Genomic DNA, 56,963 nt, shown 5'->3' with positions numbered 1-56,963 from the left:
CGTGCTCGTCGTACAGCTCTCCCAAGGCGTCGCGGTCTCCGCGGCGGAAGCGATTCCTCATGAGTGATTCCACACTCTGCTCTGCCACGTCCGTTGCGCCGGTTCCAGTGACGTGCGCCACACGTGCCGCTCAGGGGCCGCGCCCTCGCACCCGGCGTGACGCAGCTCACGGGAACGCCGGCGCCCGGAAGCGCAGTGCAGGTCATGAACAGTTCTTCCGTACCCCGCCGGAGTGCCCTCCGTACTCTGGCTCTCGCCGTCGCCCTGGTCGGCAGCGCGACGCCCGCATGGCACACCACCGCCTTCGCCGCGGAGCCGGCGACGTACGCCCTCACGATCACTCACCTCGACCGCACCGGCCACACGACGGGGGGCTACGCCACCAACGTCACCGGAATCTCCGGCCCGGGCGCCGACGAGGCCGTCCATCCGTACGACGCTTCCGGCACGACCACCGTGCGCCTGCCCCGGGGCCGGTATCTCCTGGACAGTTCCCTGACCACAGGTAACGAAGCGGACGGGACGGACTGGATCGTCCAACCGCGCCTCGACCTCGACCGTGACACCACCATCACCGTCGACGCGCGGACCACCGTCCCCGTCGACGTACGGCCGCCCGACCGCTCCGCAGGCTTCCTGCACAGCGCGATGTTCGTCCAGGTCACGCACGACGGCGCCACCCGGGGCGCCAACCTGATCAACTCCACCTCGAACCTGCGCGTCGCGCACCTGGGCCCCGACAGTGAACCCGGATCGGTGAAGCAGTGGTTCGACGCGTACTGGACGACCGAGACCGCCGGCTACGCGCTCGGCTACACCTTCACCGGCCCCCGCGCCCTGACAGGGCTCACCCGGCACCCCTCCCCGACGGACCTGGCCACCGTGCAGATCCGCGGCGCGGCCCGGCCGGGCACCGCAGGGACCGCGTCCGTCGACCTGCAACCGAGTGCCGGACCGACCATCGGCGTCTCCCAGATGCTGGCGACCCCCGGCACCGCCACCTACCTCGTGACACCTGAACGCGGCACCTGGGACATCACCTACTTCGCCCCCGGTACGCCCGGCGCGGCATCGAACCGCTACAGCGCCAATGACGTAGCCGTGCGGGCCGGGGGCACGACCACGCACACCTTCGACAACGCCGTCTTCGGCCCCGACCTCACCGGCCGCCCCGGCGTCGTTCGCGACGGCGACCGCGTCACCGTCGATGTTCCGCTGCTCGCCGACGGAGATGGCCACGTGCCGTCGTCACCGCCGTACAGCACGGCCTCGACCACTCTTCACCGCAACGGCGTGCGCGTCGGGACCAAGGCAGGCGCCCCCGGACGAGCCGAGTTCACCGTGCCACCGGGGCGCGCGGCATACCGGCTCACCAGCACGGTGAATCGCACGGGTGCGCCCGGCACCGCCACGCGTGTGACCGCGTCGTGGACCTTCACTTCGCTCACCACGACCGGCCCGACCCCGGTCCCGGTGAGCGCCGTGCGGTTCTCGCCCGCGCTCAGCCCGACCGGCACCGCGGCGGCGAACGCGGCACTCCGTGTACCCGTCACGGTGCTGGGCGCCGCCGCGGACGGACGTGTGTGCTCGCTGGCAGTCTCGGTATCCGTGGACAACGGCGCCTCGTGGACCCGGGTTCCGGTCGAGAACGGCGCCGTCACGATCCACAACCCGCCCGTGGACACCGGCGTCTCCTTGCGCGCGGAGCTGACCGACACCGGCGGGAACACCCTCACCCAGACCATCATCGACGCCTACCGGACCCGATGACCCCGTAATCCGGAAGAAGGGCAGCCGGGGCGGGCGGCTCGTCTCGTGCGTAGCTGGGCCCTCGCCGCACTGTTGGTGCACAGAGAGGGCACGCCACCCGCGACCGGTCCGAACAACAAGAAGCCTCCGGCCGTTGGCCGGGGGCTTCTTCATGGAGCGGGTGACGAGAATCGAACTCGCGCTCCGAGCCTGGGAATCACTCGGGACTTGGGCCCCGAACGCGGGTCTGACCTGCGGAAACGTGCTTTCAGGTGGGACGTCCGTGGGTTGTGGGAAGCTGCCTGTTGACCGCTGTTCGCTACCCTGACCGGCACGTAGTGGCACGCGCCTCCCTCGGCGACCGAGTCTGTCTCTCTGCCGGTCATCCCGCCCCGACGGGTGCCCGACGAATCAGGGCCGGTCGTGCCAGGCGAATGCCGTGATCCGCCAGCCGTCCGAGGTGCGGACGAACTGGATGGTCTTGGTCCCGACGCCCTCGAACGGCTCACCGTCCAAGACCCCGGACTTGCGGTATTCGCCGAACCGCGACGCGATATCGCCCGCGATCTCGGTCCGCTCGGAGGTCTCCCACTCGGAGAACTCGACCAGTCGACCGTCGGACAGCAGCCGCCGGCGAGGCTCGATGAACTCGTCCACGGTGTAGACCGTGAACTCCGGGGCGGTGGTGACGATCACGCCGCTTGGAAGAACCAGCCGCCGGATCCGGGCCACGTCGGCAGCCTTGCCGCCCCGATTGTCGAAGGCGCCGAAGAACTCGGCGGTCACTGCGTCGATCTCGGTCTTGGACATGGACACGACGCTAACACCGAAGGGGCGAGGGCTCGGTCGCCGAGACCACCCAGCCGACCAGGGGCGTTCACCACCCGGACCGGCACGTACTGGCACACCCCGTTCAGGAGGCTGGGGGTGGTGGCCCGCGGGGGCGCGAGAGGGCGCCCCGCGTCTCAGCGTATGAGTGAGCGGGCTGTGGGTGCCAGCCTCAGGAGTTCGGGGGCTGCGGTCTGCGCCTGCTCGATGTCCGGAAGAAGCTCCTCCCGTACGAGGGGATGAGCCATGGCGCGGGCGAGGTGGCGGCGGTGCGCGCTCTCGTCCGGGTACGAGGTGAAGACTGCGACGATGTTCTCCCCGGTGCGGACCGGGAGCCTGGGGAATGTGTTGGCCGCCGGCTCCGTGGTGAGTACGGCGAGTGGTGCGGGCCCTGTTTCTCGCAGGACAGGGACGAGACCGTCCCGGATCAGTTCGGCGCCGTGGTGGCAGCCCGGAGGGAAGTGCCACAGTGCGGAGGCCACGAACCGATCCGGTGCCGCGGCAGCTTCCTGCGGCCGGTCGGACGGGGTCATCGCGAAGCCGCTCCCGGCCGGCAGGGGCCGCAGGAGCAGGACATTGCCGGAATCGACCATGGTGGCGTTGGCCTGGGGGCCGTGCGCGGCCCAGACCGGCCCGCCGTAGAAGGCGGACAGGGCCTCCCGCCGGACCTCCATGTCCGTGAAGCCGCGCAGCCAGACGAAACGGTCCGGATCGTCGAGGTCCCGGAACTGGCCGAGGACGATCATCCCGGTCTCCTCCTGGGTTTCGACGAACTCCCGGTCGAACAGATCGATGAGCTCGTCCCGGCAGCCCGGGCGCAGGGTGTACTGACGAAGCTCGATCACAGCAGGGCGGCCGGCAGGGTCGGTTCTGGGCACAGTGGATTCCTCTTTCGCGTTCTTCGAGCCGGGTGGATCGACCTGGGCCGACGGTAGGGCCCGTGTGTGCCAGAAGCTGTCAGTGTTTCGGAGCAGAATCCTCCTATGTCTGCCGACCGGTTGCTTTCGATGCTGCTGTTGCTCCAGACCCGTGGCCGTATGTCGGCGCGACGGCTGGCCGACGAACTGCGGGTCTCCGTACGTACCGCCTACCGTGACCTTGATCGCCTGCAGGCCGCCGGGATCCCGGTCCGCGCCGAGCAGGGCCGCGCCGGCGGCTATCAGCTGCTCGACGGCTACCGCACCCGCCTCACCGGGTTGAGCGAGCGCGAGGCCAGAGCGTTGTTCCTCGCCGGACTGCCCACGCCCGCTGCCGACCTGGGGTTCGCGGCGGAAGTAGCGGCAGCACGGCTGAAGTTGCTGGCCGCGCTGCCGGCGGGGCTGCGCGAAGAGGCGACGCGGGCCGACGCGATGTTCCACTTGGATGCTCCGGGCTGGTACCGGGAAGCCGAGGCGACTCCGTATCTGCCCCTGCTCGTCGAGGCGGTGTTCAGCCGGCACGCGGTGGATGTGCGTTACCGCCGCTGGCGCGAGCCGCAGGAGGTGAACCGTCGGCTGCACCCCTACGGCCTGGTGCTCAAGTCCGGCACCTGGTACCTCGTGGCCGCAGCCAAGGGCCGGATCGCCACCTACCGGATCACCCAGGTCCTCGACGCGGTGTTGAGTGACGAGCGTTTCGAACGGCCGGAGGACTTCGTCCTGGGTGAGTACTGGTCGTCCTACCTGGACGACTTCCAGGCGCGCCGCTATACGGGCACTGCCACCATCCGCTTGTCCCCGAACGGGCGCGAGCGGCTGCCGGCCAACGTTCCCCCCGAGGTGGTCCGGGCATTCGACGCCACGGCAAAGGCGGTTGGTGACGACGGCTGGACCGAGGCGGTCATCCCGACCGAGAGCACCGAGCATGCCTGTGGTGAGCTGCTGCGGCTCGGCATCGATGTGGAGGTCGTCGCGCCGGAGGAACTGCGCCAGGTCATGGCAGACGCCGTGGGCGTACTCGCCCGGACCTATGGACGCGGGTGAGCCGACGCGACAGGACATTCCGCACCGTGGTGCGGGCCTGGTGCGCGACGCCCAGGGGCGCTGTGCGCAGGACCGGGGTGAGAGTGGAGCCGAGTACCCCCGCAGGCGGTGATGTCGCCGTGATCACCTGCCCCGGCGTCACTGATCTGCCGCTGCTGACTCCCGGCGCCGCGCTGAATCACCTTCAGGTCGTCAGTGGGCGAGCGGCACCACGGGACGCATTCGCGAGGTGAGGTCGGCCAGCAGACGGTCGGCCTGCGGCAGTACGCGGGGTCCGAGGGCGGCGGCGCCGATGGCTACGGCCACGCCGGCCCACGCCAGTGGGCCCAGTGGCGTGCACCCGAAGAAGTGGCTGACGACGGGCGTCTGGACGAGGGCGATGAGCACGGCAGCGGTGCCGAGGACGGTGGCCAGGACCAGTGGGCTGTGGCGGCGTCCGACGACGGTCTGGGTGAGCTGGGCGCCGACCACACCGCACAGGGCCATCGTGCTGGTGCGCCGCGCCGAGCCCGGAGTGAGGCTGCCGATCAGCCATGCGATGGCCGCGCCGATTCCGGTGATCAGGCCACGATCGCGGATCTGGCGGGTCAGTGGCCGGCCGAGGACGGCGAGGCCTACGGGTGCGTCGTCGGCTGCGGTGGGCTCACCGACGGGTTCCGGATCGTGGGGGGTGACCGCGACCGCCATCGCCGGGAACATGTCGGTGAGCAGGTTGACCAGCAGAAGCTGACGCGTCGTCAGTGGCGACGTACCGGACAGCAAGGTGCCCAGTACGGAGAAGCCGACCTCGCCGGCGTTCCCTCCGAGCAGAATGCTGATCGCGTCGGCCACGCTTCGCCACAGGGCACGGCCCTCGCCGATGGCGTCGATAAGAACCGACAGTTCGTCGTTGGTGATCACGAGGTCCGCGGCGTTGCGCGCGGCGGCCGATCCACGCGCCGCGATGCCGATCCCGACATCGGCGGCGCGGATGGCGGCGGCGTCGTTGGCGCCGTCCCCGACCATGCCCACGACGCGTCCCGCCTCCCGGAGCGCCTCGACGACCTGCAGTTTCTGCTCGGGTGCGACGCGAGCCACGACGCCGCAGTCCCGGAGCAGGCGCGCCCGCCCCGCCCGGTCGAGTGCGGCCAGCTCGTCACCGGTGACGACCGTGACATCCGATGGCCAGCCCAGAGCGACCGCCACGGAACGGGCGGTCTGAGGGTGGTCGCCGGTGAGCATGACGGGTCGTACGCCGACCTCGCCGAGACCGGCCACGAGCGGAGCCGAGCTGGCGCGAGGGGTGTCGGCCAGTGCCACGAACCCGATGAGTTCCAGCAGTTCAAGGGGCTTGTCCAGGGCCTCCGCCGCCTCTTCCGCCGACAGGCGGCGCTGGGCGACGGCCAGCAGCCGCAGGCCCTGGGCGGCAAGGGCAAGTGCCGTGTCGACGGCTGTCGGATCCGCATCGGGGCAGCAGGGCAGCATGACTTCGGGCGCCCCCTTGACGACCAGCATGCCCTCGCCGTCGTCGTCCCTTCCGACGGCGGCCGCGTAGCCCCGGCTCGCCTCGAAGGGCTGGGCCTGCACGGTGGTCCACCCGGTCTCGCGCGGGGCGGCTGCCAGGACGGCCTCGTCGGTGGCGTGGGCGTGGACACCCGGCTGCTCGGCGACGCGCGGGCAGGCCCGGGCGGCGATGCGAAGGATCGGTTCCGCTTCGGGGCCGGACGCCGGGTGCTCGGTGCCGGCGGCAGTGACCAGACGGACGACCCGCAACCGGTTCTCGGTGAGAGTCCCGGTCTTGTCGAAGCACATGGTGTCCACGCGTCCCAGGGCCTCCAGACTGCGCGGCGTGCGGACCAGGACACCCAGCCTGCTGAGCCGCCGCGCCGCGGCCATCTGCGCCACCGTCGCCACCAAGGGCATGCCTTCGGGGACGGCGGCCACCGCGACTGCCAGCCCGCCCTGGAGCGCGGTGCGCACCGGGCGGCCGCGCAGCAGGGACAGACCGGCCACCGCGGCGCCGCCGGCGAGGGTGAGGGGCAGGACCCGGCGGGTCAGCCGGTGCAGTCGTGCCTGGACCCCTGCCGAGGTGGGGACCCGGGCGGCGAGGGACGCCGCGCGGCCGGCTTCGGTCTGGTCGCCGGTGCCCACCACCACGGCGCGGGCGTGGCCGGCCACCACCGTGGTGCCCTCGAACACCATGCAACTGCGGTCGGCGACGGGCGCCTGTGGTACGGCGGCCACCTGTTTGCGGGTGGGCAGTGACTCGCCGGTCAACGAGGACTCGTCGACCTCGAAGCCGCTGACCTCCAGCAGGCGCGCGTCGGCCGGCACGACGTCGTTGGTGCGCAGCTCGATCACCTCGCCGGGCGCCAGTCGTTCGGCCTCGACGAGGGACGCCTCATCTGCTGACACGTCGGGGAGGCGCCGGGCTGTTCGCCGTTGCCCGGTGACGAGCTCGGACAGTGCCTGCTCCGCGCGCAGCCGCTGTACTCCGCCGACCAATGCGTTCCCCGCGACGGCGCCGATGACGAGGAATGCGTCCACTGCGGATCCCAGCAGTGCCGACGCGGCGGCACCGACCAGCAGGATGGGGGTGAACGGGTCGTCGAGTTCGGCCCACACGGCGCCTGCCAGACGTGCGCCGACCCGCGCCGGCGCGAAGGCCGGGTGAGTGGCTGCGGCGCCCACGACGTGGCCGGCCCGGGTCCGCACCACCGCCCATGCGGTGGGCGCGGCCCGCGGCGCCCTCGCCAGCCGGGCCATGACCTCCTCCGGATGCAGAGCGTGCCAAGGCACCCGCGGCCTGGGGTGCGGGGTCGTACGGGCGGCGACACCCAGCGCGGTGAACCAGCCCGACACCAGAGCCGCGGCGGTGGCGATGTTGACAGGGCTGATCCGCAGTTCGAGGGGGAAGGGGACCCGTTGCGTCCGGGCCCCGCGGGTGAGTACCAGGAGCTCGGAGAGCGTGGCGCCCGCCTCGGCGAGGAACTTGGACCGTCGGGCGGCCGCCCGTGCAGCGGGCACGGCGGACAGCAACCGCCACGTGCCCTCCAGCCCGCGCAACGGCAGAATGTCCGCGCCCCAGACGACAGCGCTGCGCTCGTCGGCGACGGCGACGGCGATGTCACTGCGGAGCAGCCCGTTGAGTACGTCGCGGGCGGCCGCGGTCAACGCCCGTTCCGCTGCAGCCCGGTCGTCCGGCACGCGCGCCACCGTGAGGACCGTCCGCCCGCCGCTCTGCAGGCCGGCCACCACCTCGGCCAAGGGGATCTCGGCAGGGGCGAGTTGGTCGGCCAGCGTCCCGAACTCGCCGAGCGAGTGGTCGTCCAGCACAACAACGTGCAGGCCGGCCCGGCGCGCCGCGTTCAACGCGGCCTCGGCCATCGGGTCGACCTCCCAGCCGACCAGGACGGTACCGACATCTTCGCCGCGCACCGACGCGATCATCAGTCCCGTGTCCGACCGCCCTGTGTTCGACGCCAACTCGTCGGGCACCGGTCGCAGGCCGAGTCCCGGCTCCCCGGACGGCACTGCCCTGTCCCCGGGCGCACTCAGGGCTGCGGTGGACTCCTGCCACAGCCGACGGTGATCCCAGCCGGCCATGCTGGGATGGACCTCGAGCACGGTGCGCCGAGTGCCGCGCAGCGCTTCAGGATGCAGGACCACGGTGTCCACAAGCTCCAGTCGGCGCAGCCGCTCCGGGCTGCGGACAAGCACGTCCTCGCGCGCCAGGGCGCTGCCGAGCGCCGCGGTGAAGGCCGCCGGGCCGTAGCGCGCAGCCTTGGGCGAACCGGCCAGTACGGTCTCGGCCGCCCCATCGAGGTTGCGGGTGAACAGGAGCGTGGTGAGGGCGCCGCCCAGCATCCCGTTGATCGCGGCGTCGGCATACTCCTCGCCAGGGCACGAACGCAGCGGCGGACGTACGACGTCGTCTCCGGCCACGGTCAGCCTGTCCGGAGCGCACAGCGTGTCGTGCAGGGCGTCGAATGCCGCGAGCTGGGCAACGGACTCCACCAACTGGGCTGTCCGCAATGCCGCGTCGAGCAGCAGCGGACTCGGCGACTGCCCGATCCCACAGACAGCCGCATGGGCCGCGGCGAGCACCAGATCGGCCACGTCCGGGCCCAGCGCGCGGCTCAGCACCGTCCGTACCCGGGAGTCCTCACGCATCACGACGACCGCGGCCACGAAGACCTCCGGCACGGGCTTCAGAAAGAGTGTCCGTGCCGCGAGGGAGGTGGCGATGCCCGCCGCGTCGCACGCCACGGCGACAGTATTGGCGCGCACGCCCCCGGCTGCACCCGGGTGCGCGTGCTCCAGCGTCTGGTCACCGACGTGCACCAGCCCGTGTTCGGCGGCAAGTTCGGACGCCCAGTCCACCAGTTGCTCGCTGATCGCATCCTCGGTGGTCTCCATGACCAGCCGCCCCAGGCCGCCGTCCCAGTAGGCGATCAGCACGTCAGGGTGCTCGGCCAGCTCGACGGCCACTTTCTCGGCGGCGGCCTCGAGTCGCTCCACGCTGGGTTCCTGCGAGTCCGGATGGTGCCGCAGTGCGAGGTGCATCCGGGAGCCGGCGTGCCAGTAACCGACGTGAGGGGTCACGGCGTTGCGAGCGACCCTGCCGACCCGCAGTGCGGTCGCCGCCACCGCCGCCGCGCCGCTCACAGCGCCACGCGCACCGGTGCTCACCAGCTCAGCGATCGTCCGCGCCGTGTCGGTGGCCGGCGGGGCGAGCCGGCGCGTGGCCTCGACGGGGGCGGCCAAGGCGTTCTGAAGGACCACGGCGGGCAGCCCGGTCAGCAAGCGGAGCAACATGTCTCACCTTCGCGGGCTTGCCGCACGGGCCGGCGGCGGAACGGTCGTCGGAGCGGGTGGAAGGCCGGCGTCACGGCTTCTTCCGCCCACCTGCCTTGGCGTGCGAGGTGTTCGTGGCGGCGCGCTTGGACGAGCGGGCCTTCGCCGTGCCCGACGTGCTCGTCTTCTTGGGCGCGCGGGTCTTCGCCGTCCCCGACGTGGCCTTGCCCGGACGGGTCTTCGCCTTCCCGGTGGCCGTCGACGCCTTGGCCGACCCGGCGGCGTGCTTCGCCTGCAATGCTTCGGCGCGGGCCTCGCCGGCTGTCCGGGCCGCCGCGACATCCTTGGGACGCGGCTGCGTGAGCCACACCACGGCGGCGCCCGCCGCGACCACTGGCCACTCGACCACACCGGCCACGCCGAGCAGCCCGGCGCCGGTGTACGCCGCGACACGCCGTGCATGGGGCGAGACGATCCCGACGGAATCCAGAACACCGTCGACGATCCCCTTGACCCTCTCGGCGCCAGGAACCTTCTCCATTGCCGTCGTCACCGTCTGCATGGGGTGCGCCAGCGTCTCCTGGACGGGATGCTGCACCTTCGTGTCCCCTGAGCCAAGCGCATGGGAACTGTCAGTCATGGTCGCTCTCCCTCCGTAGGGAAGGTGAGGCATGCGACGCCGAGGTCGTGACGCTTCTCACCTTTCCGACAACCTTGACCAGATCGGGCAACTTCGGCAAGTCTGGGCATATCCACATGCCGCCGTATGACGTAGTCGGCGGTGAGGACCGCTGCGCCGGGGACCATCCGTGCTGAGACAAGTCCGCGAAGAGCGGCGTCCCGGTCCCGGCAGAGGCCGCTGCGGATCGCTGACCGACACCCCGCGCGTGTCCCGGCCGTGAGGAGATGGCGGTATGAGTGCCCGGCCCAGGCCCGAGCCGTGATCCCGAACACCCACCCCCCACCACCGTCACCGCCCGACCGCGGCCCCCGAGCTCGCCGACCGACCCGCCCTGCGGCATGCGAGCCGACTGTGGACTCCTGCCGTCCTCCTGCGCGCCGTCGCATGCGCAGAGCCTGTAGTCGCAGCCACAGCCATCGCCGCCGGCGCCGGCCCGCTCACCGCCTGCGCCCTGAGCGATGTACCGACGTACCGGGGAACGGCCGTGGGGGCCGGGTCGAGCCCCCCGGAGCGGTTTGGCGTGCTGAAGGGCACGGATGGGGCACGACGGCCGTGGACCGCACTGCCGTCGTACTAGGTGGGGGCGCCTCACCGTTTCTGTTCCACCAACTCCTTGAAGTGCTCGAGGTCGTCCCGTACACGCCGTTCGATCGCGGTCGCCTGGGCGAATCCCTTCGGCCCGCCGAACGCCTCCTTGACGGTGCCCGGGTCGTACTCGATCCGGGCCTGGACTCGGGTGTGCTCCTGGTCGATGGGCAGCAGTGAGAAGGATCCCGCCAGGTCGGGACCGCTCGTGGTCTGCCACTCCATCCTGTGTTCCTTGCCGCGGTCGGTGATCTCGGCTTCGAACTCCTGAGCCCGGCCGCCCGCGTCGACGTCCAGGTGTGCCCGGTGCCCGTCCTCCGAACGAGCCTCGCGTACACCTTCGACGAATCGCGGATAGGTCTCCACCTGGTGGAGGCGTTCCCAGGCCAGAGCGATCGGAACATCAACGTCGATCTGTTCTTCGAGAGTGCTCATCGGCCACCTCGCAGGTCGGTTCACGGTTTACGGGGCCATATCTCCATTGTCGCCTCCAGAGGGTCGATGGAGGCCGGCGTCGGTGTCCGTGGGCCGGCGGGCCGGTGCTGTCCGTCCTCGGCGTTCCGGGGCACGGGCACAAGGACCGCGGTGGCTTCAGGTGGGCCCGACTCCGAGTTCGCGGCCGCGGTAGAAGCCTTCCCGCTCCTCGACGATGTAAGGGGCCATGGCCTCACGCCGCTGCGTCTCCGCCGCGGAGGCCCGCCAGGAGTCGCACGCTTCTTTGGTGTCCCAGAACGACACCCCGGTGATCTCCTGCCCGTCCTCGGACCAGTATGCGTAGGCGCGGCGCAGTGCCTGCGGGTACTGGTCCGGGCGCCAGGCCCTCTCGAACTCCTCCAGCGCGCCCGGCTTGATGCGGCGTGTCGTCACCCAGACAAAGTGCTCCACCATCGCGGCCTCCTCTGGAACGCCGGTTCGACTTGATGGCGCCTTCTCGAGCCATCGTAGGTTTGCGGCACCGCTTCCGCCCCTGCTGCGGGGGAGCGCGGTCGCCCCAGGTCGCTGACCTGGGCCCTGTCGGAAGAGCGGGTGACGAGAATCGAACTCGCGCTCCGAGCTTGGAAATCACTGGTGCATGGGCACTTCATACTGCCCTGGACCTGCAGAAACAGATGTCTTTGCGATCTTCCGCGATAGTCCTGCCGCACTTCTGGGGACCGCTGTTTGCCGCTTTTCGGGGTCCGGATGAGGCACGCCGCTCGGAGATCGCCGACGTCATGGACGACGCCGGGTTGCCCTACTGATCGGCTGCGTTCCCGGCTGAGCGGTCGGCGCCGACGAGGTCGATCTCGGAGTCATTGGCACGGGTCCAGTAGCCGCCGATCGCGTGGGTGTTCTCGGGCGGCCGGTCGTCGGTCAGGCGGCTCAAAGCCTTCACGAATCACCGCCGCGACGGCGCGGCCGCGCCAGGACGTCCTACTGGTGCGGGTCTATTGGAGTGGGAGTACCGGTGCTACTCCTTCGACTCCGCCTGGGCCGTGGGTGAAGAGATGGCCGCCCCGTGAAGGCGGCCGTCGGGGCCAGGCGTGAAGTGCCCGATCGAAGAGGCGACCGCCATGGTTCGCTCGATTGGGTCGCTGGGGCGCCATTCGACCAAGGCCGCTCGCATTTCACTTGGCGGCTGACTTAGTTCCGAAACCCGCCGAAGCAGTGAGTCACCTCTTGGGCCTCACCGTATTCCTCTACGGGGGCTGCGTTTCGCCCGGCGATGAGAGAGGATTTGCCTGCTGTTCTGTGGAGGAAATTACTCGGAGGGTTGACTGTACTATCGTGAGTGCGAAGGTGTGCGTAAAGGGATTGGCTGTTCGTTTTCGTGGTATAGTCCTAATGAATTTACAGGACGCCGCGAAAAAGGGGAATGGCGTGAATACCGAGAAGGTTACGGCTCGACGTCTTACGGCCGGAGAGGTTTCGGAATTGGGCCTCCAGGACGGTATCTTCGTCTCGGCAGAAATGGATGGCCTTCCTCTCGACTGCTACGCCCCGGCTTTCCTTACGGAGCCGGGTAAGAAGTTCGAGGGAGGGTCCTTCGCCGCGAGGACGATCTTCGGTAAGGAAATTCATGTTTTCCCGGACAATGCCGAAGAGCGCGGGATCTGGATTGCCGACAAGGCAGGGGAGGAGATCGAGGTTCTCCAGAGCGCCGGCGTCCTCCTGAACCTCGCCCTTTTCGTGCCGGACGGGAACAAGGAATCCCTGGAGTCGCTCTACTTCGCCGCACGGGAAGCGTTCGGCGCGGGGATCGTTCAGCGCTGGAGCGAGGAAACCGTCGCGGTGCCGGACGTCAAGGTCGACCTGTACGAGGAGCCGGCCCGGGGGCGGAAGAGCACGAACAGCCAAAACCGCGACCGCCGTGCCCTGGACATCTACCCGACCCGAGTGCGGTTCCTGGAGCCCAGCGATGGCTGGAGGTTCATTGTCGAGCCGCACAGGGAGATCGTCGATGACACACCGACGATCTGACCTGATGGCAGGTTAAGCCTCGATCTTTCGCGGGAGCCCGTCAGCTTGCTGACGGGCTCTTCTTCGTTTGTCGGGGCGTGTGGGCAGGCCATTGGCCCGATTGTCGCGTCGGGTGGGCGCCGGAGTCTATGTTTCCGGTGGGATGGTTCAGGCTCGTTGGGACAGGTGGATCTGCTGGTCAACCGGAGTTCGGGAGGGCGTCGAGTCGCTCGATCGCGCTGGTGATGACGTCGGTCCGGTCCGAATGGCGGGTGAATCGAATGCGTGGGTGTCTCCGCCGGAATCCGTGCAGATCGGCGTCGGCCGTCCTCGCCAGTACCTTTTCGAGGCCGTTGCGCCCCCTTACCTGTCGCGGAACTCCTGCGTTTGTCGCCGGCCCCCTGCGGATTCGTCTGCGATCGGTAACAGGGGGATCTTGCACGGGCCTTCGTATGTCTTGATGAGGGCACGGCATCGGCGGAGACACAGCAAAGGGGCGGGCGGACATGGCAAGGCACAAGGGAAGGGGATGGCACGGCCGGCTTCTCGCGGCGGCGCTCGGGGTGACGGCGGTGGCCGCTGCCACCTCGGTGTGGACCGCGCAGGCCGACCCCGCCGGAGGGCGGCAGCCGCAAGCGCGTGTCGCAGCGCCGGACGCCCGGTCCCAGGACGGGACCGTCGCCAAGGTGGCGGCGGACATCGCGCACGCCTCGGACCGCGGCGCCCGGGGCGTCAACATCACCATCGACGACGGACCGGACCCGGTCTGGACGCCGCAGGTGCTGCAACTGCTGAAGGACAGCGGTGTGAAGGCTACGTTCTGCATGGTGGGCATGCAGGCCCAGGCACACCCGGACCTGGTCAAAGAGGTCGTGGCGGCCGGGCACCGGCTGTGCGACCACGCGGTCTCGCACGACACCACCATGGACACCAAGTCCGAGGCATACCAGTCCCAGCAGATCCTGGATGCCGAACGCATGATCACCAAGGCGTCCGGAGGCGTCCGGCCGCAGTATTACCGGGCCCCGGGCGGTGCTTTCACCCCGTACAGCCGGCAGCTCGCCGCGTCCCGGGGGATGCGACCGTTGGGCTGGAACGTCGACTCCAAAGACTTCGAGCGTCCCGGTGTGGACACCATGGTCGCCACCCCTCTGTGACAGGTTGGAGAAGGGCGGCAGAAAGGACGTGAAACGCTCGTTGGGGAGGTCGAATTTGCCGCGCTGCTGCCAATAGGAGGGCTTGACGAAGTCTGCGGCCGTGAACCGCGGAGGGGCGGGAGAGTCTGGGCCGATGCCGCCGTCGTTCTGGCCGGCCGGGTCTCGCTGCACGAGACCCAATTGCCACTGCCGCGCCCACACGGCCTCCCACTGACTCCGTTTTGCCAGCCCTGATACCCGGTATCGGAGTGCTGGCGCAGCAGGCACGTGCGTCTCGCTGATCAGGTCCTTCACGATGTCCAGGACCCGCGCGCCGGGTGCCTGATGTGCTGCAAGCATGACGCGGCGGCCTTCCGTTCTCCCGGACCCGCGAGGGGGAGGGATCGAGGAGGCGGACATCCGGGACACCGCGCTGTATCACTCGGTCCTTGCCGCAGTGGCTCAGGGCAACACCACGAGGGGTGGGATCGCCGGGTACATCGGCCGTAAGTCGGTGGACATCTCGCACCCCCTCAAGGTGCTGGAGGACAGCCAACCTGTCGGTGCGGGAAGTGGACATCTTCAGGGCCGGGAAGTCGCAGTACCGCATCACTGAGCCCCTGATCAATTTCTACGAGGCCGTGATGCGGCCCTCCTGGGCCCGCCTGGAGGCCGGCCAGGCGTCGGACGTATGGGCACAGTCGGCGGAGCGCTTCGCAGCCCAGGTCGCCGGGCCGCACTTCGAGACGATGTGCCGGGAGTACGTCCTCGGGCCGGGGCGGTCCCTGCTCAGCTCCGCGTTGGGTCAGGTCGGCGGCGGCGTGGTGACCGACCAGGCCGCACGGAGGAGATCCAGATCGATGTCGCCGTGCCCGAACCCGGGTCCGGCGGTAGGAAGCCGACGGTGCACCTGCTCGGCGAGGCGAAGTGGGGCACGGTCATGGGGATGAGCCACCTGGAGCGGCTCGTCCGGGCGCGGGAGCTCCTTGCCGGACGAGCCATGGACACCACCCAGTGCGCGCTCGCCTGCTTCAGCGCCGCAGGCTTCAGTGATGCGTTGCGCACCGAAGCGGCACGTGGCGACGACCGTGTCCTGCTCATCGGCCTCGACGAACTCTACGGTTGGGCGGTCCCTGCCCCGCCCCGCTGATAGGCCAGAGTTCCAACTGCCCCGAGCGCCCCCAGCTATTGCGCCTGCCCCTTCGGCGCAGGCGCGTCCCAGGGAGCGGCCGGTGCCATGTCTCGATCACTCCGCAGGGAGAGAATCCTGGTGACGTCCAAGGGCAGGGAACGCCAAGCTCATTCGATGGGTCAGAGGGCGATGATCCGGACGTGATTACCGCAGAGTCTGGTCATGTCGTCGCTGTCGGACGTCAGCAGCGCGACCGGCCTTGGTTGGCAGCCTCAGCGGAATGTCCGGCCGAGCGCGCAGCCGAACTCATCGGTGCTCGGTGGGGGTTGGGTGTCGTCCCCATTCCCAACGTGGTCCATCTTCTGGAGGCGCACGGGGTGCGAGTGTTCTCGTTGTCCCGAGACTGCCCCGAGGTCGACGCCTTTTCCTTCTGGGGCCGAGGTATCCCCTTCGTACTGCTGAGCACGGGGAAGACCGCCGAGCGGGGGCGCTTCGACGCGGCCCACGAGTGGTGGCAGTACCGCACCCACTGCGTGGAGCTTGGACGTCAGGGGTACCGCAAGGCGGAACCGCAGAGTGGGCTGGCCCGCGAGACTTCACAGGTGCTGAGGAAGGAGATGAGATGCGCTCCGGCGGCAGGGTCGCGTACGCGGAGGTGCGGGTGCTCGCCAGGTGGGGCGGCGCCGGAGAGGCGTAGAACGACGCGTCCAGGGTCATGTGGCATTCCTCACAGCGAAAGCACAGGCAGTGAAAGCAACTGCACCTTTTCGCCTTTTCTGTCTGTCCCGGTGTTGTGGTGTTGGCCGGAACAGGTGAAAAACTCGTGACGGTCGACCGTTGCCCCGGTAATACGATCACCTCAAGTCGCATCTGCGTGTCCCATTCCGCTGCGACCCCTTCTTCTCTTTTCGGACCCCGAAGGGCTCTTGTGAAGATTCGCCGGATTCTTGCCACAGCTGTTGCCGCCGCAGTGACCACGCCTGCCCTCCTGCTGTCGGTCACCCCCGCGTTCGCCGACGACAAGCCGGCAGCGCAGACGCAGGAGAAGCCGTCCATCGCGGAGCTGGAAAAGGCCGCCGCCGCAGCGAACGAGGCGTACGACGACGCCGTTGCGGCCGAGAGTGCCGCCTACGCGGCTCTGGAAGCGCTCCTGTCCGACACCGCTCCCCTGGCCGTGGCGGCCAAGGCCGCCGAGGCCGCGGCGGCCGACGCCGCCACCGCGAAGACCGACGCCGACCAGGCGGTCGTCGACGCCAAGGCGGCGGTCGACGCCCTCCCGGAGACGGCCACCGAGGAGGAGAAGACCGCGGCGGCGACGACTCTCACCGAGGCGGAAGCCGCCGCCGCAGCCGCCGCCGATGCCAAGGCCGCCGCCGATGCCAAGGTCGTGGAAGCCCTGGACGCGCGTGACGACGAGCGGGTCGCCGCAGCCCGGACGCTGGACCAGGCGCAGAAGGCCACCGAGGCGGCGCTCGCTGACAAGACCGCCGCCGACGAGGCGCTGGCCAAGGCGAAGGAGGAGGAGGGTGAGGGCGGCGAGGGCTGCGTCCCCGAGGCCGAGCTCACCACGGTCGTCACGGGTCTGCCGTCCACAGTCGTCGCCGGCACGAAGGTCAACTTCAATCTCCGGGTGACCAACGGCACCGACAAGACGATGGACGAGGTACTTCCGTTCGCCTACGTCCACGCGACCGACCGGAGCGGGCTCAACGACATCGACGACCTGGTGCACCTGCAGTGGTCGTCCGCCTCGTCCTCGACGTGGAAGACCGTCGACAACGAGCACTACATGGACGCCATCAGCCCGCTGAAGGCGGGCGCCCACGCCGACGTCAAGATGCGCCTCACGATCGACGCCTCGGCCCCCGCGGGCAACGGCATCACCTTCGTCGCCGGTGACTACTTCAACGACAACGGCACCTGCGGCGGGAACCCGGACCTCGAGGGCTACGAGTTCGTGATCGCCGCCGCGGGAAGCAAGCCCGGCAAGGTCGACGATGCCAAGCCCAGCACGACCAAGCCGAACACCTCGGACCTCAAGCCGCAGAGCGGCGCGTCGGCCAGTCCCGTGAGCGGCAGCCTCGCCGCCACGGGCTCGTCCTCCGCGACGTCGCAGCTGGCCCTCGCGAGCGGCGCGGCCCTGGCGATCGGCGCGGGCGCGGTGTTCGTCGTACGCCGTCGCAAGGCCGGCTCCCACGCCTGACGCATGAGGCGGGGTGCCGACCAGGCACCCCGGCCCACGCGCTGACCGCCCAGCGGGCCCGACACCGAGCGGTGTCGGGCCCGCTGCGGTGACACGGCCGCCCCGGCCCTGAGAGGTCTAGACAACAAAGAAGCCCCGGGCCGCTGGCCTGGGGCTTTTGCATGGAGCGGGTGACGAGAATCGAACTCGCGCTCTGAGCTTGGGAATCACCCGGTACTGCGTAGGCTTGCCCGCCTCTGACCTGGGGAAACGCGCCCCTGGGGGCGTGCCGTAGTGGCTTCGTTCGGGCCTCTGCTTACCGCTGTTCACCGTCCTGACTGGCACGTAGTGGCACGCCCACCCCCGTGCGGGCGGCTGAGACGCGGGTGGTCGGCCGAGAGCTGAGCGGGACCGGCCGCGCCCGGTACGGCCGCAGAGCCCCGGTACGGCAGCAGGGCCCGGACCGTGCGTCGCGGTCCGGGCCCTGCCCCGTGCGGTGCCGCCCTGCGGCGGCGGTGCGTCAGCTCTGTGCGGTGTCGTCGCCCGTCTGCCCGGCGCCCTCGGCTGCGCCTGCCTTCTCGCGCATCTTGCGCACCAGCTCCGCCTTCCGGTCGGCGGCACCCTTGCGGTCGAGGTTGCGGTGCGGACCATTATTCTGCCGTTCGGCGCGGGACAGCCTCTTGCGCTGGCCGCCGCCCATGCCCACGGGGTTGTTGATGTTCTTGCTCACGGTCATGGGTTCTCCCGGAATGATGTGAAGTGATCTACGGATTCATCGGTGGGGGACGGGCGCGGCGACGTCGAGGGACGTCAGCAGGGGCCCATCACGCTCTCACTCGTAAATCGGCGTCTGGAAGAACATGACAAAGACGTTACCCGGTTCCGTCGGCCCCGCACACCAAGCCTTTCGCCGCCCCGGCGTCGGCCGGGCTTTCGGTGAGCGCCCGGGGTCAGCCGTTTCCTTCCGGGAATCTCAGCACCGCCAGCACTCGCCGGTGGTCGCCGCGCGGCCGGGGCAGGTCCAGATGGACGTTACTGGGCCGCCGCGGGCGTGGTCAGTGGTCGCGAGCACACTGGCGGCATGAGCACCGGATCCGTGGAACCCGGCGGACACCGACGCGACAGCCGGGTCATCGGCCTACCCATGACCGACCCGACAAGCGAAACGGACCGCCGGAGAACCCGACGGCCCGTCACGAAAGTTCGAGGTTGAGGCGAGGTCAAGGCAGTTACGGCACGCGCATGGCACGCGTCAAAGAGGTCTAGACAACAAAAAAGGCCCTGCTCTCCGACCAGGGCCTTCATCGTGGAGCGGGTGACGAGAATCGAACTCGCGCTCTGAGCTTGGGAATCACCCGCCATCTGAGCCCACAGAGGATCGTGGCCTGCTGGGATGTGCTGCCGGCGGGCTGCTGCCGAGGTCTGCGGGAAGGTCACGGCTGACCGCTGTTGACCGCCCTGACCGGCACGTAGTGGCACGCGCCGTTCGGGGCTCGTACCCTGCGCCGAAATCCACTGTGCAGATCTTCTTCGGACTGCTGGGATAGGTGCATGAGTCTCTTGCCTGCTGGGGCGGCCGAGGTCGTCGTCCCTGTCCTCGTCCGTGATCTGGCGGCCGCTGATCTGCCTGCCTGTTCCTGGTCCGGGTCGGCGACCCACCTGGGGCAGGTGGCACGTGAATTGGAGCGTGCGGCGGCCGGGGAAGTGGACTACCTGGCTGTCTGTACACCGGTGGGTCTTCCGGTGGCGATCGGCGGCGTCGACTACCAGGTCGCGGCCGGCGCCGGCACGCTGTGGCAGCTCGGGGTGCTTCCGGCCCTCCAGTCGTGCGGTCTGGGCACCGCGCTCATCCGCGCCGCGGAGGACCGCATCAGGGCACGTGGCCTGCGGCGTGCGGAACTCGGGGTGGAGGAGAGCAATCCACGCGCTCGGGCGCTGTACGAACGCCTGGGGTACGTGGCCTACGGCAGCCTGCCGGACGCCTGGGACGTGGAGGCGCCTGACGGTTCGCTGCGCCGGTACGAGACCATGTGCACGCTGATGCGTAAGGACTTGTCCTAGGGGGACACCATGGCCTTGGAGGTGTGGACTTTGGTCCTCTCGCTCACCGGTGTCGCGCTCGGTGGCGGGCTGACGGCCCTCTCCCAGCGTGCCACCCAGCGATCGGCGCAGCGGGCCGAGGAACGACGGCTGAGGGGAGCCAGCGGCGAGGCGCGCCGGGCCGAACAGCTCCAGGCGATCAAGGAATTCATCGCATGCGCCCAGGAAGCCGAACGAGTGGCTTACAGCCGCCCCGATCGTGCAAGCCTGTTGTCCCTGCCAGGCCAAGCGTCATGAGTTTCGAGCCGATGGTGATCCCCGCAGGACTCGTCGTGCTCGTCGGACCGCCGGCCTCAGGCAAGACCGCCTTCGTTCGTGAGCTGGTCGCTCAGGGGAGGCTCGACTCGGCAGCCGTCGTCTCCAGTGACGAGATCCGTGCGGAGTTCTTCGGGGGCGAAGGGGCGGATGTCGCCTCCGACGCGGCTGATGCGCGGGTCTTCGACGAGCGTGACCGCCGGATCACCGACAGACTCGCTGCGGGCAGGATCGCGGTCGCCGAATCGACGAACGTCAGACCGCAAGCACGCGCACGCCTTGTGGCCATCGCGGAACGATACGGTGCGCCGACGACCGTGCTCCGCTTCCCTCAGAGCGAAGCGGACCTGCTCAGACAGAACGAGGAGCGGGGGAGGGACGATGTCTCTGCTGCGGACGTCAGCGCTTACGCTGCCACCATGACACGGGATGGGAACGGTGCGCGGCTGCGCGTGGAAGGTGCTGCCCTCGTGTACGACGTCCCTGGGCGGGGACAAGGGGTCACGCCTGCGGAAGCCGCCCGGCGATTCACGTTCTGCCGGGCCTGAGCTGCTCCGGAGTGAGCGATTCTTGCAGATCTTGCAGGTGCGCGAGTTGGGGCACGTCAAGTCGTGAGAGGCCCAGACATAAGAGAAGCCCCCGGCCGCTGGCCTGGGGCTTTTGCATGGAGCGGGTGACGAGAATCGAACTCGCGCTCTGAGCTTGGGAAGCTCATGTTCTACCATTAAACTACACCCGCGAAGCGCACTGAATGATCAGCGATGCATCGTCGCACACTCTACCCCATGGCAGGCCCCCGGTGTACGAACCGGGGGCCTGCGTGTCATGCGCCAAGGGTGGATGCGGTTGCTGTGGGCGGGAGTTGGGGGCGTAGCGTACGTAGTCGGAGTGCCGCCTGGAGTGGCGTCCTGTTCATCCCCTAATGTGGCTTTCTCGTCCAAGGCTTGTTGGGGAAGGGACTTGATGGACTCCATGGAGCACACCGTCGTCCGCTGCGCCGAAGGGCACATTTTCGCTACCGCTTCGTTCCCGCTGCAGCAGCTCGGGGCCGGTCGGATCGGTCCCGGGCGGCTTATCCGCTGTCCGCGATGTGCCCGGTTGCGGCAGGCAGTTCCGGTGGAGTTCGAGCGGCGGTAGAAGCAGGGGGCAGGAGCGGCGGCAGACGGTCGTGGCAGAACGCGCGGGACAGTCCGGTTGGGGCGGGCCCGCGCGTTCTGCGTATCCTCGGGGCGTGCTTCTCTCAGATAAGGACATCCGGGCCGAGATCGACGCCGGGCGGGTCCGCATTGATCCGTACGACCCGTCGATGGTGCAGCCATCGAGCATCGACGTGCGGCTCGACCGCTACTTCCGGGTGTTCGAGAACCACCGTTATCCGCATATCGACCCAGCCGTCGAGCAGGCGGATCTGACGCGCACGGTCGAGCCGGACGGGGATGAGGCGTTCATCCTCCACCCCGGCGAGTTCGTGCTTGCCTCGACGTACGAGGTCATTTCGCTGCCCGACGATCTTGCGTCGCGGCTGGAGGGAAAGAGTTCGCTCGGGCGGCTCGGGCTCGTGACGCATTCGACGGCCGGGTTCATCGATCCCGGGTTCTCCGGGCATGTGACGCTGGAGCTGTCGAACCTTGCGACGCTGCCGATAAAGCTGTGGCCGGGCATGAAGATCGGCCAGCTGTGCATGTTCCGGCTGAGTTCGCCGTCGGAGTTCCCGTACGGCTCCGAGCGGTACGGTTCGCGCTACCAGGGGCAGCGCGGGCCGACGGCTTCGCGTTCGTTCATGAATTTCCACCGGACCCAGGTGTGATACCGGACCATGACTGACGTACGAGAGAATCTGACGTACGACGGGTTCGGTCATGCCGTGCGCGAGCTGGCGCAGGCCGTGGCCGACGACGGCTACGAGCCGGATGTGGTGCTGAGCATCGCGCGGGGCGGGGTCTTTGTCGCCGGCGGGCTGGCGTACGCGCTGGACTGCAAGAACATTCATCTGGTGAATGTCGAGTTCTATACCGGCGTGGGCACCACCTTGGAAATGCCGGTGATGCTGGCGCCCGTTCCCAACGCCATCGATTTCTCGGACAAGAAGGTCCTGATCGCCGATGACGTGGCGGACACCGGGAAGACGCTGAAGCTGGTGCGCGATTTCTGTATCGAGCACGTCGCCGAGGTGCGCAGCGCAGTCATCTACGAGAAGCCGCACTCGCTCGTGAAGTGTGAGTACGTGTGGAAGAAGACCGATCGCTGGATCAATTTTCCGTGGAGCGTCTTGCCTCCGGTACGCAAGTCGGGCGAGCCCATCACGCCTTCCAAGGAGGCGCTGTAACTGCCGAGGCGGCGGTCAGCTCCTCTTGAGCGCTGGGCACAGGGTGTAACCCAGCGAACCCTTCGCGTACCCGTTCCGTGCCGGATGCCTGATCGTCCGGAGCGTTCTCAGCCCGCTCACGCACGGCCCGAGGACAGGCGTCGACACCCCCGCCCTGCTTTGGCCGCCGGGCCGCTGGTCGCACGGCAACCGAAGCGTCCCAGCTGGAGGTCCCGTCGGTCGGGGTCGGGTGCTTGTCGACGTCACCGTTCTCGTTCAGGATCGCCGACAGGCGGCCGACGGCGGACCGGCGACGCTCGCATACGCCATGACCTGCGGCACAAGAGAGGCCGCGACGGTGATCCCGGCCACGAGGTCGCCTCGCACCAGGCCGCGCCGGTAACCCTTGAGAACGGCGAGCCCCGGCGCACGGGGCACGGGACAGGGCCGGCTCACCCGGTGTCCCTCGACCGGCGGGCGAGGAACTTGCCCAGTTCCCACAGGACCAGGAGCGCGAAGGCGGCCAGCAGCGCCCAGCCGAACTGCCGTGCGTTGATCTCGGTCGTCCCGAGGATGCGGCGGAAGCCGTCCAACTGGGTTACCAGCACCGCGAGTACGAACTGGGCCAGTGCCACCCAGTTCATCTGCTTGCTGTCGAAGGTGGACGTCGTCAGTACCGAGTCCGTCTCGCTGCGGCATTCGAAGGCGGCCACGATCAGACAGAGCGCGAAGGCGGTGAACGCGATCGACTGACCGGTCTCGACGCTGTCGAAGCGGGCCACACCGAGCTTGATCAGTCCGAGCAGGACGATGGTGATCGCCAGTCCGCCGAGCCCGACCGTGACCAGCACGGGCCGTGTGAGCACCGACTCCGCTCGCGGACGCGGCCTGCGTCGCATGAGTCCGGGGCTTCCCTGGTCGAAGCCGAGCGCGAAGCCGAAGGACGCGTTGACGACGAAGTGGATCCACAGGACCTGCGGCGGCGTGAAGGGTTCGCCGGCGGCGATGTTGAAGACGGTGGCCCCGAGGAACGTCAGTACGAAGGTGACGAGCAGCAGGAGCACGAACCGGATGTACTTGGTGAGATTGTCGTAGATCTTCCGGCCCTGCTCCACGGCGTAGACGATGGTGGCGAAGTTGTCGTCGGAGAGGATCATGCGTCCGGCGTTCTTCGCCACGTCCGTGCCGCTGCCCATGGCGATGCCGATGTCGGCGGCCTTGATGGCGGGTGCGTCGTTGACGCCGTCCCCGGTCATCGCCACGACATCACCCTGCTTCTTCAGCGTGTTGGCGAGCAGTACCTTGTGCTCCGGCGCGACCCGCCCCACCACGCCGATGCCGTCGATGCGGGCGAGCTGCTCGTCCTCGGTCATGGCGGCGAACTCGGCGCCGAGGACGGCCTCGCCGGGGATGCCGACCTGCCGGGCGATCGCCGCCCCGGTGGTGACGTCGTCGCCGGTCACCATGCGGACCCGGATGTGCGCCGCCTGGGCGTCGGCCACGGCGGCCCTGGACTCCTCACGGGGAGGATCGACCATGCCGACGAGACTGGTCATCCGCAACTCGGTGACGTACGCGAGCAGGTCTCCGTCCGGGTCGAAGCCGTCCGGGTCCAGATCACGGGTGGCCGCGGCCATCACCCGGCGCCCCTCGCCGCCCATGCGTTCGGTCCGCGCCTCGGCACGCCGGAGCAGTTCGGCGTCCCAGGGGAGGGTCCTGCCCGCCGCGAGTGCGGTGGTGGCCCGCGCCATCACCGCCGGGGCCGCGCCCTTGACGAAGCATCGGACCACCTGCCGCCCAGTCGCGTCGACCGTCGAGTTGAAGGTGGCCATCAGCTTGTAGCCGGGGTCGAACGGCAGTGTGGCGAGCCGGGGAAGGCCGTCTCTCGTGGCGTCGATGTCCAGCCCGGCCTTGTGCGCGAGCACCAGCAGCGCGCCCTCGGTGGGATCGCCCACCACCTGGCCGTCCACCAGCTTCGCGTCGCCGGCCACCACGTACGGCAGGATCGCGTCCTCGATGCCCGCGGAGGAACCCGCGGCATGGTGGATCTTCCCCTCGAGTCCGTAGCCCGTGCCCGAGACGGTGTACCGGTCGGTGGGACTCACCACTTCGACGACGGTCATCTGGTTCATCGTCAGGGTGCCGGTCTTGTCCGAGTTGATCGCCGAGGTGAACGCCAGGGTCTCGACCGACGGCAGTTCCTTCACGATGGCGTTCCGCCTGGCCAGGTTGAGGCTGCCGACGGACAGGATCGCCTGGGTCACGGTCGGCAGGGCTTCGGGGATGGCGGCGATGGCCAGCGAGACCGCGCTGACGAACAGCACGTCCCAGGCCTGTCCCCGCTCGCGGCCCAGGGCGAACATCACGATCATAGTCAGGCCCGCTGCCCCGGTGATCCACAGCGTGAGGGTGTTGAGTTCCTTGGTGAGCGGCGGCTCTTCTCTCTCGGTGGCCGACAGCATCCCGGAGATCCTGCCGAGCTCGGTGCCGGTGCCGGTAGCGGTGACGACGAGTACGCCGCTCCCGTGGGTGACCGGGGTGTTCATGAACGCCATGTCGGTCTGGTCACCCGGTCCCGGTCGGCCGCCCGGCAGCGTGTCGGCGTCCTTCGCGGCGGGAACGCTCTCGCCGGTGAGCGCCGACTCGTCGATCTGCAGGGCGTTGGCCTCGATGATGCGTCCGTCCGCCGGCACCTGGTCGCCTGCGGCGATGAGCACAATGTCGCCGACGACGAGCCGTTCGGCGGGGATCTCCGACTCCGTCCCGTCCCTGCGCACCCGGGCCGTCGCCTTCATCATCGACTTCAGCGCGTTCATCGCGCTCTCGGCCTTGCCCTCCTGGCGCAGGCCCACGACCGCGTTCAGCAGCGTCAGCGCGAACAGCAGGATCGCGGTGCCCCACTCCCTGATGAGCAGCGAGACGACCGCCGCGGCCACGAGGACGACCTGCATGTAACTGCGGTACTGCTCGAGGAACCGGCGCCAGGCCGGAGTCCGCTTCTCCTCGGGCAGTGCGTTCGGGCCGTGAACGGCGATGAGTTCGGCGGCCCGTGCCGCGGAGAGACCGACCTGCGGATCCACACCGAGCGCCGCCAGGACCTCCTCGGGAGAACGCGCGTACCAGCCGTCCTCCGAAGCCCTGGGCCGCTCTCCTCCGGCGTCTGACTGCACCGTCATCGTCGTGCCTCCGATCCGGTCCGACCTGGCCGATTCGGGCTAGTCCGCCGGGCCCTAGCCGCGCTTCTTCTTCTTCTTCTTCTTCTTCTTCTTCGTCGTCGTCGTCGTCGGCCGCCTGGTGCCGGACGCGCGCCTGCCGCCCGCCGACGTGCGGCTCCCGTCCGCGGTCCGAGCAGCCGTCGGATGCCGGGAGGCGTACGGGTCGGCCGGGGCCCCCGCGGGGGCCTCCTGCTCCAGCTCCCGCTTGGTCGCGAGCAGATCCTTCCGGGCCTGCTCCCCCACTTCGGGGTACTGGGGATCGATGTCCATCAGGGTGTGCGCGAGCACCGCCGCCGCGCATATCCGCGCGAACCACTTCCGGTCCGCCGGCACGACGTACCAGGGCGCCCACTTCGTACTCGTTGCCGACAGCATCTCGGAGAACGCGTGCTGGTAGTCGTCCCACCGGCGCCGCTCCCTGACGTCGGCCGCGGAGAACTTCCAGTTCTTCTCCGGCAGGTCGATCCGCTTCATGAAGCGGATGCGCTGCTCCTCCTTGGAGAGGTTCAGGAAGATCTTCACCACCTTGAACCCGTTGTCCGTGAGGTAGCGCTCCCAGTTGTTGATCTCCCGGTAGCGGCGGTCCCATACCCCCGGGCCGCCGGCGTCGTCCGGCAGCTTCTGCCGGACGAGGTTTTCGGAGTGCACCCGCACGACGAGGACCTCCTCGTAGTGCGAGCGGTTGAAGATGGCGATCTCTCCGCGCGCGGGCAGCCGACGGGCGTAACGCCACAGGTATTCGTGGTCGAGTTCCTCGGTGGAGGGCACCTTGAAGCTGCTGACCCGCACGCCCTGGGGGTTGACGCCGCTCATGACGTGGCGGATCGTCCCGTCCTTGCCCCCGGCGTCGAGCGCCTGGAGACAGAGCAGTACGCCGTACGTGTCCTGGGCGGCCAGCCGTTCCTGGTACTCCGCCAGCAGGGACACCCCGGTCCGCAGCAGCTCGACCCCGTCGCGTTTCCTCAGGCCGGCCTTGTAGCGAGGATCGAAGTCCCGGCCCAGGTTCACCTTCGAGCCCGGTTTCACCCGCAGCGGCCCGATGAACTCCGCGATGCGTTCGGCTCTCTCGTCCGCCATCACCGATCAGCCCTTCTCTTCGGTCACGGTGAGCGCCGCGCGTCCCGGCCCTCGCCACCGTCGCGGACCGCTCCCCGCCGCCGGCGGGGAGAGGAGCGGCTTCGGCCTCCACCGCCGCGCAGGTGACGCTGAGCACCTTCCGGGCCCGGCGTTCGAGCGGTGTCATGAAGTCGGCCACTTCACCGACGCCGCCGGGGGCCAGGAAGCGGTTGCCCAGGACGGCCGTGTCGGAGAGGTACAGCTGGTGAACCGTCGCGTCGTTACCGTCCGGAAACTCCGCGGCGAGCCGACAATGACCGCCGCGCGCACTGTTCAGCAGCGAGGCGAAGACGCTGGGGGAATCGAACCGCGGCGCGCACCACCAGTCGATCGTTCCCCCGGACGACACAAGCGCGGCGGTCTGAAGATCACCGGCCATGCCGTGCTCGGCGATGGGCGGGTAGCCGTTCACAAGCCCTCCTTCGCCAGGGCTGTGCCGCGGTGACTCAGGTGCCTGGTCGGTCGGCATGCGTGAGCCGCTCACCCGAGGCTCCGGGGCCGGCGGCTCAGGTGGGATCAGAGCGGCAGCGCGCTACGAAGAACCCGGAAAGGTACGAGGATTCTTGAGGCTTCCGTTCTCACAGCGTGCGCCGCACGTCGGCTCGTCGCACGCCGAGGGCGATGGGCGGGCATCTGTGTCCCCTCGCCGATTGATCGTCGTCACCGGCCCCTCCGCGCGCAGGTCACCCGACAGCCTCTGAGTCCGGTCAGGTCCGGTCCCGTCCGTGACAGCGAAGAACCCCCGGCGCCTTGTGCCGGGGGTTTCTTCATGGTCGTGGGACGTGGTCGTCAGATCGTGCCCAGCTTGATGATCGACAGCAGAGCGATGAGCTGGATCGCGGAAGCGCCCAGCGCCTTCGGCCACGGCAGGTCGTGCGACTTGCTCACCATGGATGTGAACAGCGCGGCCGACGCCAGCCAGGTCATCCAGCCGAGTATCTGGACCAGGGAGTTCTCGCCGCCGAGGAAGAGCGCGAAGATCAGCCGTGGGGCGTCCGTGATCGACATGATCAGCATGGAGAGGCCCACGGTCGGCTGCCAGGCGCCGTCGCCGCCGAGCTGGCGGGCGAGGGTGTGGGTGACCGTGCCGAGGACCAGACCGCCGATGACGAAGCCGAAGCCCGTGAGGAGGACGTACGGGACGGCGGTGGAGATCGTTGCGTGGATGGCGTCGTCGCGGGCCTGGTCGAAGCCGAAGAGCGCCAGCAGGCCGTAGAGGAACGTGACGATGAGCGCCGGGCCCCAGACGGGGTAGTCGCGCGTCTGCCAGAACGTCGGTCCGGGGCGCAGCACGATGCCGCTCAGCAGCTGCTTCCAGTGCAGGCGGGGGCCTGCGGGCTGGGCGGGTGCCTGGCCGGCGCGGTAGGTGTTGCCGTCGCCGTACGGGTCCTCGTTGATGCTGAACGCCTGGGTGTGACCCGGGTTGTTGGCGTACGGGTCACCCTGGTGGGGCTGGTGGTACGGGTCTCCGAAGTATTCGGGTTCGCCGTGTGCGCCGCTGTTGCCCTGGTGCCCGCCGGGGTGCCGGGCTCCGTACGGGGCGCCGTTGCCTCCCGCCGGGGGCCATGGCTGCTGTCCGTACGGCGGCGGTGGTGCCTGTGTGCCGTACGGCTGCTGCTGCGGTTGATGTTGCCCTTGTTGAGGGGTGCGGTTGTCCCGGCCGCGTCCGATCCTGAATCCAGCCACGTAATCGAACGTACCTGGTCCGCGTGTGTGCGGTGGGAGAGCCGGGGAACCCGGCCCCCTTTGCGGCCGAGCTGTGACATCCCCTAGGGGGACCCTGGGGGGCCGGCCGGTGGGCGCGAAACCCGGGCCTGCTGTACGGGAAACAGGCCCGGGTTCAGTGGCAGGTGTCAGCCCGCCATGTTGCCGCCCAGCCACGGTGTGCCCGTTGCGGAGACCTTCACGGCGGAGAGGCCGTAGCCCTTGCCGGTCGGGGCCAGCTTCGTGCCGTTGGAGTTGAAGGTCACGACGTATCCGTCGGCGGCGTTCTCCTGGGGGGAGCCGACCGTCAGATCCGCCTTGCCGTCGTTGTTGGTGTCCGAGAGGAAGACCTCGGCGCCGAAGCCGTCGTTCTTCTCGTTGCTGCCCGGGACATTGGGGGTGTCCTGGGCGAAGGACTGGGCTCCGGTGGTGGCGAAGCCGGCCGGGGAGCCGTAGATGACGCTGACCATGCCAGCATCGACGATGCCGTTCAGGTCTTCGCCCGGGGCGCCGACAGCCAGGTCGTCCATGCCGTCGCCGTTGATGTCGCCGAGCGAGAGCTCGTAGCCGAAGATGTCGTCCTTCTCGCCGGTGCCGGGGACGCCCGGGGAGTCCTGGGTGATCGAATCCTGGCCACCGACGGGGCCGCTTGCCGTGCCGTAGACGACCGTGACGACGCCGCCCTTCTGCGAGCCGGGGACATCGGCGTCCCACTGGGCGCCGATGACGATGTCGCCGTAGGTGTCCCCGTTGACGTCACCGATGTCGGAGATGACGCCCGCGGGGAGCTTGCGGATGCCGGAGGTCGTCACGCCGGACGCGCTGCCCGGCAAGTAGTAGTTGGCGTTCCACCCCTCGGCGCTGTCGTTCTCGTAACCGTCGACGAGCAGGTCGGTGCGGCCGTCGTGGTTCACGTCGCCCGCGGTGAGGTTGAAGAGGTCGTAACCGGAGACCTTCGCGACCGGTGTGGTGACCCTGTAGTGGCCGCCGGTGGAGCCGGTTCTGGTGAAACCGCCGCGGTAGATGTCGACGGTGTTCTGGTCCGACGAGATGGCGAGGTCGGCCTTTCCGTCGCCGTTGTAGTCGCCGGCGGCCACGATGCCGCCGAACTTGTCGTGGCCGGCGGCCGACGGGTCCTTGACGGTGGTGCCGCCGGACAGGCCGCCGCTCCCACCCCACAGGATGGTGACCGAGCCGCCGTCCACGTCGGAGCCCACGTCTTCGCCGGGGGCGCCGACGGCGAGGTCGGCGTAGCCGTCGCCGTTGAGGTCGCCGGCGGTGATCATCGCGCCGAAGTAGTCGTTCTTCTCGGCGCCGCCGGGGACGCCGGTGCTGTCCTGGCTGACCGTCTGGATCTTGGAAGCGCCGGCGCCGGATGCGGAGCCGTACAGGATGGAGACCGAGCCCGCGCCGGTCCTGCCGTTCACGGAGGCGCCGGAGGCCGTGACGGCGATGTCGCGGTAGCCGTCGCCGTTGAAGTCGCCCTGAATCCCGGCGGGGGCCGCGGCGGCGGTGCCCGTCGTGGCGATCAGCAGGCCGCCGGTGAGGGCGGCAGCCGCCGCGGTGGCGAGGGAGATGCGGAGCTGTCTGTGCATGAAGGTTTCTCCATTGGTTGGCATGAGTGCGGGTGCAGGAAGGCGCGAGATCGACGCCTATGGGAGGAAGCCCGGGCGGACCGAACTCTGGACGCCGGTGACCGTGATGCCGTTCGCCGAGCCCTTGAAGCGCAGGTAATCCGTGAACAGGTCGGCACAACCGTCGCGGTCCGAGTCGCGCAGCCGCAGCGAGCTGCCGAAGGACGAGTTGGCCTCCGGGTCCCCCGGTACGCCCTTGGTGGCGCGTTCGAACCACTGGGACTTGGTACCGCTCAGGCCCTGGGAGCTGCCGCGCAGGATGTGGACCGCACCGGCGTCGGCGTACGTGCCCAGATCCTCACCCACGGCGGAGACGGCGAGGTCCGGGTAGCCGTCGTGGTTCACGTCGCCGGCCGAGAGATCGTTGCCGAACCGGTCGCCGTTCTCCGAGGTGCCGGTGACGCCGGTGGTGTTCTGGGTGAGTTTGGTGGTGGAGCCGGGGCCGGACGAGCCGCCGCGCCAGACGGTGACGGCACCCTTCTCCCCGTCGGCCAGCGGCTGGCCGAGGGCGATGTCGCCGTAACCGTCCTTGTTGAAGTCGGCGACGGTGCCGCTCACGGCGAAACTGGAGTCCTCGCCCGCGCCGAGCTTCAGCGTCGCGCCGCGGGTGAGGGTGGAGCCGCCCCGGATGAACCAGGCTCCGGTGAGCGCGTGGCTGGGCCCGTCGACGCCGCCGACGACGACCAGGTCGGCGGCCGCGTCCTTGGTGACCCTGCCGGCCACCAGGTGCTCGGCGAACAGGTCGTCACGGGTGAGCTTGGTGACGGTGCCGCTGAAGCCGGACTTGCTGAACATGCCCCGGTAGACCTGCGCGGTGTGGTTGTTGATCACGGCGAGGTCGGGCTTGCCGTCGCCGTTGAAGTCGCCCGAGGCCAGATCGTCCCCGAACGCGCCCCACTGCCGCGCGTCCTTGTTCGGTACGACGGTGCCGCCCGAGAGACCGGCTGCCGAACCCCACAGGATGGTCACCGCACCCTGGGTTCTGCGGCCGTCGACGGTTTCGCCGGGTGACCCGACGGCGAGGTCGGCGTAGCCGTCGCGGTTGAAGTCCGCGCCCGCCATGGTGGTGCCGAAACCGTCGTCCCACTCGTTGGAGCCGGGGACGCCGGCGCTGTTCTGGGTGACGTTCTGGGCACGTCCGTACGGGCCGGCCGCCGTGCCGTAGATGATCCCGACCGTGCCGGAGCCGTCCGAGCCCGCGTCGGTCACGCTGCCGGAGTAGGCGTAGTCGCGGTAGCCGTCGCCGTTGAAGTCGTCGGCGTACTTGGCGGTGGCCGCGGCGGCGCTGCCCGCTCCGGCGATGAGCAGGCCGCCGGTGAGGGCGGCGGCAGCGGTGGTGGCCAGGGTGGTGCGGAGTCTGCTGTGCATGCGGTTCTTCTTCTCCTGTTGCATGCGGGGATGCGCAAAGGCACCCGAAGCCAGTTTCCGACGCCGGACTCCTTATGCCCCTTTCGCGTCAACTGTGACTGAGAGCACGGGTGTTCGGCGAAGAAGTGACTTCCGGTGGGGGCAGATGGTTGTACGGGACACGTGGGAAACGTGTGGGCGGTGTGACGTGGCAGTGAACAGCGTGGTGCTGAAGGTGATCAGCAGCCGGTCGGGGGTGGCTGCCGGATGCAGCGCCAAACCGGGGCCGCCACCTCTCCGGTGCGTACGGACCACCATGTCCGGGGCCTGGTCGCCGTCGAAGTCCGCGCAACGGAGCAGAACCGTCTCGGCAGGGGTGGTGGTGCCGCCGTGCGCGGTGCGGAGCGGGGGGCCCACATGGCGTCGGCGGGTGCCTTGAAGAGGTGCGTGCCGCCGGGGCGCACCTGGCCGTCGGGGCCGCCGAGCAGCAGCAGCCGGGCCCCTGGTGGCGGTGCCGGGCTCGTGCGGGTGGGCGGCGTACACCAGGTCGTCGTAGCCGTCGCCGGTCGTGTCGGCCCCGGGGCGGGGGCGGGGCGGCTTGGGGCGGACCCGGGCCGGGGATCGGGGCGGTGGCGCCGTGCGGGGCGCCGGCCCGGGTGAACGGGCCGCGGAGGTGGCTGATCCGGCCCGCGCTCGCCGGGACCACGAGGTCCGCGCACCTGTCGCTGTTCTTGGCGGAGGAGGACGAGGGGGAAGGGGACGCCCGCGGAGAGCCTGCGCAGGCCGCCGCCGTCAGCAGGAGCGCGGGCGCGCCGGCCACTGCCGCCGCAGTCCTCGCCGTTGGACTGCCACTCCGCACGGGGCACACCATCCGTCTCGTACGGCTCAGTGGTTCGCAGTCGCCCCACATGGTCCTTCGCGCCCGCCCAACAGCAGAAGCGGCCGGTCCTGCCCCCGAGGCAGGTCCGACCGCTTCGTACCGCTGAGACCGGCTACTTCACCGGTTCCGGCTCCGGAGCGTCCGCCGTCTCCGGCTCGCCCGCCGGGTCCGCCGGGGTCTTCACCGAGTCCAGCAGCAGCTGCGAGACGTCGACCACCTGGATCGACTCCTTGGCCTGGCCGTCGTTCTTCTTGCCGTTGACCGAGTCGGTCAGCATGACGAGGCAGAACGGGCAGGCGGTGGAGACGATGTCCGGGTTGAGGGAGAGGGCTTCCTCGACGCGCTCGTTGTTGATGCGCTTGCCGATCCGCTCCTCCATCCACATCCGGGCACCACCGGCGCCGCAGCAGAAGCCGCGCTCCTTGTGGCGGTGCATCTCCTCGTTCCGCAGACCCGGCACCTTCGCGATGATCTCGCGCGGGGGCGTGTAGATCTTGTTGTGACGGCCCAGGTAGCAGGGGTCGTGGTACGTGATCAGACCCTCGACCGGCGTCACCGGGATCAGCCTGCCCTCGTCGATGAGGTGCTGGAGCAGCTGCGTGTGGTGGATGACCTCGTACTCGCCGCCGAGCTGCGGGTACTCGTTCGCGATGGTGTTGAAGCAGTGCGGGCAGGTCGCGACGATCTTCTTCGACGACTTCGGCTTCTTCGTCTCCGGCTCGTCGTCATCCTCGCCGAACGCCATGTTCAGCATCGCGACGTTCTCCTGGCCGAGCTGCTGGAACAGCGGCTCGTTGCCCAGGCGGCGGGCCGAGTCACCCGTGCACTTCTCGTCGCCGCCCATGATCGCGAACTTCACGCCCGCGATGTGGAGCAGCTCGGCGAAGGCCTTGGTGGTCTTCTTGGCACGGTCCTCGAGAGCGCCCGCGCAGCCGACCCAGTAGAGGTAGTCGATCTCCGACAGGTCCTCGACGTCCTTGCCGACGATCGGGACCTCGAAGTCGACTTCCTTCGTCCACTCGACGCGCTGCTTCTTGGCCAGCCCCCAGGGGTTGCCCTTCTTCTCCAGGTTCTTGAGCATCGTGCCCGCCTCGGACGGGAACGCGGACTCGATCATCACCTGGTAGCGGCGCATGTCGACGATGTGGTCGATGTGCTCGATGTCGACCGGGCACTGCTCCACGCACGCACCGCAGGTGGTGCAGGACCAGAGCACGTCCGGGTCGATGACGCCGTTCTCCTCGACGGTGCCGATCAGCGGGCGCTCGGCCTCCGCGAGAGCGGCCGCCGGTACGTCCTTCAGCTGCTCCTCGGTTGCCTTCTCGTTGCCCTCCATGTCCTTGCCGCCACCGGCGAGCAGGTACGGGGCCTTGGCGTGCGCGTGGTCGCGCAGCGACATGATCAGGAGCTTCGGGGAGAGCGGCTTGCCCGTGTTCCAGGCGGGGCACTGCGACTGGCAGCGGCCGCACTCGGTGCACGTGGAGAAGTCGAGGATGCCCTTCCAGGAGAACTGCTCGACCTGGGAGACACCGAAGACGTCGTCCTCGCCCGGGTCCTCGAAGTCGATCTCCTTGCCGCCGCTCGTCATCGGCTGCAGCGCGCCGAGCGCGACGTCGTCGTCGGCATTCCGCTTGAACCAGATGTTGGGGAAGGCGAGGAAGCGGTGCCAGGCGACACCCATGTTGGTGTTGAGCGAGACCGTGATCATCCAGATCAGCGAGACGCCGATCTTGATCATCGCGGTGAGGTAGATGAGGTTCTGGAGGGCCCCGAGGCCGAGTCCCTTGAAGGCGAGGACCAGGGGGTACGAGACGAAGTACGCGGCCTCGTAGCCCTCGACGTGGTGGATCGCGCCCTCGAGACCGCGCAGGGTCAGGATCGCCAGGCCGATGACGAGGATGACGTACTCGACGAAGTACGCCTGCCAGGCCTTGGAGCCCGCGAACCGGGACTTGCGGCCGGCCCGGGAGGGCAGGTTCAGCAGCCGGATGGCGATCAGCACGAGGATGCCGACCGTCGTCATCAGGCCGATGAACTCGGTGTAGAACTCGAACGGCAGCCAGTCGCCGATGACCGGCAGTACCCAGTCGGCCTTGAAGAGCTGCCCGTACGCCTGGAGCAGCGTCGGCGGCAGCGTCAGGAAGCCGATGGCGACGAACCAGTGCGCGAAGCCGACGATCCCCCACCGGTTCATCCGGGTGTGGCCGAGGAACTCCTTGACCAGGGTGATCGTGCGCTGCTTCGGATTGTCGGTGCGGCTGCCTGCCGGGACCGGCTGTCCGAGCTTGACGAACCGGTAGATCTGCGCGACGGCTCGGGCGATGAGCGCAACGCCGACCACGGTCAGCACCAGCGACACGATGATCGCGGCGAGTTGCATTTGGGGGCTCCTCGGGCCTGCGAGGGTGGGATCCAGTACTTACTAAGCAGTAACTTAATTAGTCTGTGCTGACACTATCCACTTATTCCGCCGCGCTGTAGCCGCGCAGCTGGTGATCTGTGTCGCTCAGGTGCGCCTTCCCGCGGTGGGCGAGCCCGCGGAGGGTGGCGCGGAGTGGGGCGTATACGGCTTCCGCAAGGATGGCCAGGTCGAGTCCCAGCCAGTGGTGCTCAGCGTAGTGCTGGTCGAGCAGGGCGGGTTCGTCCCACGGCATTCCGGAGCGGGAGCGGACCTGGGCCAGGCCGGTGAGGCCGGGTCTCAGTTCCTGCCGCCAGTGTCGCTCACCGGCCTCGTTCGAGGTGCCCGCCCGCTCGTGGTCAGGGGTGAGTGGTTCCGGTCCGACGAGCGAGAGATCTCCCCGTACGACGTGGGGCAGCCGGGACAGTACGTCCAGGCGCAGCCGGCGGGTGCCCAGGGAGCGCAGCACGAAGGGGTGACCGGCCAGTCCGATCCGGGTGGAGCGGGTCAGTACGCAGCCGGGGGGTCGCTGCACGGCGAGGGTGAGGGCTCCGGCGGTGAGCAGGGGAACGGTCAGGGCCAGCAGGGCCGAGCCGAGGACGAGGTCCAGTGCGCGCTTGGCTGTCATGTGCGACCTCGGTCCGGTCCACGCGTGTGTCCGCATCCGCATCCGCATGCGCATCTGCATCGTTCACACCTGCCTGGCTCGGACGGATCGAGTGCCTGTTTTGTGCGGCTCTCGCCATTTTGTGACAGAACGATCCCACGTGACGATGATGGACCGGGTATGCGGCCCGCCGGGCGGGCCGTTGTCGTCCGATGAACTGCAGGTGGCGCGAGCTCTATGCACGATAGTTGAGTCGACCCGACTCAGCTCTGTTGACTCCGGGGCGCCTGTCATGCATTCTTGAGCCAGATCCACTCAAGTAGTCAGTTGGAGGAATTGAAATGGCACGTGCGGTCGGCATCGACCTGGGCACGACTAACTCCGTCGTCAGCGTTCTCGAAGGCGGCGAGCCCACCGTCATCACCAACGCCGAAGGCGCCAGGACCACGCCGTCCGTCGTCGCCTTCGCGAAGAACGGCGAGGTTCTGGTGGGCGAGGTCGCCAAGCGCCAGGCGGTGACCAACGTCGACAGGACCATCCGGTCGGTCAAGCGCCACATGGGCACCGGCTGGAAGATCGACCTCGACGGCAAGAGCTTCAACCCGCAGCAGATGAGCGCCTTCATCCTGCAGAAGCTGAAGCGCGACGCCGAGGCGTACCTGGGCGAGAAGGTCGCCGACGCGGTGATCACCGTTCCGGCGTACTTCAACGACTCCGAGCGTCAGGCGACGAAGGAGGCCGGCGAGATCGCGGGCCTGAACGTCCTGCGTATCGTCAACGAGCCGACCGCCGCCGCGCTGGCGTACGGGCTCGACAAGGACGACCAGACGATCCTCGTCTTCGACCTCGGTGGCGGCACCTTCGACGTGTCCCTCCTGGAGATCGGGGACGGCGTCGTCGAGGTGAAGGCCACCAACGGTGACAACCACCTCGGTGGTGACGACTGGGACCAGCGCGTCGTCGACTACCTGGTGAAGCAGTTCGCCAACGGTCACGGTGTGGACCTGTCCAAGGACAAGATGGCTCTCCAGCGTCTCCGCGAAGCCGCGGAGAAGGCGAAGATCGAGCTGTCCTCCTCGACGGAGACCACGATCAACCTGCCGTACATCACGGCGTCCGCCGAGGGCCCGCTGCACCTGGACGAGAAGCTCACGCGCGCCCAGTTCCAGCAGCTCACCGCAGACCTCCTGGATCGCTGCAAGAACCCGTTCCACAACGTCATCAAGGACGCGGGCATCCAGCTCTCCGAGATCGACCACGTCGTTCTCGTCGGTGGCTCGACCCGTATGCCGGCCGTCGCCGAGCTCGTCAAGGAGCTCACCGGTGGCCAGGAGGCCAACAAGGGCGTGAACCCGGACGAGGTCGTCGCCATCGGCGCCTCGCTCCAGGCCGGTGTCCTCAAGGGCGAGGTCAAGGACGTCCTGCTGCTCGATGTCACCCCGCTGTCTCTCGGTATCGAGACCAAGGGCGGCATCATGACGAAGCTCATCGAGCGCAACACGACGATCCCGACCAAGCGGTCCGAGATCTTCACGACGGCCGAGGACAACCAGCCGTCCGTCCAGATCCAGGTCTACCAGGGCGAGCGCGAGATCGCGGCGTACAACAAGAAGCTCGGCATGTTCGAGCTGACCGGTCTGCCGCCGGCCCCGCGTGGTGTCCCGCAGATCGAGGTCGCGTTCGACATCGACGCCAACGGCATCATGCACGTCGCTGCCAAGGACCTCGGCACCGGCAAGGAGCAGAAGATGACCGTCACCGGCGGCTCCTCGCTGCCGAAGGACGAGGTCAACCGGATGCGTGAGGAGGCCGAGCAGTACGCGGAGGAGGACCACCGCCGCCGCGAGGCCGCCGAGTCCCGCAACCAGGGCGAGCAGCTCGTCTACCAGACGGAGAAGTTCCTCAAGGACAACGAGGACAAGGTTCCCGGCGACGTGAAGACGGAGGTGGAGACCGCACTCACCGAGCTGAAGGAGAAGCTCAAGGGCGAGGACACCGCCGAGATCCGTACCGCCACCGAGAAGGTCGCGGCCGTCTCCCAGAAGCTGGGCCAGGCGATGTACGCCAACGCGCAGGCCGAGGGTGGCCCGCAGGCCGACGGCCAGCCGGGCGCCGAGCAGGCCAGGGCCGATGACGACGTCGTCGACGCCGAGATCGTGGACGACGAGAAGGACGCCAAGGGCGGTGCGGCGTGACCGAGGAGACTCCGGGCTTCGAGGAGAAGCCCGACGTTCCCTCCGGCGCCACCCCTGACGACGCCGACCCGAAGGCTGCCGCCCCCTCCACGGAGGAGGGGGAGGCCCCGGCCGGGGACGTGAACCAGACCGCCGGTCTGACGGCACAACTGGACCAGGCACGCAGTGCGCTCACCGAGCGCACCGGCGACCTCCAGCGGCTCCAGGCCGAGTATCAGAACTACCGCCGCCGCGTGGAGCGGGACCGGGTCACGGTCAAGGAGATCGCCGTTGCGGGTCTCCTGAGCGAGCTCCTGCCCGTGCTCGACGACGTCGGCCGCGCCAGGGAACACGGCGAGCTCGTGGGCGGGTTCAAGTCGGTGGCCGAATCGCTGGAGACGGTCGTCGCCAAGCTGGGCCTGCAGCAGTTCGGCAAGGAGGGCGAGCCCTTCGACCCGACGATCCACGAAGCCCTGATGCACTCGTACGCGCCGGACGTCACCGAGACGACCTGCGTGGCGATCCTGCAGCCGGGGTATCGCATCGGCGAGCGCACCATCCGCCCCGCGCGGGTGGCGGTGGCCGAGCCGCAGCCGGGCGCGAGCCCCGCGGCGGCACAGGAAGAGAACACAGACGACGAGGAGAGCGGTGGCACCGAGGAGGTCTGACATTTCGTCCGACCACCGCGGGGCCCACCGCCCGGTACGGCGACCGGCCTGCGGGCCGGTCGCCCGGCCGATCGTCCGGAAGGAGGGACGTCGATGAGCACGAAGGACTTCGTCGAGAAGGACTACTACAAGGTCCTCGGCGTCCCCAAGGACGCCACCGAAGCCGAGATCAAGAAGTCGTACCGGAAGCTCGCCCGCGAGTTCCACCCGGACGCGAACAAGGGCGACAGCAAGGCGGAGGAGCGCTTCAAGGAGATCTCCGAGGCCAATGACATCCTCGGCGACGCCAAGAAGCGCAAGGAGTACGACGAGGCACGCGCCCTCTTCGGTAACGGCGGCTTCCGGGCCGGTCCCGGCGGCGCGGGAGGCAACTTCAACTTCGACCTGGGCGACCTCTTCGGAGGCACGCAGGGCGGAGGTCCCGGCGGCCCCGGCGGCGGCGGCGGTCTGGGCGATGTCTTCGGCGGGCTGTTCAACCGGGGCGGCGGTACGGGGACACGTGTGCAGCCGCGCCGCGGGCAGGACATCGAGTCCGAGGTGACGCTCAGCTTCACCGAGGCGGTCGACGGGGCCACGGTCCCGCTCCGGATGTCCAGCCAGGCTCCCTGCAAGGCGTGTTCGGGCACCGGCGACAGGAACGGCACCCCGAGGGTCTGCCCGACCTGTGTCGGCACCGGACAGGTGTCGCGCGGCAGCGGCGGCGGTTTCTCGCTCACCGATCCCTGCGTGGACTGCAAGGGCCGGGGCCTCATCGCCCAGGACCCGTGCGATGTCTGCAAGGGCAGCGGGCGGGCGCGTTCGTCGCGCACCATGCAGGTCAGGATCCCGGCGGGCGTCTCCGACAGCCAGCGGATCCGGCTGCGCGGCAAGGGGGCACCGGGCGAGCGCGGCGGACCGGCCGGCGACCTGTACGTCGTCGTCCATGTCGACGCCCACCCGGTCTTCGGCCGCAAGGGCGACAACCTCACGGTCACCGTGCCCGTCACCTTCGCGGAGGCGGCGCTCGGCGGCGAGGTGAAGGTCCCGACGCTCGGCGGACCGCCCGTCACCCTGAAACTTCCGGCCGGCACCCCCAATGGGCGTACGATGCGCGCCCGCGGCAAGGGTGCCGTACGCAAGGACGGCACCCGGGGCGACCTCCTGGTCACCGTCGAGGTGGCGGTCCCCACGGACCTCACCCCCGACGCCCAGGACGCGCTGGAGGCCTACCGGAAGGCGACCGTGGGGGAGGACCCGCGGGCGGAGCTGTTCCAGGCGGCGAAGGGAGCTTGAGGTGGACGGCCGACGACGTAATCCGTACGAACTGACCGATGACTCACCGGTGTACGTGATCTCGATCGCGGCCCAGCTCTCGGGCCTGCATCCGCAGACACTGCGCCAGTACGACCGCCTCGGCCTGGTCTCCCCCGACCGCACGGCCGGCCGCGGCAGGCGCTACTCGGCCCGCGACATCGAGCTGCTGCGCACGGTGCAGCAACTGTCGCAGGACGAGGGCATCAACCTGGCGGGCATCAAGCGCATCATCGAACTGGAGAACCAGGTGGCCGCGCTCCAGCAGCGCGTCGCCGAACTCTCCGCGGCGGTGGATGGCGCTGCGGCGGCGATGCAGCAGCGAGAGGCGCAGGTGCACGCCTCGTACCGGCGCGATCTGGTGCCGTATCAGGATGTGCAGCAGGCCGGCGCGTTGGTGGTCTGGCGGCCGAAGAGGCCCAAGAACTAGGCGCGGATACGCATGACGGAGGGCCGCCACCCGGGAGCGGGTGGCGGCCCTCCGCGGTGTGCACGGGTCATTTCCCCGCGGATTGCCAGAGCGAGAGAGCCGGCGCGGTGCACGACGTCACCGCGGCGAGCGACGGCAACGGCCAGTGGGTGCGCTCCAGGGCGTCGAGCCGCTCCTCGTGCTCGCCGAGGGCCTTGTCGGTCTGGTCGGCGCGTTGCAGCAGCAGCGCCTCCGCGAGCCGGTGCAGCGCGGCTCCGCCGCCGGGGTGGTGGCCGAGCATGCGTTCCAGCCGCGACAGCGGGATGACGGCCTCTGCCTCGCCGCCCTCCTCGACGATCGCGAGCCTGCCGCCGGCGCGAGCCGGGACGCGCGGTGTTGCTGTTGTTGGTGGCGGTGCGCAGCTTGCCGACCGAGGAACCGGCCGATTCCGCCCCCGTCTTGACCCCGATTGAGAGCGGGAGCGGCCTGTGCGGCCGACCCCTTCACGCCCTCCACGGCACGGGAGGTGCTCTGGGAGGCCTGCTGGATCCTGCTCAGCCCCGTGCTGCTCTGGCTGATGGCGTCACGAAACTGGCGAATACTTGCCGTGGCCTTGTTGAATGAACTCTGAACGGTCATGAAGACCCCTCACGCTGATTTCTCGGAGAATGTTCAGGATCAGGCCACCGTCGTGGCCAGAGCATTCAGCCTGCCTCGGAGATCCTGAATTCCCGACTTGATGTCCTTCAGTGACTTTGCGGCAGCCTCTCGCTGTTCCTCTATGTCCTTCTGTTTCTTCTCCGCCTCCCGGTTCATTTTGTCGATCGTCTCGTATATCTTGCGCGTTTTATCGAAGGCCTCCGTGGCGTCCTGTTCCGCCTTGACGGCCCGCTTCTCCTGCCCCTTGGCTACCGCTGGGGAGTCGCCCCGACTTTGCAGCCGCTCCGCCAGCGCTGTGGCGCGCTTTGCTTCCGTATGAGCCTCCAGCGCCTTTTTCCAGCTTGACCAGCTTCTTGTCGGCGGCCTCCAGCTTGGCTTTCTCGTCCCGGGCGTGCGGCCAGGTCCACTTCTGGACGCCTGCGATCACGATTCCCTTCTCGTCCATCTTGAAGAAAGAGGCATCGATCTTGAAGGGTGTGAAGCCGAAGGCCGCAAAACCTGCGGCGACCTTGAGGACGTCGACCGAGGTGCTCATGCCGTTCAGCTTGTGCTTGACTCCGTCCGCTTCGTCCTTTGTCCGGAAATGCCAGACGCTGTCGTTCGGGTTTGCTGGCTGAGCCATTTCGAACTCCCGTGTACAAAAATGGCGGTTGCTGGCGGTCGATGGCTCATGCCATCATGGCCAAATGGACACTCTTGGCTGGGCCATCATCTGTCTGGTCTTATTTCCGCTGCCGTTCATTGCATGGTTCGGTGTGGTCCCGCTGCTGGTCGACCGCCGTCTGAGGCGTGTTGGTGTCGAGGTGACGGGTCGGTGCCGGAGTATTTCCGAATCCGAAAGCCGATATTCCACGAGCTTTGAATTCCGGACGGAGTCCGGAGACCGGGTCATCTACATCTCCCCGCTGAGCGGCACCCGATGGGGGACGCCCGGCGAAGAGGCGCTGATGGTCTATGACCCCAGCAATCCCTGGCGACGGGTCCGCAGCCGTCGAGAGCTCGAAGCACGGTCGGAGGCATGGCTCTCGCTGTGGTGGCTTCTTGCTGGCGAGGTGATCTGCCTGGCCGTCCTCCTGGCCTATCTGCTCTATACCGGAGTGGTGCCGTGTCACTCTTCGCTGTGCGAGGGGATCGGCGGCGAGGCAGGCTGAACCGGATGAGCCGGCCGTTTTCAGGGGAAGAAGGCGGCGATGTCGGCGGGACTCGGGTTGTCCGGGCCCGCTTCGGGTCGAGCCGCTCCTCGTGCACGCCGAGGGCCTTGTCGGTCTGGTCGGCGCGTTGCAGCAGCAGCGCCAGGTCTCCCCGGGTGGTGGCGAATCCGACGTCGACGGAACGATGCAGCCGCTCCAGTTCCCGCGCGATGTGCTCGGACCGTCAACTGCCTCCGAGGCTGGTCCATTCTCTTTTGATGATGCCAACAATCCACGTCTCACCACCGGATCGCGAATCTGCCATTCTTGTCGCCGTCCATTCGGGGTGCCCGTCATGGTGTTGAAAACGAAAGGGGTGCACTCGCCTGATTATGCGAGCGCACCCCTGGAGCGAAAACGGGTGAAAGGCCTATTTGGTTGACACCTCCCACTTGCCGTCGCTGGACACGGTGACGTACCCATGGCGTGGGAGTCTCAGTACGCCTTTTCGTCTGGCATCCGAGGCGAGCGCACGAACCGGATCTCCGCCGGTTGCGGGGCAGTAGGCCACGGTTCCGTGGTCCTCGAACTCGTAGTGGAGTACGCGTACGTATTCGTAGTAGGGGGCCGCCTCGAAGTATCCGAATGTCTCGGTGCCCTTTCCTCTGGCCGTTTGGGAGGGGAGTTCGGGGAGTGAGTTGGGGTCGACGAGCTGTGCATGCCAGCGGTGGAACCCGCCTGCCCCGTCACGGACCCGGAGGCGACGGATGCCGAGTGAGTCGTAGTCGCCTGGGAGGACGACGCGGCACGGGGTGCGTCCGTGCGTGGTCACAAGCTCGATGCTGAGGTGGTTGTCGTGTGCGCCGGACCTGACCGGCTGGAAGGAGAAATGGGAGCTGAACCCTCCTTGAACCTGCAGTGGCAGTGGCGTACCGATACCGGCCCCGGGAATGCGGACTGTTTCGTCCGACCAACCGGACCAACTGATTCGGGTTTCTTCGCTCACGGACTTTCCTCCTTCAGCTCGCGGCACACCATCGTCAGGCATGATGCTTGCATGTCAGGTTAAGAACTGCGCAAGTTCCCCTGAACTAGTCATACTTGATCCTGTGGCCTCTTCTTGGACAACACCCGCCGACTTGGTGGTGAGGCGTGACACCGGGGAAGGGCCGGTTGCGGTTCGGAGTCTTCGTCGCGGTTGGTTCAGAGCGCTGGGATCCGTGTCCAGTTGGCCGATGGTTCGACTCGTACCTCTCCAGCTTCACATTATTTGATCGGTGAAAATCACCCAGCTAAGCGAAGGCCCTTCGGTGGGCCAGGAGCCGCAACCGCAACTGCTGCCGATCGTGAGCGCGGGCGATGCGAACGTACGCGAACTGATGCCGCACCGCCCCTGGTTGCGGCCGGCGAGGGAGCGGAGCGAGGAAGGCTGAGGGAAGGTGATCCGGTCATGCTTCGGAGCGTTGGGTGTGCTTCCCGCGAGGAGTTGAGTCGTCCGGTTCCGCGATGCCCGACTGGATGATGAGTGCGCCCAGATGGGTCCGGCTGGAGGCGTTGAGCGCCTGCATCAGCTTGGAGATGTGGGCCCGGCAGGTGCGGACGCTGATGCCCAGCTTGCGGGCCACCACGTCGTCGACATGGCCCTCGACCAGGAGGCGGGAGATGCTGCGCTGCACGGCAGTGGCGGGGGCGCCGGGGGAGACCTGGTGGAGGTTCTCCTCAATGGGGATGGCCTGGGCCCACAGCGCCTCGTACACCTGGACCAGGTAGCGGACCAGGGCGGGGTGGCGGATCTCCAGGGCGATGTCGCGCTCGGGGGTGGCGGGGATGAAGGCGACCGCGCGGTCGAAGATGAGCAGCCGTTCGATGGTCTGCTCGATGGTGCGCACCTGGAGACGGTCTGCGGGAATCTGGGCCAGGTAGTGCCTGAGGTGGGGGTTGTAGCGGGCCGGGTGCTGGTAGAGGTGGCGCAAACGGGCTTCGCTGTCGAGGGCCGGTTGCGCGGTGGACAGGGCCAGTTGCATCGTCTTGAAGGACCGGTGACCGCCCGGCTGCGCCGTCAGGATCTCTTCCGTCGCCAGCTGGGTGGCGTTCAGGACGGCGGTGTTGATCAGTGACTTTGCCTCGATGACGGTGATGGCGAGGTTGGGGTCCTCGCTGGCGATCGCTGTCAGGGGGGCGAGTGTGTCCGCCAGGGCCGCAGTGAGCCGTAGACGTTCGTGGATCTCGCGGGTGACGGGCTGCAGCAGATGGGCCAGGGCGGCGGCCGGCGGTACGGCGCGCATCCATGCGTCGTCCCGGGGGTCGGGGTGGAGCAGCGCCATGTCGATGAGGCATGGGGCGGGCGCGAGTTCGGCACGTGCGATCCGCCCGTCGTGGAGTGCCTCGGTGTAGAGCTGGATCGCGGAGTCACACAGCTCCAGATCGCCGTGTGAATGTGGTGGTTCCTTTTCGTCTCTGCTCATTTGGGACCCCCCGCTTTTGTGCAGTGCAGCAAGATGACCGTGGTGGACACGTGGTGTTCGGGGCAGTGTTGGCCGCGCAGGGTGGTGAACCCCTCCCGTGCGAAGGGGTCGTGGCCGCTCTCCCCCGTATCGCGGCCACGGCCGCCCCCACGCCCGGAAGGGGTGGGTCGATGTGTGGTCAGTGATCCTCGTCCAGTATCCCCGACTGGGCTATCAGATAGCCGAGTTGGGCGCGGCTGTTGCTGCCGAGGGTGGAGGAGAGCTTGGCGACATGCGCACGGCAGGTACGGACATTCATGCCGAGACGGCGGGCTATGGCCTCGTCGACGTACCCCTCGACCAACAGCGTGGCTATGGCGCGCTGGACGCCGGTGATGCCGTCGCGTGCCGGGTCGTACGGGGCCGCTTCGTTCAGCGGAACCGCCCGGCGCCAGAGTTGCTCGAACACCTTCGTCAGGTACGCGACCAGCCCGGGGTGCCGCAGTTCGAGGGCGATAGGGGGGGTGTCCCGGACCGGGATGAAGGCGACGGTGTCGTCGCAGATGATGAGACGCTCGATGAGCTCTTCGAGCGTACGGATCTCCATTCTGGCGCCGGCCATCAGTTCCACGTAGGCGAAAGTGCGTTGGCTGTGCCTGACCGTGTGCTGGTAGAGGGTGCGGACGCTGATACCGGAATCTATTAGAGGCTTGCTGCGGGTCAGGGCTTCGCTGAGGACTTCCTCGCTGCGTCCGCCTCCGGGCTGGATGGTCAGTACCTCGGTCCGGCTCTCGGCGATGGCCAGGTCGAGCGCCGCGTTGATCCGGTCGATGCCTTCCAGCACCGTGATCGCATGCGTGGGTGCCGGACTCTGGGCACTGATGGCCATGAACGGTTCAAAGGCGTCAGTCAGTTCCACGGACGTCCGTCTGCGGTCCTGGATCTCACGTTCCAGCGGGTGGAGCCGCTGCGCCAGGGCGGCGGAGGGCGGAACCGGGCGGAGCCACGAGGCGTCGTCCGGGTCGGGAAGCAGGAGCCCGAACTCGATGAGGCAGGGTGCGGGTTCCATTTCGGCGCGAGCGATGCGTCCGACGCTCAGTGCGCTGGCGTACAGCCGTGCCCCCTCCGTGCACAGGTCCGTGACCGCGTGAGTATGTGTCGGTTTGGTGTTGGTTGTAGGCAAATCTCCACCCCCCAGGGTCCTGAACATGCAGGAACATGATGCATCGCTCCTGTGGCATTGACGTGCCTGGATGAGCCATCGTCTTGTTGGGCGGGGGAGAGGAAACCATCAAGTGAGGACGAAGCCGACTATGTACAAGCGAATGCTTCGCTCAGTGCTTGCCACTGTGTTTGGCGCTGCTGCGCTGCTGCTCGTGGCGAATGTCTCTCCCCCGGACGTCGGATGGGGCAGTGTGCAGGCAGGCGCTGTCGTCGACCTCCGCCAAGCCGATGTCGGCTGGGGCAGTGTGCAGGCAGGCGCTGTCGTCGACCTCCACCCGGCCGATGTCGGCTGGGGCAGCTCTCCGCTGAATCTGGCGGAGGCGTGACCATCCCGCCGGACGACCGGGTCTTCCGGCGGGAGATGGCCTCGGCCTACCGGTCAGGGTGGCACTTCATCGATCTGCTCACGGCACTCCCCCGCCAGGGCGATTCGTTGATGGTCACCCTGCTCGGAGAGCCCATCGTCGTCGTCCTCGAGGACGACGACGAGGTCCGCGCCTACCGGTGCCTCCGTCGTCCCCGTGGGGCGCCGCAGCCCGTCCGGTGTGCGATCCGGTACGGAATGATCTTCGTCAATCTTGATCAGCGTGACCACCAGCTGATCGAACCAGAAACCATCTCCGCCACCCCCCGCAGTGCCTGAGCGATCCCCCGTCGTTCCATATCGCTCGGACACTCCCCCACACAGCGGCGCCATCGTGACCTGAACACGGTGGCGCCGCTGTGCTGCCCGGAGGCCGGCGGTGGGGTGCTGCCGGGGCTCACGGCCTCCCCCGCGCTGGGGAGTGGGCTCCCGACGCCCTTCGACTCCGCTTGCGGCGTTGTCGTCGGTCACCGACGCTCCGCGTCGACTCCGTCCTCCGCCTTGCCATCGAAGCCGCGTGACGCCGCTCGCTGATCCACTCCCTGTCGCGGGGGAGGCCGTCAGGCCGTGCGGACCGGTGCGCCCCGGCCCAGCGCCCGTTCGAGGGCGATCTCGATGACGACCCGGTTCGGGTTGGGTGCCGGCGTGCGCCCGTAGCGTTCCGCGTAGCGGAGTACCGCGTCATCGACCACGTCCTGCTCCGTAAGGACCGTCGCGCGGCCCTCCAGCGTCGCCCAGCGCCCGCGGTCCACCTGGCAGACCGCCACCCGTGCCCCGTCCGGACCGGCGGCCAGGACGTTGGCGACCTTTCTGCTGCTCTTGTTGGTGATGATGCGGGCGAGTCCGGCCTCGGGGTCGTACGTCACGCCGACCGGCACCACGTGCGGGCTGCCGTCGGGGCGGGGGGTGGTCAGGGTGCACACGTGGTACTCGCGCCAGAAGGCGAGGTACTCGGGGCTGGGGTTGCGTACGTCTACGGCCATGGGGAAAGGGTAGGCATCCGCGGGCCCGTGCCCCGATGCGGTGCGGTGGCGGAGGAGCGGTCCGGCCGGTTCACTCGGTCGGGAGCCCTGTTCCGCTCCGGGTTCCGGGCGTGGGCCGTGTGGCGTGGGACCGACCGCATCTTGAGTGGAATAGACTCAACTTTGTGGACGTTGACCTGGTCATAGTTGTGGACAGGCCAGTCACCGCAAGGAGGAGAGAGCGCACGTGGACGCCGAGCTGACCAACAGGAGCCGGGACGCCATCAACGCGGCCACCAGCAGGGCCGTGAAGGACGGACACCCCGATCTGGCCCCTGGGCATCTGCTCCTCGCCCTGCTCCAGGGCGAGGACAACGAGAACATCATCGACCTGCTGGCCGCCGTCGAGGCCGACCAGGCCGCCGTGCGCAGCGAGACCGAGCGGCTGCTCGCGTCGCTGCCCAGCGTCACCGGGTCGACCGTCGCCCCGCCGCAGCCCAACCGTGAGCTGCTCGCCGTCATCTCCGACGCCGCGCAGCGCGCGAAGGAGCTCGGCGACGACTACCTCTCCACCGAGCATCTGATGATCGGCATCGCGGCCGAGGGCGGCCGTGCCGGTGAGATCCTCACCGGGCAGGGCGCCGGCGCGAAGAAGCTGCTGGACGCATTCGAGAAGAGCAGGGGAGGGCGCCGGGTGACCACACCCGACCCGGAGGGCCAGTACAAGGCCCTGGAGAAGTTCGGCACCGACTTCACGGCTGCCGCGCGCGAGGGCAAGCTCGACCCCGTCATCGGGCGTGACCAGGAGATCCGGCGCGTCGTGCAGGTCCTGTCGCGGCGTACGAAGAACAACCCCGTGCTCATCGGCGAGCCCGGCGTCGGAAAGACCGCCGTCGTCGAGGGGCTCGCCCAGCGCATCGTCAAGGGCGATGTGCCGGAGAGTCTGCGGAACAAGCGGCTCGTCTCGCTGGACCTGGGAGCCATGGTCGCGGGCGCCAAGTACCGCGGCGAGTTCGAGGAGCGCCTGAAGACCGTCCTCTCCGAGATCAAGGAGAGCGACGGCCAGATCATCACGTTCATCGACGAGCTCCACACCGTCGTGGGCGCGGGCGCCGGCGGGGACTCCGCCATGGACGCGGGCAACATGCTCAAGCCGATGCTGGCCCGCGGCGAGCTGCGGATGGTGGGTGCGACGACGCTCGACGAGTACCGCGAGCGGATCGAGAAGGACCCCGCCCTGGAGCGCCGCTTCCAGCAGGTCCTGGTCGCCGAGCCGTCCGTGGAGGACACCATCGCGATCCTCCGCGGCCTCAAGGGCCGTTACGAGGCGCACCACAAGGTGCAGATCGCGGACTCCGCGCTGGTCGCCGCCGCGACCCTGTCCGACCGCTACATCACCTCCCGCTTCCTCCCCGACAAGGCGATCGACCTGGTCGACGAGTCGGCGTCCCGGCTGCGCATGGAGATCGACTCCTCGCCCGTCGAGATCGACGAACTGCAGCGCGCCGTCGACCGCCTCCGGATGGAGGAGCTGGCGCTGAAGAACGAGACCGATGCCGCTTCCGTCCAGCGTCTGGAGAAGCTCCGTCGCGACCTCGCCGACAAGGAGGAGGAGCTGCGCGGCCTCACCGCCCGCTGGGACAAGGAGAAGCAGAGCCTCAACCGCGTCGGTGAGCTGAAGGAGCGCCTCGACGATCTGCGCGGACAGGCCGAGCGCGCCCAGCGCGACGGCGACTTCGACACCGCCTCCAAGCTGCTGTACGGGGAGATCCCGAGCCTTGAGCGGGAGCTCGCGGAGGCCGACGAGGCGGAGCAGGAGGCCGCCAAGGACACCATGGTCAAGGACGAGGTCGGCCCGGACGACATCGCCGATGTCGTCGGCGCCTGGACCGGCATCCCGGCCGGACGCCTGCTGGAGGGCGAGACCCAGAAGCTCCTGCGCATGGAGGAGGAGCTGGGCCGGCGGCTGATCGGCCAGAGCGAGGCCGTGCAGGCGGTGTCGGACGCGGTACGCCGCAGCAGGGCCGGTATCGCCGACCCGGACCGGCCCACCGGATCGTTCCTCTTCCTCGGTCCGACGGGTGTCGGCAAGACCGAGCTGGCGAAGGCTCTCGCGGACTTCCTGTTCGACGACGAGCGGGCCATGGTCCGCATCGACATGAGCGAGTACAGCGAGAAGCACAGCGTCGCCCGGCTCGTCGGCGCGCCGCCCGGCTATGTCGGTTACGAGGAGGGCGGCCAGCTCACGGAGGCGGTCCGCCGCCGCCCGTACAGCGTCGTCCTGCTGGACGAGGTGGAGAAGGCCCACCCCGAGGTCTTCGACATTCTGCTGCAGGTCCTCGACGACGGCCGTCTCACCGACGGCCAGGGGCGGACGGTGGACTTCCGCAACACCATCCTGATCCTGACGTCGAACCTGGGCAGCCAGTTCCTGGTCGACCCGCTGACCAAGCCGGAGGAGAAGAAGGAGCGGGTCCTGGAGGTCGTGCGCGCGTCCTTCAAGCCGGAGTTCCTCAACCGGCTCGACGACCTGGTGGTCTTCTCCGCCCTCTCCGGCGACGAACTCGCGCACATCGCCAGGCTCCAGATCGACCGGCTCGCGAAGCGGCTGGCCGACCGGCGTCTCACCCTCGACGTCACCCCGGCCGCCCTGGCCTGGCTGGCGAAGGAGGGCAACGACCCGGCCTACGGGGCACGGCCGCTGCGCCGCCTGATCCAGACGGCGATCGGCGACCGGCTCGCGAAGGAGATCCTCGCGGGCGAGGTCACGGACGGGGACACCGTGCGGGTGGACACGTTCGGGGACGGCGAGGAGAGCGGTCTGATCGTGGGGCCCGGGCGGTAACGGACCGGGTGGTTCTCAGACGTCGAAAGGCTCGAAGTGGACGAGGGCGGCGCCGCCGCCCTCGTCCACGACCGGCACTTCGGCCGCGACCGCCTGGCTCGGCCTCTGGTCGCCGAACTCGATGTGCGCGCAGGTGTCGACCTTGTCGGCGCAGAACCTCGGGTCGAGCTCGGTGCCGGGGAACTCCGATTCCAGCCAGGCGTCCAGCTCCTTACGGGTGATCCGGAAGCGGACGTCGTACTCCGTGTCCAGCCAGACGCGCGATACGCACTGCCGGTCGCGCGCTCCGGCCGGCAACGGGACCCCGGTGAATTCCATCGCCTCGTCGCAGGGGACCTTCGATGCGTGGTCGAGGGGATTGTCGCTCGTCAGGAAGCCGACGCCGACCACCCGATCCAGGCGACGACGAGCACGGGCAGTGCCAGGAGCACCAAGGGGGAGCGGAAACGGGCGGCCCTGCTGCGTGTTCCGTCCATGACATCCCCTCGCGCGGACCCTCCCGGGTCCCCTCCCCGACAGGCGGATCATGTCAGCCGACAGCTGATCGGACCAGTCCGGGGTTGCCATTCCCCGCCCGCGATGGGAGAGGATGGCACCAACCGTACGAAGGGAAATTCACGGTGAGCATCGACCCGTCCTCGATTCCGAATTTCGGGGGCCAGCCCGAACCGCAGGCGGCAGGACCGGAGGGCCCCGTCGTCCCTGACCAGGACCTCGTCAAGCAGCTTCTCGAACAGATGGAGCTGAAATACGTCGTCGACGACGAGGGTGACCTCGCGGCGCCGTGGGAGGACTTCCGCACGTACTTCATGTTCCGTGGAGAGGACGAGCAGCAGGTCTTCTCGGTCCGTACGTTCTACGACCGCCCGCACGCTGCGGACCAGCGCCCGGTCCTCCTCGACGCGATCGACGACTGGAACCGCCGCACCCTGTGGCCCAAGGTCTACACCCACACCCACGAGGCCGAGGAGGGCGCAGAGGACACCGAGACCTCGGTCCGTCTGATCGGTGAGGCGCAGATGCTCATCGGTACGGGCGTCAGCCTGGAGCACTTCGTCTCGTCGACGGTCAGCTGGGTGCGGGCCTCGATCGAGTTCGACAAGTGGCTGCGGGAGCGGCTGGGTCTGGAGCCGGCCGACAAGGAGTCGGGCGACGGCTCGGACGCGCCGAGCGCCTGAGCGCACAGCCGTTCACAGCGCCTACGGGACGGCGTCAGCAGATACGTCCCGTAGGCGAACGACAGCCCGGCCGGGGCGACGGTCACCACGACCGCCGTCCTCGGCCGGGTTTTTGTCAGGGCGTGCGCCCGCGGCAGCGGGAACGCGGGCAGCAGGAAGCGCGGCTCGGACCCGAAGAGGCCGGCGCCGGACGGGCGGAGCCGGACGGGCCGTTGAGCCGGACGGGCCGTTGATCAGAGCCCCTTGAGTCGTGCGACGGCCTCGCGCAGCACGTCCTCCGGGGCACCCCGAGTGTCATCCTTCGAGGAGAGCAGTCAGGACGACGGCGGGGTCGGCGTCCGGTGGCCCCGCCGGCCACCAGGTGCCTCGGTCCTTGGCGTACGGGTACCACAGTCCGTCCCGGCCCAGTCGCAGTTGGGCATCGCGGCCCTCGACGGTCCAGCGGTTGCGCCAGGAGCGGAGCCGCGGTGGTGCGCCGTCGGCCCAGTCCGCTCGCAGCGCCTCGCGGTCGCGTTCCATGCGTGCGGTGGGTGGGTTCCAGGAGCTCTCCAGCACGTCCAGGGATGCCGCGCCGCCGTGCCGCCACGCGCGGGTGGCGGCAGCGAGTTCGCGGGGGGTGCGGCCGCAGTTCGCGGAGATCCGGGCGAAGACCTCCAGGGTGGGGTGAGCGGCGGCGAAGCGGACGGCGTCCTGCCATTCGGTGAGCGGGACGGGTGGGGCCGTGTCGGCGTGCTGTGCGCCGAGAGCTCCGGTGAGCAGGTGGTGGGCACGCATCGCGGCGTCGGCGGCGAGCAGTTCGAGCGCGGCCGGGTCCACGCCGGGCTCCGGGACGGCCGAGTCCACCAGCGCGGGGCCGCGGCCGGGCCGTTCGGGCGGCGGCGGCGGGGCGGGCAGGGACGGCAGTTCGGTGCGTGAGGCGAAGGCGGGCCCGGCGGGATCGCCGGTCCGGGCCGGGGACGCGTCCGGACCCGCGCCCGCGGTTGCCGCGTACACCGCGGCTTCGTCGGAGGCGCGGGCGGTGTTGCGGCGGCCGAGCTCGTCCATCAGCTCCCGCTCGCCGCGCCCCCGCAGGAGCAGCAGCACGAAGGGGTCGCGGTCCAGGAGCCGGGCGACCTGGTAGCAGAGGGCGGCGGCGTGTTTGCAGGGGTAGCCCCAGTCGGGGCAGCTGCACTCGGGGTCGAGGTCCCGGGGACCGGGCAGCAGCGGGACGCCGGCGGCTGCGGCGTCGTCGGCGAGCCCTGCGGGCATCTCGCCGTCGAGCAGCGCGGCGATGTTGGCGGCCCGCTCGGCGATCATGTCGAGCAGCTGGTCCCACTGCCGGTCCGTCAGCTGTTCGACCCGGACCGTGGAGCGGTACGGGGTGCGGCGGCTGCCCTGCACCGGGGCGGCGGCCGAGCCGGGGGCGACGGTGACCGGTCCGACCGCGCCGCCGCGTGCGTAGGTCCGGCCGCGTGAAAGGCGGCCGGAGTCCAGGGAGGACTCCTCCAGGGCGCGCAGCCATTCGCGGCCCCACCAGGATGCAGCGAAGGGTGCGCGACTGCCCTTTGCCGGAGGGAGTGCCTCGAAGGTGCGCGCGGCTTCCTTGTGAGCCGGGATGCGCCTGCTCATTGTCCCGTCCTTCGCAGCGTGACCAGCTCAGCCAGTTCGCTGTCGCTCAGCTCGCTGAACGCCGCCTCGCCCGAACCCAGCACCGAGTCGGCCAGTTCACGTTTCTGCCGGAGCATCTCGGCGACCCGGTCCTCCACGGTCCCCTCGGCGATCAGCCTGTGCACCTGTACCGGCTGGGTCTGTCCGATCCGGTAGGCGCGGTCGGTGGCCTGATCCTCCACGGCCGGGTTCCACCAGCGGTCGTAGTGGATGACGTGTCCGGCCCGGGTCAGGTTCAGACCGGTCCCGGCGGCTTTGAGGGACAGCAGGAACACCTTCTTCTCGCCGGTCTGGAAGGCGTCGACCATCTCCTCGCGGCGTTTGACCGTGGTGCCTCCGTGCAGGAACAGGGTGTCCACGCCGCGGTCGGCCAAGTGGCGCTCGATAAGCCTGCCCATGGCCACGTACTGGGTGAAGACCAGGGCCGACCCGTCCTCGGCCAGGACGGTGTCCAGGAGTTCGTCCAGGAGTTCCAGTTTCCCCGAGCGGCCCGGCAGCTTGGCGCCCGCGGGTTCCTTCAGGAACTGCGCGGGGTGGTTGCAGACCTGCTTCAGGCCGGTGAGGAGCTTCATCACCAGGCCGCGTCGGGCGATGCCCTGCTTCTCCTCGATCTCGGCCATGAGCTCGCGTACCAGCGCCTCGTACAGCGAGACCTGTTCCTTCGTCAGGGACACAGGCTGGTCGGTCTCGGTCTTGGGCGGCAGCTCGGGCGCGATGCCGGGGTCGGACTTGCGCCGCCGCAGCAGGAAGGGCCGGACCAAGGCGCCCAGCCGCTGGGCGGCCTGCTCGTCGCGGTCGCCTTCGACGGCCCTGGCGTAGCGGTCGCGGAAGGAGGTGAGCGTGCCGAGCAGGCCGGGGGTGGTCCAGTCGAGCAGCGCCCACAGTTCGGACAGGTTGTTCTCGACGGGGGTGCCGGTCAGCGCGACCCGCCCCTGCGAGGGGATCCTGCGCAGCGCCTGGGCGGTGTGCGCGTGCGGGTTCTTGACGTGCTGGGCCTCGTCGGCGACGAGCAGTCCCCAGGGCTGCCCCGCGAGGCGTTCGGCGTCTCGGCGCATGGTCCCGTAGGTGGTCAGGACGAAGCCGCCGCCTGCCCCGTCGTCGAGGCCGGCCAGGTCGCGGCCGGGGCCGTGGAAGCGGCGGACCGGGGTGCCCGGTGCGAAGCGTTGGATCTCGCGCTCCCAGTTGCCGAGCAGTGAGGCGGGGCAGACCACCAGGGTCGGGCCGGCGGTGGGCTTTCCTTCCTGTCCTTCCTGGCGGCGAAGGTGGAGTGCGATCAGGGTGACGGTCTTACCCAGGCCCATGTCGTCGGCGAGGCAGCCGCCCAGGCCGAGCGAGGTCATCCGGTGCAGCCAGTTCAGGCCGCGCAGCTGGTAGTCGCGCAGGGTTGCGACAAGAGCCTTGGGCGGCCCCTGGGGCTCGCCCGCGGTGCGGGCCTCGGGGTCGGTGATTCGGGAGCGCAGCTCCTCCAGTACGCCGCCCGCGGTGACCGCGATCTGTTCGCCGTCCACCTCGACGCTGCCGGTCAGCGCGGCGCCCAGGGCGTCGACAGCGGTCAGTGAGGGCGCCTTGGCCTGTGCGGCCCGTCGCAGGCGGCGGACCAGTTCCGGGTCCACGACCACCCACTGGTCGCGCAGTCTCACGATCGGCCGGTGCGCCTGGACCAACCGTTCCAGTTCCTCCTCGGTGAGTTCCTGGTCTCCGAGCGCGACCTGCCAGCGGAACTCCAACAGCCCGCCGGAGGACAGGAAGGACTCGGCCGAGGACTGCGTCCCCTTGCGGCGTGCGGGTTCCAGGATCCCGGCGGCGGTCAGCTCGCGAACCAGCTCCTTGGGCCAGTGCACGGCGACCCCGGCCGCGGCAAGACTCTCGGCTGCCTCGCCCAGCAACGCCTCGGCCTCCTCGTCGGACAGATCGAGGGCGGTCGGGGCCGCCGCGTCCAGCAGCCGTCCAGCCGGGGGCCATGCGCGCGCGGCCCGGCGCAGCGTCAGCAGCGTGTCCACCTGGGCTCGTGGGCCGAACAGTTCGGGGGCGATGGCCCTGCCGGACCACAGGTCCGCGGCGTCGGCGAGCACCGTGGGATCGGCCAGGCTGCGCAGTTGGACCACGGCCCGGATGGAGTCCGAGCGGCCCAGTTCCAGCCGCAGCGACACCGCCAGACCCGCGTCGCGGCCGGCGGCGACCTCCGCCGCCCAGGCGCGCTGCCCGGGCACCGACTGCGGAGCCCGGACCGCGAACGCCGGTCCGCCGGTCACCTGGCGGGCGGCGGGAGGGCGGGTGAGGGAATCGGCCACGGCGTCCAGGAAGGCCCGCAGCAGCGGCTCGGCCGGGGGAAGCACGAGGGGGGAGAAGCCGGGGACCGCGACCGCGCGGGCCTCGGGAGGCATGGCGGCTGCCAGGGAGCTCAGCCGCTCGTGGTCCTCGGCGTCCAGCGGGCCGGCCCGCCACGCGTCGAAGTCTTCCGATGACACCCCTGGAAGCACCCGGCCGCGGGCGACCAGAGCCAGACCGAGCATGGCCGCCGCACCCCAGAACGCCGTGCTGGCCGACGCCCGCCCGCTGCCGTCCGTACGGAGCGCCCGGCAGCGGGTCAGCAGCGGCAGCGCCTGCTCCACCGGCAGCAGTGCGGCGACCACCCTGGCCCGGCGTACGGACGAGCCGTGCGGGCGGACCACGGTGAGTTCCCCGGGTTCCACCCCGAGGTCCGGCGGCTCACCGCCGGGCGACCAGAACGCCACCCGTCCCGACCGGGGCGGATCCGCGGGAAGGAACACCGCCTCGCCGGTGGCGAACTCCGGCAACCAGGCGAACAGATGCTCCCGGTCCGGAACCGCCGGCTCGGTCGCGGCCGACTCGCCGGATCCGGCCGTGCGGGCGGCAGCGGACTCTGCCGACGGGTAGACCTTCGCCATTACACCCACTCCTGGCACACGTTCCTGCAACTGTTCGGGAGGGTGCGGGTCCCCCGCGCGCCCTCGGCGGGTCAAGACTATCCGCGCGGGCGGACAGGACGTGTCAGGAATGGCTTCGCCCACTTGGCGCAGTGCGGAAAGATGGCACCGGTACTCGCCACGGACGACTGCGACACATATGCGGTCGCGGCCCCGTACCGCTACCGGAATCCGTCTCCGCCTCGAGGGAACCCTTTCACCGTGACTGCCGAGCCCGTGCCCACCTGCCAGTTGAAGATCGCCCTGCGAGACACCAGCCCGCCGGTCTGGCGCCGGGTCACCCTGCCCGCCGACACCTCGCTCGGCTGCCTGCACGACATCATCCAGGCATGCTTCGGCTGGGACGACTCGCACCTGCATTCCTTCACCGAACCCGGCTCCGGCCGCCAATTCCTCGACTTCGAAGCGCCGTTGGACCGCGATCCCGGCCGTGACGCAGACGAGGAGTCCGTGTCCGTGGCCGAGGCACTGCCCTACGAAGGCGGTCGGCTGGAGTACACCTACGACTTCGGCGACGACTGGCGGCACCAGATCACTCTGGAGAAGACCCTCCCCACGTCCGCCCCCGACCGGCGCGTCCGCTGCACCGGTGGACGCCGCGCCATGCCCTACGCCGAGGACACCGGCGGCGCCTGGGGGCTGCAGGCCGTACTCGACGCCGTCGCGGACCGCGGCGCACCAGCCCCCGAGCCGTGGACCGACCTGGTCGAAACGCTCCGCGAGGAGGGGTTCGACCCCGCATGTTTCGACCGCGGGGCCCTGGACCGGGAACTGGCCGGACTGGACCCGCGGCCGCCCACGGCCACCCCGGCACCAGGGCCGGCTGAAGCCGCCTCCAGCGGGCGGCGCTGTTCCTGCGGCGAGGTCCACGATGACGAGGACCTGGACGTGGAGTCCGTCCCGGTGCGACCCGTCTCCCTGGCACCGCGCGCGGAGCTCGCGGCAGCCGCCCGGAAGGTGCCGCTGATCGCCTCTGCGCTCCGCCTGGCCCACTGGTGCCAGGGCGGACGAGCCGTCACGTCCCGGGACGTGCTCAAGCCCGCACTGGGCCGCCTGGCTGTCGAAGAACTCGAGCTGTGGGCCCAGGACGACGAGCTGACCGCACTCCGGCCCGCAGAGCGCGACAAGCGGCTGGCCCGCCTGCGCAGCTCCGGCGACCTGCCCTGCCTGGACGGCCCCTGGCAGCTCGCTCTGTACGCGGACCTGGTGAAGATCAGCGCAGGCACCGCCCGTCCCGGTGCCGGCCTGCCCGCCACCGCGGGAGACGAAGGAGTACTGGAGCTCTGGTGCTGGGCGCTCGAGGACGAATTCGACGGCCTGGACGACCTCGGGGCCCTCGGCCTGCCCCCGGTGCTGCTGGCCGCGCTGGGCATGCAGGACGAGGACGGCGACGGCTTGGCAGCGGTGGTCCTGCGGGCACTGTACGAGGTCCCCGACGGCGAATGGCTGGACACGGCGCTGCTCGTCGGCGCACTCCGCGAGGGCCTCCCGAAGCAGGACGCACGACTGGTCGAGCTGTTCCTCCTGCAGATCCTCGACCAGGCGGCCCCTGTCCTCGCCGACTACCGGGCAGCGGAGGTCGAGACCGGCCCGGAGACGGGCCGGGAGCGTGACCACATCCTCCTCGACATCCTCGGCATCACGGGGAACACCGAAAACAGCGACGACACTCCCCTGCCCGGGACACGGCTCAGGCTCACCCCACTGGGACGCCACGGACTGCGCGAGTACCTGCTCGCCGAGGGAGTCCACGCTCCGCTGATCGGCGAACTGGCCGACGCCGACGCCCCGACGCTGCTGGACGCCCTGCTCGACTATGACCAGGACGCCGCCCACTCCGAGATCACCGGATGGATCAGCCATCGGGGCCAGGGCCCGGCCGCTGTCCAGCTCATCGACGCCTGCGCCGGGTTGGAAGCCGATGCGGCCCTCCGCCGCCTGGCCGCCGCGCCGGTGCTCGCAGAACTCGATGAGCCCAGAGCGCTCGCC

General features: G+C 69.2%; 46 protein-coding genes, 1 tRNA gene and 6 pseudogenes (2 of these 53 running past the window's edge). 22 read left to right on the top strand and 31 right to left on the bottom strand.

Going from position 1 to position 56,963, the window contains the following annotated elements:
• Positions 1-61 carry the start of an RNA polymerase sigma factor gene (locus tag ACWD6R_RS11760; RefSeq protein WP_451818538.1) on the bottom strand. The gene continues 611 nt to the left of window position 1, outside the view, so only the first 61 of its 672 coding nucleotides appear in the window; its start codon is at positions 59-61; its stop codon lies beyond the left edge, outside the window.
• 143 nt (positions 62-204) lie between these two features.
• On the opposite strand from ACWD6R_RS11760, the gene ACWD6R_RS11755 reads away from it, so the two are divergent.
• The gene (locus tag ACWD6R_RS11755; protein ID WP_451818537.1) at positions 205-1,770 is read left to right on the top strand and encodes a serine protease; all 1,566 of its coding nucleotides are present in this window, start codon (positions 205-207) and stop codon (positions 1,768-1,770) included.
• 390 nt (positions 1,771-2,160) lie between these two features.
• On the opposite strand, the gene ACWD6R_RS11750 is transcribed toward ACWD6R_RS11755, so the two are convergent.
• The gene (locus ACWD6R_RS11750) at positions 2,161-2,559 is read right to left on the bottom strand and encodes a DUF4440 domain-containing protein (protein WP_451818536.1); all 399 of its coding nucleotides are present in this window, start codon (positions 2,557-2,559) and stop codon (positions 2,161-2,163) included.
• Positions 2,560-2,714: 155 nt separating this feature from the next.
• Positions 2,715-3,455 (bottom strand): putative quinol monooxygenase, encoded by a 741-nt coding sequence (locus ACWD6R_RS11745; protein WP_451818535.1) that lies wholly within the window; start codon positions 3,453-3,455, stop codon positions 2,715-2,717.
• Positions 3,456-3,560: 105 nt separating this feature from the next.
• Here ACWD6R_RS11745 and ACWD6R_RS11740 point away from each other — a divergent pair, with 105 nt between their 5' ends.
• Complete coding sequence (locus ACWD6R_RS11740) at positions 3,561-4,538, top strand: helix-turn-helix transcriptional regulator (protein ID WP_451818534.1); 978 nt, start codon at positions 3,561-3,563, stop codon at positions 4,536-4,538.
• Positions 4,539-4,730: 192 nt separating this feature from the next.
• Here the strand turns inward: ACWD6R_RS11740 and ACWD6R_RS11735 are convergent, their stop codons facing one another.
• The 5 genes from ACWD6R_RS11735 to ACWD6R_RS11715 form a co-directional block, all read right to left on the bottom strand.
• Complete coding sequence (locus ACWD6R_RS11735; protein WP_451818533.1) at positions 4,731-9,335, bottom strand: cation-translocating P-type ATPase; 4,605 nt, start codon at positions 9,333-9,335, stop codon at positions 4,731-4,733.
• A gap of 70 nt (positions 9,336-9,405) precedes the next feature.
• Positions 9,406-9,954, bottom strand: a complete 549-nt coding sequence (locus ACWD6R_RS11730) for a hypothetical protein (protein WP_451818532.1) — start codon at positions 9,952-9,954, stop codon at positions 9,406-9,408.
• Positions 9,955-10,584: 630 nt separating this feature from the next.
• Complete coding sequence (locus ACWD6R_RS11725) at positions 10,585-11,016, bottom strand: SRPBCC family protein (protein ID WP_451818531.1); 432 nt, start codon at positions 11,014-11,016, stop codon at positions 10,585-10,587.
• A 156-nt stretch (positions 11,017-11,172) separates the two neighbouring features.
• Positions 11,173-11,469, bottom strand: a complete 297-nt coding sequence (locus ACWD6R_RS11720; RefSeq protein WP_451818530.1) for a hypothetical protein — start codon at positions 11,467-11,469, stop codon at positions 11,173-11,175.
• 346 nt (positions 11,470-11,815) lie between these two features.
• Positions 11,816-11,956, bottom strand: a complete 141-nt coding sequence (locus tag ACWD6R_RS11715; protein WP_451818529.1) for a hypothetical protein — start codon at positions 11,954-11,956, stop codon at positions 11,816-11,818.
• Between the two features lie 485 nt (positions 11,957-12,441).
• Between ACWD6R_RS11715 and ACWD6R_RS11710 the strand changes: the two genes are divergently transcribed.
• On the top strand, positions 12,442-13,041 hold the full coding sequence (locus tag ACWD6R_RS11710; protein WP_451818528.1) for a hypothetical protein: 600 nt from the start codon (positions 12,442-12,444) through the stop codon (positions 13,039-13,041).
• Between the two features lie 485 nt (positions 13,042-13,526).
• Positions 13,527-14,168: pseudogene (locus ACWD6R_RS11705) on the top strand (polysaccharide deacetylase family protein); the annotation flags it as partial.
• A gap of 42 nt (positions 14,169-14,210) precedes the next feature.
• Here the strand turns inward: ACWD6R_RS11705 and ACWD6R_RS11700 are convergent.
• Positions 14,211-14,516, bottom strand: a pseudogene (locus ACWD6R_RS11700) (DUF7008 domain-containing protein); the annotation flags it as partial.
• Between the two features lie 508 nt (positions 14,517-15,024).
• Between ACWD6R_RS11700 and ACWD6R_RS11695 the strand changes: the two are divergent.
• Positions 15,025-15,306 (top strand): hypothetical protein, encoded by a 282-nt coding sequence (locus ACWD6R_RS11695; RefSeq protein ID WP_451818527.1) that lies wholly within the window; start codon positions 15,025-15,027, stop codon positions 15,304-15,306.
• Between the two features lie 161 nt (positions 15,307-15,467).
• Here ACWD6R_RS11695 and ACWD6R_RS11690 read toward each other — a convergent pair.
• A pseudogene (locus tag ACWD6R_RS11690) lies at positions 15,468-15,554 on the bottom strand (DNA-binding protein); the annotation flags it as partial.
• A 662-nt stretch (positions 15,555-16,216) separates the two neighbouring features.
• Between ACWD6R_RS11690 and ACWD6R_RS11685 the strand changes: the two are divergent.
• A complete protein-coding gene (locus tag ACWD6R_RS11685) occupies positions 16,217-17,491 on the top strand; it encodes an LAETG motif-containing sortase-dependent surface protein (RefSeq protein ID WP_451818526.1) in 1,275 nt (424 codons plus the stop codon).
• Between the two features lie 499 nt (positions 17,492-17,990).
• On the opposite strand, the gene ACWD6R_RS11680 is transcribed toward ACWD6R_RS11685, so the two are convergent.
• Entirely contained in the window at positions 17,991-18,206 is a 216-nt protein-coding gene (locus ACWD6R_RS11680) for a DUF6243 family protein (RefSeq protein WP_030927449.1), read from the bottom strand.
• Between the two features lie 815 nt (positions 18,207-19,021).
• Here ACWD6R_RS11680 and ACWD6R_RS11675 point away from each other — a divergent pair.
• The 3 genes and pseudogenes from ACWD6R_RS11675 to ACWD6R_RS11665 all read left to right on the top strand — a co-directional run bounded on the left by ACWD6R_RS11675 (position 19,022) and on the right by ACWD6R_RS11665 (position 20,373).
• Entirely contained in the window at positions 19,022-19,531 is a 510-nt protein-coding gene (locus ACWD6R_RS11675; RefSeq protein ID WP_451818525.1) for a GNAT family N-acetyltransferase, read from the top strand.
• Positions 19,532-19,540: 9 nt separating this feature from the next.
• Positions 19,541-19,768 (top strand): annotated as a pseudogene (locus ACWD6R_RS11670) (hypothetical protein); the annotation flags it as partial.
• A gap of 35 nt (positions 19,769-19,803) precedes the next feature.
• Positions 19,804-20,373, top strand: coding sequence for an AAA family ATPase (locus tag ACWD6R_RS11665; protein WP_451818524.1), 570 nt, complete (start codon positions 19,804-19,806; stop codon positions 20,371-20,373).
• 117 nt (positions 20,374-20,490) lie between these two features.
• Here ACWD6R_RS11665 and ACWD6R_RS11660 read toward each other — a convergent pair.
• Positions 20,491-20,564 (bottom strand) — tRNA-Gly (locus ACWD6R_RS11660).
• A gap of 492 nt (positions 20,565-21,056) precedes the next feature.
• On the opposite strand from ACWD6R_RS11660, the gene dcd reads away from it, so the two are divergent.
• Together dcd and ACWD6R_RS11650 are read left to right on the top strand one after the other, a co-directional pair.
• The gene (dcd, locus tag ACWD6R_RS11655) at positions 21,057-21,632 is read left to right on the top strand and encodes a dCTP deaminase (protein ID WP_037695496.1); all 576 of its coding nucleotides are present in this window, start codon (positions 21,057-21,059) and stop codon (positions 21,630-21,632) included.
• A 9-nt stretch (positions 21,633-21,641) separates the two neighbouring features.
• Positions 21,642-22,151, top strand: coding sequence for a phosphoribosyltransferase (locus ACWD6R_RS11650; RefSeq protein WP_451818523.1), 510 nt, complete (start codon positions 21,642-21,644; stop codon positions 22,149-22,151).
• Between the two features lie 270 nt (positions 22,152-22,421).
• On the opposite strand, the pseudogene ACWD6R_RS11645 reads toward ACWD6R_RS11650, so the two are convergent.
• The 9 genes and pseudogenes from ACWD6R_RS11645 to ACWD6R_RS11605 all read right to left on the bottom strand — a co-directional run.
• Positions 22,422-22,586 (bottom strand): annotated as a pseudogene (locus ACWD6R_RS11645) (SulP family inorganic anion transporter); the annotation flags it as partial.
• Positions 22,583-25,306, bottom strand: a complete 2,724-nt coding sequence (locus tag ACWD6R_RS11640; protein ID WP_451818522.1) for a cation-translocating P-type ATPase — start codon at positions 25,304-25,306, stop codon at positions 22,583-22,585. The gene ACWD6R_RS11640 and the pseudogene ACWD6R_RS11645, both read right to left, overlap by 4 nt.
• Positions 25,307-25,360: 54 nt before the next feature.
• On the bottom strand, positions 25,361-26,422 hold the full coding sequence (locus ACWD6R_RS11635) for a polyphosphate kinase 2 family protein (RefSeq protein ID WP_451818521.1): 1,062 nt from the start codon (positions 26,420-26,422) through the stop codon (positions 25,361-25,363).
• 211 nt (positions 26,423-26,633) lie between these two features.
• Positions 26,634-26,930, bottom strand: a pseudogene (locus ACWD6R_RS11630) (trehalase-like domain-containing protein); the annotation flags it as partial.
• Positions 26,931-27,250: 320 nt separating this feature from the next.
• On the bottom strand, positions 27,251-28,147 hold the full coding sequence (locus tag ACWD6R_RS11625; RefSeq protein WP_451818520.1) for a Yip1 family protein: 897 nt from the start codon (positions 28,145-28,147) through the stop codon (positions 27,251-27,253).
• Between the two features lie 167 nt (positions 28,148-28,314).
• Entirely contained in the window at positions 28,315-29,760 is a 1,446-nt protein-coding gene (locus ACWD6R_RS11620; RefSeq protein WP_451818519.1) for an FG-GAP-like repeat-containing protein, read from the bottom strand.
• A gap of 57 nt (positions 29,761-29,817) precedes the next feature.
• Complete coding sequence (locus ACWD6R_RS11615) at positions 29,818-31,167, bottom strand: FG-GAP repeat protein (RefSeq protein WP_451818518.1); 1,350 nt, start codon at positions 31,165-31,167, stop codon at positions 29,818-29,820.
• A gap of 971 nt (positions 31,168-32,138) precedes the next feature.
• Positions 32,139-34,406 (bottom strand): (Fe-S)-binding protein, encoded by a 2,268-nt coding sequence (locus tag ACWD6R_RS11610; RefSeq protein WP_451818517.1) that lies wholly within the window; start codon positions 34,404-34,406, stop codon positions 32,139-32,141.
• Between the two features lie 82 nt (positions 34,407-34,488).
• A complete protein-coding gene (locus tag ACWD6R_RS11605; RefSeq protein ID WP_451818516.1) occupies positions 34,489-35,052 on the bottom strand; it encodes a sugar transferase in 564 nt (187 codons plus the stop codon).
• Between the two features lie 320 nt (positions 35,053-35,372).
• On the opposite strand from ACWD6R_RS11605, the gene dnaK reads away from it, so the two are divergent.
• From dnaK to ACWD6R_RS11585, 4 genes are all read left to right on the top strand, one after another.
• Entirely contained in the window at positions 35,373-37,226 is a 1,854-nt protein-coding gene (dnaK, locus tag ACWD6R_RS11600; RefSeq protein WP_451818515.1) for a molecular chaperone DnaK, read from the top strand.
• Positions 37,223-37,873: a nucleotide exchange factor GrpE gene (gene grpE / locus ACWD6R_RS11595; RefSeq protein WP_451818514.1), complete on the top strand. Its 651-nt coding sequence runs from the start codon at positions 37,223-37,225 to the stop codon at positions 37,871-37,873. Before dnaK ends, grpE begins: the two co-directional genes overlap by 4 nt.
• Positions 37,874-37,966: 93 nt before the next feature.
• Positions 37,967-39,145 (top strand): molecular chaperone DnaJ, encoded by a 1,179-nt coding sequence (gene dnaJ / locus ACWD6R_RS11590; protein ID WP_451818513.1) that lies wholly within the window; start codon positions 37,967-37,969, stop codon positions 39,143-39,145.
• Between the two features lies 1 nt (position 39,146).
• Complete coding sequence (locus ACWD6R_RS11585; protein ID WP_451818512.1) at positions 39,147-39,593, top strand: heat shock protein transcriptional repressor HspR; 447 nt, start codon at positions 39,147-39,149, stop codon at positions 39,591-39,593.
• A 67-nt stretch (positions 39,594-39,660) separates the two neighbouring features.
• Here the strand turns inward: ACWD6R_RS11585 and ACWD6R_RS11580 are convergent, their stop codons facing one another.
• From ACWD6R_RS11580 to ACWD6R_RS11570, 3 genes are all read right to left on the bottom strand, one after another.
• On the bottom strand, positions 39,661-39,873 hold the full coding sequence (locus ACWD6R_RS11580; RefSeq protein WP_451818511.1) for a hypothetical protein: 213 nt from the start codon (positions 39,871-39,873) through the stop codon (positions 39,661-39,663).
• 377 nt (positions 39,874-40,250) lie between these two features.
• The gene (locus ACWD6R_RS11575) at positions 40,251-40,388 is read right to left on the bottom strand and encodes a hypothetical protein (RefSeq protein WP_451818510.1); all 138 of its coding nucleotides are present in this window, start codon (positions 40,386-40,388) and stop codon (positions 40,251-40,253) included.
• Positions 40,389-40,419: 31 nt separating this feature from the next.
• Positions 40,420-40,854, bottom strand: coding sequence for a hypothetical protein (locus tag ACWD6R_RS11570; protein WP_451818509.1), 435 nt, complete (start codon positions 40,852-40,854; stop codon positions 40,420-40,422).
• Positions 40,855-40,918: 64 nt separating this feature from the next.
• On the opposite strand from ACWD6R_RS11570, the gene ACWD6R_RS11565 reads away from it, so the two are divergent.
• Positions 40,919-41,383, top strand: coding sequence for a hypothetical protein (locus ACWD6R_RS11565; protein ID WP_451818508.1), 465 nt, complete (start codon positions 40,919-40,921; stop codon positions 41,381-41,383).
• Positions 41,384-41,792: 409 nt separating this feature from the next.
• Here ACWD6R_RS11565 and ACWD6R_RS11560 read toward each other — a convergent pair whose 3' ends face one another.
• Entirely contained in the window at positions 41,793-42,194 is a 402-nt protein-coding gene (locus ACWD6R_RS11560) for a hypothetical protein (RefSeq protein ID WP_451818507.1), read from the bottom strand.
• A 445-nt stretch (positions 42,195-42,639) separates the two neighbouring features.
• On the opposite strand from ACWD6R_RS11560, the gene ACWD6R_RS11555 reads away from it, so the two are divergent.
• Entirely contained in the window at positions 42,640-42,795 is a 156-nt protein-coding gene (locus tag ACWD6R_RS11555; RefSeq protein ID WP_451818506.1) for a hypothetical protein, read from the top strand.
• 15 nt (positions 42,796-42,810) lie between these two features.
• On the opposite strand, the gene ACWD6R_RS11550 is transcribed toward ACWD6R_RS11555, so the two are convergent.
• Both ACWD6R_RS11550 and ACWD6R_RS11545 read right to left on the bottom strand, forming a co-directional pair.
• On the bottom strand, positions 42,811-43,827 hold the full coding sequence (locus ACWD6R_RS11550; protein WP_451818505.1) for a LuxR C-terminal-related transcriptional regulator: 1,017 nt from the start codon (positions 43,825-43,827) through the stop codon (positions 42,811-42,813).
• 178 nt (positions 43,828-44,005) lie between these two features.
• Entirely contained in the window at positions 44,006-45,016 is a 1,011-nt protein-coding gene (locus ACWD6R_RS11545) for a helix-turn-helix transcriptional regulator (protein WP_451818504.1), read from the bottom strand.
• Positions 45,017-45,143: 127 nt separating this feature from the next.
• On the opposite strand from ACWD6R_RS11545, the gene ACWD6R_RS11540 reads away from it, so the two are divergent.
• Together ACWD6R_RS11540 and ACWD6R_RS11535 are read left to right on the top strand one after the other, a co-directional pair.
• Positions 45,144-45,356, top strand: a complete 213-nt coding sequence (locus ACWD6R_RS11540) for a hypothetical protein (protein WP_451818503.1) — start codon at positions 45,144-45,146, stop codon at positions 45,354-45,356.
• A complete protein-coding gene (locus ACWD6R_RS11535) occupies positions 45,353-45,673 on the top strand; it encodes a (2Fe-2S)-binding protein (protein ID WP_451818502.1) in 321 nt (106 codons plus the stop codon). Before ACWD6R_RS11540 ends, ACWD6R_RS11535 begins: the two co-directional genes overlap by 4 nt.
• A gap of 281 nt (positions 45,674-45,954) precedes the next feature.
• Here the strand turns inward: ACWD6R_RS11535 and ACWD6R_RS11530 are convergent, their stop codons facing one another.
• On the bottom strand, positions 45,955-46,377 hold the full coding sequence (locus tag ACWD6R_RS11530; RefSeq protein WP_451818501.1) for a pyridoxamine 5'-phosphate oxidase family protein: 423 nt from the start codon (positions 46,375-46,377) through the stop codon (positions 45,955-45,957).
• A gap of 226 nt (positions 46,378-46,603) precedes the next feature.
• Between ACWD6R_RS11530 and clpB the strand changes: the two genes are divergently transcribed.
• Positions 46,604-49,201 carry an ATP-dependent chaperone ClpB gene (gene clpB, locus ACWD6R_RS11525; protein WP_451818500.1) on the top strand — a complete coding sequence of 866 codons (2,598 nt, stop codon included), beginning with the start codon at positions 46,604-46,606 and terminating at the stop codon, positions 49,199-49,201.
• A 15-nt stretch (positions 49,202-49,216) separates the two neighbouring features.
• Here clpB and ACWD6R_RS11520 read toward each other — a convergent pair whose 3' ends face one another.
• A complete protein-coding gene (locus ACWD6R_RS11520) occupies positions 49,217-49,591 on the bottom strand; it encodes a hypothetical protein (RefSeq protein ID WP_451818499.1) in 375 nt (124 codons plus the stop codon).
• Positions 49,592-49,821: 230 nt separating this feature from the next.
• Between ACWD6R_RS11520 and ACWD6R_RS11515 the strand changes: the two genes are divergently transcribed.
• Positions 49,822-50,379, top strand: coding sequence for a YbjN domain-containing protein (locus ACWD6R_RS11515; RefSeq protein ID WP_451818498.1), 558 nt, complete (start codon positions 49,822-49,824; stop codon positions 50,377-50,379).
• A 294-nt stretch (positions 50,380-50,673) separates the two neighbouring features.
• On the opposite strand, the gene ACWD6R_RS11510 is transcribed toward ACWD6R_RS11515, so the two are convergent.
• Together ACWD6R_RS11510 and ACWD6R_RS11505 are read right to left on the bottom strand one after the other, a co-directional pair.
• Positions 50,674-51,987, bottom strand: a complete 1,314-nt coding sequence (locus tag ACWD6R_RS11510; protein WP_451818497.1) for an SWIM zinc finger family protein — start codon at positions 51,985-51,987, stop codon at positions 50,674-50,676.
• Positions 51,984-54,935 carry an SNF2-related protein gene (locus tag ACWD6R_RS11505; protein ID WP_451818496.1) on the bottom strand — a complete coding sequence of 984 codons (2,952 nt, stop codon included), beginning with the start codon at positions 54,933-54,935 and terminating at the stop codon, positions 51,984-51,986. The genes ACWD6R_RS11510 and ACWD6R_RS11505 overlap by 4 nt, the downstream gene beginning before the upstream one ends.
• A 240-nt stretch (positions 54,936-55,175) precedes the next feature.
• On the opposite strand from ACWD6R_RS11505, the gene ACWD6R_RS11500 reads away from it, so the two are divergent.
• Positions 55,176-56,963, top strand: the 5' portion of a protein-coding gene (locus ACWD6R_RS11500; protein WP_451818495.1) for an IS1096 element passenger TnpR family protein. The gene runs 363 nt beyond the window's last position; only the first 1,788 of its 2,151 coding nucleotides appear in the window; the start codon lies at positions 55,176-55,178; its stop codon lies off the right edge, out of view.

Source organism: Streptomyces sp. NPDC005151 (genome assembly GCF_053599875.1).
The sequence above is the reverse complement of the archived record's forward strand: the minus strand, read 5'-3'. Positions and strand labels throughout refer to the sequence as shown.

Bases quoted from the DNA above. Each gene is read 5' to 3' on its own strand.
- ACWD6R_RS11750 (WP_451818536.1), bottom strand. From the start codon at position 2,559: ATGTCCAAGACCGAGATCGACGCAGTGACCGCCGAGTTCTTCGGCGCC.
- ACWD6R_RS11545 (WP_451818504.1), bottom strand. From the start codon at position 45,016: ATGTTCAGGACCCTGGGGGGTGGAGATTTGCCTACAACCAACACCAAA.
- dnaK (WP_451818515.1), top strand. From the start codon at position 35,373: ATGGCACGTGCGGTCGGCATCGACCTGGGCACGACTAACTCCGTCGTC.
- ACWD6R_RS11610 (WP_451818517.1), bottom strand. From the start codon at position 34,406: ATGCAACTCGCCGCGATCATCGTGTCGCTGGTGCTGACCGTGGTCGGC.
- ACWD6R_RS11740 (WP_451818534.1), top strand. From the start codon at position 3,561: ATGTCTGCCGACCGGTTGCTTTCGATGCTGCTGTTGCTCCAGACCCGT.
- ACWD6R_RS11650 (WP_451818523.1), top strand. From the start codon at position 21,642: ATGACTGACGTACGAGAGAATCTGACGTACGACGGGTTCGGTCATGCC.
- ACWD6R_RS11570 (WP_451818509.1), bottom strand. From the start codon at position 40,854: ATGGCTCAGCCAGCAAACCCGAACGACAGCGTCTGGCATTTCCGGACA.
- ACWD6R_RS11720 (WP_451818530.1), bottom strand. From the start codon at position 11,469: ATGGTGGAGCACTTTGTCTGGGTGACGACACGCCGCATCAAGCCGGGC.
- ACWD6R_RS11565 (WP_451818508.1), top strand. From the start codon at position 40,919: ATGGACACTCTTGGCTGGGCCATCATCTGTCTGGTCTTATTTCCGCTG.
- ACWD6R_RS11680 (WP_030927449.1), bottom strand. From the start codon at position 18,206: ATGACCGTGAGCAAGAACATCAACAACCCCGTGGGCATGGGCGGCGGC.
- ACWD6R_RS11730 (WP_451818532.1), bottom strand. From the start codon at position 9,954: ATGACTGACAGTTCCCATGCGCTTGGCTCAGGGGACACGAAGGTGCAG.
- ACWD6R_RS11530 (WP_451818501.1), bottom strand. From the start codon at position 46,377: ATGGCCGTAGACGTACGCAACCCCAGCCCCGAGTACCTCGCCTTCTGG.
- ACWD6R_RS11735 (WP_451818533.1), bottom strand. From the start codon at position 9,335: ATGTTGCTCCGCTTGCTGACCGGGCTGCCCGCCGTGGTCCTTCAGAAC.
- ACWD6R_RS11580 (WP_451818511.1), bottom strand. From the start codon at position 39,873: ATGCTCGGCCACCACCCCGGCGGCGGAGCCGCGCTGCACCGGCTCGCG.
- ACWD6R_RS11615 (WP_451818518.1), bottom strand. From the start codon at position 31,167: ATGCACAGCAGACTCCGCACCACCCTGGCCACCACCGCTGCCGCCGCC.
- ACWD6R_RS11665 (WP_451818524.1), top strand. From the start codon at position 19,804: ATGAGTTTCGAGCCGATGGTGATCCCCGCAGGACTCGTCGTGCTCGTC.
- ACWD6R_RS11605 (WP_451818516.1), bottom strand. From the start codon at position 35,052: ATGACAGCCAAGCGCGCACTGGACCTCGTCCTCGGCTCGGCCCTGCTG.
- dnaJ (WP_451818513.1), top strand. From the start codon at position 37,967: ATGAGCACGAAGGACTTCGTCGAGAAGGACTACTACAAGGTCCTCGGC.
- ACWD6R_RS11620 (WP_451818519.1), bottom strand. From the start codon at position 29,760: ATGCACAGACAGCTCCGCATCTCCCTCGCCACCGCGGCGGCTGCCGCC.
- ACWD6R_RS11575 (WP_451818510.1), bottom strand. From the start codon at position 40,388: ATGAACCGGGAGGCGGAGAAGAAACAGAAGGACATAGAGGAACAGCGA.
- ACWD6R_RS11505 (WP_451818496.1), bottom strand. From the start codon at position 54,935: ATGGCGAAGGTCTACCCGTCGGCAGAGTCCGCTGCCGCCCGCACGGCC.
- ACWD6R_RS11725 (WP_451818531.1), bottom strand. From the start codon at position 11,016: ATGAGCACTCTCGAAGAACAGATCGACGTTGATGTTCCGATCGCTCTG.
- ACWD6R_RS11550 (WP_451818505.1), bottom strand. From the start codon at position 43,827: ATGAGCAGAGACGAAAAGGAACCACCACATTCACACGGCGATCTGGAG.
- ACWD6R_RS11675 (WP_451818525.1), top strand. From the start codon at position 19,022: ATGAGTCTCTTGCCTGCTGGGGCGGCCGAGGTCGTCGTCCCTGTCCTC.
- ACWD6R_RS11510 (WP_451818497.1), bottom strand. From the start codon at position 51,987: ATGAGCAGGCGCATCCCGGCTCACAAGGAAGCCGCGCGCACCTTCGAG.
- ACWD6R_RS11755 (WP_451818537.1), top strand. From the start codon at position 205: ATGAACAGTTCTTCCGTACCCCGCCGGAGTGCCCTCCGTACTCTGGCT.
- ACWD6R_RS11640 (WP_451818522.1), bottom strand. From the start codon at position 25,306: ATGACGGTGCAGTCAGACGCCGGAGGAGAGCGGCCCAGGGCTTCGGAG.
- ACWD6R_RS11635 (WP_451818521.1), bottom strand. From the start codon at position 26,422: ATGGCGGACGAGAGAGCCGAACGCATCGCGGAGTTCATCGGGCCGCTG.